The sequence below is a fragment of the Pseudomonas sp. GL-R-26 genome (genome assembly GCF_019947365.1).
Classification (GTDB): domain Bacteria; phylum Pseudomonadota; class Gammaproteobacteria; order Pseudomonadales; family Pseudomonadaceae; genus Aquipseudomonas.
In genome coordinates this window covers 1-51,943 of sequence record NZ_JAGYGI010000034.1, presented here as the reverse complement: position 1 = coordinate 51,943, position 51,943 = coordinate 1, and the positions used below count along the sequence as shown (strand labels likewise).

At 60.1% G+C, this 51,943-nt stretch carries 38 protein-coding genes, 4 tRNA genes and 1 pseudogene; 11 read left to right on the top strand and 32 right to left on the bottom strand.

The window, feature by feature from the left end; all coding sequences use genetic code 11:
- Window positions 1-9,870: peroxidase family protein (locus tag KGA96_RS25675; protein WP_223515346.1), on the bottom strand; the 9,870-nt coding region annotated here is incomplete at its 3' end.
- Between the two features lie 673 nt (window positions 9,871-10,543).
- Here KGA96_RS25675 and KGA96_RS25670 point away from each other — a divergent pair.
- The 5 genes from KGA96_RS25670 to KGA96_RS25650 all read left to right on the top strand — a co-directional run bounded on the left by KGA96_RS25670 (window position 10,544) and on the right by KGA96_RS25650 (window position 17,383).
- Window positions 10,544-12,280 (top strand): type I secretion system permease/ATPase, encoded by a 1,737-nt coding sequence (locus tag KGA96_RS25670; protein ID WP_046043039.1) that lies wholly within the window; start codon window positions 10,544-10,546, stop codon window positions 12,278-12,280.
- Window positions 12,281-12,286: 6 nt separating this feature from the next.
- Window positions 12,287-13,627, top strand: a complete 1,341-nt coding sequence (locus KGA96_RS25665) for an HlyD family type I secretion periplasmic adaptor subunit (protein ID WP_046043040.1) — start codon at window positions 12,287-12,289, stop codon at window positions 13,625-13,627.
- A 1-nt stretch (window position 13,628) separates the two neighbouring features.
- Window positions 13,629-14,957, top strand: a complete 1,329-nt coding sequence (locus KGA96_RS25660) for a TolC family outer membrane protein (RefSeq protein ID WP_223515343.1) — start codon at window positions 13,629-13,631, stop codon at window positions 14,955-14,957.
- Window positions 14,958-15,208: 251 nt separating this feature from the next.
- A complete protein-coding gene (locus KGA96_RS25655; RefSeq protein ID WP_223515340.1) occupies window positions 15,209-16,339 on the top strand; it encodes a carbon-nitrogen hydrolase family protein in 1,131 nt (376 codons plus the stop codon).
- A 3-nt stretch (window positions 16,340-16,342) separates the two neighbouring features.
- The gene (locus KGA96_RS25650; protein ID WP_046043043.1) at window positions 16,343-17,383 is read left to right on the top strand and encodes an AraC family transcriptional regulator; all 1,041 of its coding nucleotides are present in this window, start codon (window positions 16,343-16,345) and stop codon (window positions 17,381-17,383) included.
- A 344-nt stretch (window positions 17,384-17,727) separates the two neighbouring features.
- Here the strand turns inward: KGA96_RS25650 and KGA96_RS25645 are convergent, their stop codons facing one another.
- From KGA96_RS25645 to KGA96_RS25595, 11 genes are all read right to left on the bottom strand, one after another.
- The gene (locus KGA96_RS25645; protein ID WP_223465938.1) at window positions 17,728-18,573 is read right to left on the bottom strand and encodes a DUF2242 domain-containing protein; all 846 of its coding nucleotides are present in this window, start codon (window positions 18,571-18,573) and stop codon (window positions 17,728-17,730) included.
- 203 nt (window positions 18,574-18,776) lie between these two features.
- Window positions 18,777-20,648 carry a SurA N-terminal domain-containing protein gene (locus tag KGA96_RS25640; protein ID WP_223515337.1) on the bottom strand — a complete coding sequence of 624 codons (1,872 nt, stop codon included), beginning with the start codon at window positions 20,646-20,648 and terminating at the stop codon, window positions 18,777-18,779.
- Window positions 20,649-20,881: 233 nt separating this feature from the next.
- The gene (locus KGA96_RS25635) at window positions 20,882-21,154 is read right to left on the bottom strand and encodes an HU family DNA-binding protein (protein WP_002552737.1); all 273 of its coding nucleotides are present in this window, start codon (window positions 21,152-21,154) and stop codon (window positions 20,882-20,884) included.
- A gap of 150 nt (window positions 21,155-21,304) precedes the next feature.
- The gene (gene lon / locus KGA96_RS25630; protein WP_046043048.1) at window positions 21,305-23,701 is read right to left on the bottom strand and encodes an endopeptidase La; all 2,397 of its coding nucleotides are present in this window, start codon (window positions 23,699-23,701) and stop codon (window positions 21,305-21,307) included.
- Between the two features lie 160 nt (window positions 23,702-23,861).
- Window positions 23,862-25,145 carry an ATP-dependent Clp protease ATP-binding subunit ClpX gene (clpX, locus tag KGA96_RS25625; protein ID WP_007982210.1) on the bottom strand — a complete coding sequence of 428 codons (1,284 nt, stop codon included), beginning with the start codon at window positions 25,143-25,145 and terminating at the stop codon, window positions 23,862-23,864.
- A 112-nt stretch (window positions 25,146-25,257) separates the two neighbouring features.
- Complete coding sequence (clpP, locus tag KGA96_RS25620) at window positions 25,258-25,893, bottom strand: ATP-dependent Clp endopeptidase proteolytic subunit ClpP (RefSeq protein ID WP_015094302.1); 636 nt, start codon at window positions 25,891-25,893, stop codon at window positions 25,258-25,260.
- A 93-nt stretch (window positions 25,894-25,986) separates the two neighbouring features.
- Window positions 25,987-27,297, bottom strand: a complete 1,311-nt coding sequence (gene tig / locus KGA96_RS25615) for a trigger factor (RefSeq protein ID WP_046043049.1) — start codon at window positions 27,295-27,297, stop codon at window positions 25,987-25,989.
- A gap of 386 nt (window positions 27,298-27,683) precedes the next feature.
- A tRNA-His gene (locus KGA96_RS25610) sits at window positions 27,684-27,759 on the bottom strand.
- A gap of 78 nt (window positions 27,760-27,837) precedes the next feature.
- A tRNA-Leu gene (locus KGA96_RS25605) sits at window positions 27,838-27,922 on the bottom strand.
- A gap of 56 nt (window positions 27,923-27,978) precedes the next feature.
- A tRNA-His gene (locus KGA96_RS25600) sits at window positions 27,979-28,054 on the bottom strand.
- A gap of 32 nt (window positions 28,055-28,086) precedes the next feature.
- Window positions 28,087-28,163 (bottom strand) — tRNA-Arg (locus KGA96_RS25595).
- Between the two features lie 274 nt (window positions 28,164-28,437).
- On the opposite strand from KGA96_RS25595, the gene folD reads away from it, so the two are divergent.
- Together folD and pbpG are read left to right on the top strand one after the other, a co-directional pair.
- Window positions 28,438-29,292: a bifunctional methylenetetrahydrofolate dehydrogenase/methenyltetrahydrofolate cyclohydrolase FolD gene (folD, locus tag KGA96_RS25590; RefSeq protein WP_046043051.1), complete on the top strand. Its 855-nt coding sequence runs from the start codon at window positions 28,438-28,440 to the stop codon at window positions 29,290-29,292.
- Between the two features lie 238 nt (window positions 29,293-29,530).
- Entirely contained in the window at window positions 29,531-30,469 is a 939-nt protein-coding gene (gene pbpG, locus KGA96_RS25585) for a D-alanyl-D-alanine endopeptidase (protein WP_046043053.1), read from the top strand.
- 56 nt (window positions 30,470-30,525) lie between these two features.
- Here pbpG and KGA96_RS25580 read toward each other — a convergent pair whose 3' ends face one another.
- From KGA96_RS25580 to KGA96_RS25570, 3 genes are all read right to left on the bottom strand, one after another.
- Window positions 30,526-30,741, bottom strand: coding sequence for a hypothetical protein (locus KGA96_RS25580; protein WP_007977127.1), 216 nt, complete (start codon window positions 30,739-30,741; stop codon window positions 30,526-30,528).
- Between the two features lie 17 nt (window positions 30,742-30,758).
- On the bottom strand, window positions 30,759-30,965 hold the full coding sequence (locus tag KGA96_RS25575) for a DUF6021 family protein (RefSeq protein WP_046043055.1): 207 nt from the start codon (window positions 30,963-30,965) through the stop codon (window positions 30,759-30,761).
- A gap of 94 nt (window positions 30,966-31,059) precedes the next feature.
- Window positions 31,060-31,794, bottom strand: a complete 735-nt coding sequence (locus KGA96_RS25570; protein WP_223465935.1) for a peptidase C39 family protein — start codon at window positions 31,792-31,794, stop codon at window positions 31,060-31,062.
- 179 nt (window positions 31,795-31,973) lie between these two features.
- Here KGA96_RS25570 and KGA96_RS25565 point away from each other — a divergent pair, with 179 nt between their 5' ends.
- On the top strand, window positions 31,974-32,141 hold the full coding sequence (locus KGA96_RS25565; RefSeq protein WP_185754846.1) for a hypothetical protein: 168 nt from the start codon (window positions 31,974-31,976) through the stop codon (window positions 32,139-32,141).
- A gap of 78 nt (window positions 32,142-32,219) precedes the next feature.
- Here the strand turns inward: KGA96_RS25565 and KGA96_RS25560 are convergent, their stop codons facing one another.
- Both KGA96_RS25560 and KGA96_RS25555 read right to left on the bottom strand, forming a co-directional pair.
- A complete protein-coding gene (locus KGA96_RS25560) occupies window positions 32,220-32,969 on the bottom strand; it encodes a TerC family protein (RefSeq protein WP_046043059.1) in 750 nt (249 codons plus the stop codon).
- A gap of 29 nt (window positions 32,970-32,998) precedes the next feature.
- Window positions 32,999-33,241 (bottom strand): hypothetical protein, encoded by a 243-nt coding sequence (locus KGA96_RS25555; RefSeq protein WP_008048837.1) that lies wholly within the window; start codon window positions 33,239-33,241, stop codon window positions 32,999-33,001.
- Between the two features lie 135 nt (window positions 33,242-33,376).
- Here KGA96_RS25555 and nhaR point away from each other — a divergent pair, with 135 nt between their 5' ends.
- Window positions 33,377-34,276: a transcriptional activator NhaR gene (nhaR, locus tag KGA96_RS25550; protein WP_223515333.1), complete on the top strand. Its 900-nt coding sequence runs from the start codon at window positions 33,377-33,379 to the stop codon at window positions 34,274-34,276.
- On the opposite strand, the gene KGA96_RS25545 is transcribed toward nhaR, so the two are convergent.
- Complete coding sequence (locus tag KGA96_RS25545) at window positions 34,263-35,423, bottom strand: MFS transporter (protein WP_223515330.1); 1,161 nt, start codon at window positions 35,421-35,423, stop codon at window positions 34,263-34,265. The two genes, nhaR and KGA96_RS25545, sit on opposite strands and share 14 nt — an antisense overlap.
- 345 nt (window positions 35,424-35,768) lie before the next feature.
- Between KGA96_RS25545 and sstT the strand changes: the two genes are divergently transcribed.
- The gene (gene sstT / locus KGA96_RS25540; RefSeq protein WP_046043062.1) at window positions 35,769-37,001 is read left to right on the top strand and encodes a serine/threonine transporter SstT; all 1,233 of its coding nucleotides are present in this window, start codon (window positions 35,769-35,771) and stop codon (window positions 36,999-37,001) included.
- Window positions 37,002-37,187: 186 nt separating this feature from the next.
- On the opposite strand, the gene KGA96_RS25535 is transcribed toward sstT, so the two are convergent.
- The 12 genes from KGA96_RS25535 to KGA96_RS25480 all read right to left on the bottom strand — a co-directional run bounded on the left by KGA96_RS25535 (window position 37,188) and on the right by KGA96_RS25480 (window position 48,264).
- Window positions 37,188-37,697 (bottom strand): DUF1993 family protein, encoded by a 510-nt coding sequence (locus tag KGA96_RS25535; protein WP_046043063.1) that lies wholly within the window; start codon window positions 37,695-37,697, stop codon window positions 37,188-37,190.
- Window positions 37,698-37,773: 76 nt separating this feature from the next.
- Window positions 37,774-38,649, bottom strand: coding sequence for an SDR family oxidoreductase (locus KGA96_RS25530; protein WP_046043064.1), 876 nt, complete (start codon window positions 38,647-38,649; stop codon window positions 37,774-37,776).
- A gap of 150 nt (window positions 38,650-38,799) precedes the next feature.
- Entirely contained in the window at window positions 38,800-39,948 is a 1,149-nt protein-coding gene (locus KGA96_RS25525) for an acetyl-CoA C-acetyltransferase (RefSeq protein ID WP_223465923.1), read from the bottom strand.
- Between the two features lie 106 nt (window positions 39,949-40,054).
- Window positions 40,055-41,110, bottom strand: coding sequence for an acyl-CoA dehydrogenase family protein (locus KGA96_RS25520; protein WP_223515327.1), 1,056 nt, complete (start codon window positions 41,108-41,110; stop codon window positions 40,055-40,057).
- A 10-nt stretch (window positions 41,111-41,120) separates the two neighbouring features.
- The gene (locus KGA96_RS25515) at window positions 41,121-42,287 is read right to left on the bottom strand and encodes an acyl-CoA dehydrogenase family protein (protein ID WP_046043068.1); all 1,167 of its coding nucleotides are present in this window, start codon (window positions 42,285-42,287) and stop codon (window positions 41,121-41,123) included.
- Between the two features lie 10 nt (window positions 42,288-42,297).
- Window positions 42,298-43,053: an enoyl-CoA hydratase family protein gene (locus KGA96_RS25510; RefSeq protein WP_223515324.1), complete on the bottom strand. Its 756-nt coding sequence runs from the start codon at window positions 43,051-43,053 to the stop codon at window positions 42,298-42,300.
- 29 nt (window positions 43,054-43,082) lie between these two features.
- On the bottom strand, window positions 43,083-44,150 hold the full coding sequence (locus KGA96_RS25505) for an NAD(P)H-dependent flavin oxidoreductase (RefSeq protein ID WP_223515321.1): 1,068 nt from the start codon (window positions 44,148-44,150) through the stop codon (window positions 43,083-43,085).
- A 2-nt stretch (window positions 44,151-44,152) separates the two neighbouring features.
- Window positions 44,153-45,025, bottom strand: a complete 873-nt coding sequence (locus KGA96_RS25500; protein ID WP_046043072.1) for an enoyl-CoA hydratase — start codon at window positions 45,023-45,025, stop codon at window positions 44,153-44,155.
- Between the two features lie 23 nt (window positions 45,026-45,048).
- Window positions 45,049-45,837, bottom strand: coding sequence for a CoA-transferase subunit beta (locus KGA96_RS25495; RefSeq protein ID WP_046043074.1), 789 nt, complete (start codon window positions 45,835-45,837; stop codon window positions 45,049-45,051).
- A gap of 11 nt (window positions 45,838-45,848) precedes the next feature.
- Window positions 45,849-46,730: a CoA transferase subunit A gene (locus KGA96_RS25490; RefSeq protein WP_102672752.1), complete on the bottom strand. Its 882-nt coding sequence runs from the start codon at window positions 46,728-46,730 to the stop codon at window positions 45,849-45,851.
- Window positions 46,731-46,741: 11 nt separating this feature from the next.
- Window positions 46,742-47,632 carry a VOC family protein gene (locus KGA96_RS25485; RefSeq protein WP_046043078.1) on the bottom strand — a complete coding sequence of 297 codons (891 nt, stop codon included), beginning with the start codon at window positions 47,630-47,632 and terminating at the stop codon, window positions 46,742-46,744.
- A gap of 272 nt (window positions 47,633-47,904) precedes the next feature.
- The gene (locus KGA96_RS25480; protein ID WP_046043080.1) at window positions 47,905-48,264 is read right to left on the bottom strand and encodes a DUF6124 family protein; all 360 of its coding nucleotides are present in this window, start codon (window positions 48,262-48,264) and stop codon (window positions 47,905-47,907) included.
- A 580-nt stretch (window positions 48,265-48,844) separates the two neighbouring features.
- Here KGA96_RS25480 and KGA96_RS25475 point away from each other — a divergent pair.
- Window positions 48,845-48,955, top strand: a pseudogene (locus tag KGA96_RS25475) (outer membrane lipoprotein carrier protein LolA); the annotation flags it as partial.
- A gap of 8 nt (window positions 48,956-48,963) precedes the next feature.
- Here KGA96_RS25475 and KGA96_RS25470 read toward each other — a convergent pair.
- Complete coding sequence (locus tag KGA96_RS25470; RefSeq protein ID WP_046043082.1) at window positions 48,964-50,085, bottom strand: LLM class flavin-dependent oxidoreductase; 1,122 nt, start codon at window positions 50,083-50,085, stop codon at window positions 48,964-48,966.
- A 124-nt stretch (window positions 50,086-50,209) separates the two neighbouring features.
- Complete coding sequence (locus KGA96_RS25465; RefSeq protein WP_046043084.1) at window positions 50,210-51,394, bottom strand: flavin-dependent monooxygenase; 1,185 nt, start codon at window positions 51,392-51,394, stop codon at window positions 50,210-50,212.
- Between the last annotated feature and the right edge of the window lie 549 nt (window positions 51,395-51,943).

Below are 51,943 nucleotides of genomic sequence, written 5' to 3'. Positions count from 1 at the left end.
GTGGAGCTCGTTGCCGCTGCCCGCAAAGTTGCCGATGCCGCCGAAATACAGGTTTTCGACGTTGGCACCCAGGGTGTAGCTCGCGAGCGAGGTCCAGACCGAGTCGTTGCCGGCATCGGCGAGCTCGCTCACCACGTCCCCAAGGTCGGTGACTTCGTAGATATCGCTGCCGACACCGCCGGCCATCGCGTCGGCACCTGCGCGACCGATGAGGACGTCGTCACCCGCACCACCCACGAGCGTGTTGTCCAGTGCATTGCCAATGGCCGTAAAGTGGCCGCTGCCGCCGAAATACAGATTCTCGACGTTGGCACCCAGGGTGTAGCTCGCGAGCGAGGTCCAGATAGAGTCGTCGCCGGCACCGGCGAGCTCGGTCACCACGTCCCCAAGGTCGGTGACTTCATAGATATCGCTGCCGATACCGCCGGCCATCGTGTCGGCACCACTGCCGCCGATGAGAATGTCATTGCCCGCGTCACCATTGAGGATGTCGTTGCCGCCCAAGGCGTTCAGGAAGTCGTTGCCATCACCTCCGCTGGCCACGTCGTTGCCTGCCGTGCCGACCCATATGTCGCCACCGGTGGTACCGACAAACACTGCACCGACGGCTACCGGGGCCGTGGCGTCGGACGTAACGCTTTCGGCCACACCGAAGTCATCCACATAACCGACCACCACGCGCACCTGATCACCGACCTGAGCCTGGCCAAGCGCAAACGTGCTGGCAGTGGCTCCGGCGATGTCGACAAAGGTGACCCCATTGGTCTCCTGCCACTGGAAGGTGAACTGCGGATTGCTGAGGCCATCGACATCGACGATGGTCGACAGGTCGGCGGTCAGCACCTCGTTCAGAAACGCAAAACCGAGGATGGCCGGCCCTGCGGTCGGTGCGTTGTTCGCCGACGAGTCGACGAACTCCAGCGTACCGTTGCCATCCTGATACACCGCCCGAACGCGGATGTTCAGACCGGCGACATCGTCCGCCACCAGGTAGGTGGCGCCGATCGCCCGCGATACCTCGCCGGCGGCGACAAAGGTGATGTCTTCAAAGACGCCCGAACCAGGGATGTTTTCGACCTGCCAGTAGTAAGCCACCGGACCGGTAACCGCGCCGGTTAGATTGGTCGCACTCACACTGTCCGCATCGCGTATCGACCGATCGCTGACGCGCAGCAGCTGGCCGGCGACGGGTGTATCGGTACGCGCACCGGAGGTAGCATCGAGGATCGCCAGACGCCCCACAGGACCGCTGTTCAAGGCGGTGCCAACGCCGGACGCCCGCGCCTGATCAGCGAACTGCAGACGCTCGATGCCCGTCAGGCGATCGACGCCATCACGCGCTGTCACCAGGTCGGTCACGATGACGGTGTTGCCATCGACAGCGACGCTGTACTCCGAAAAATTACCGGAGAACACCGCAGTGTCGAAGCTGTCAGTGCCGGTCAGAATCTCCCGCACGATGACCAGCTGGCCAGGGTTGTAAGTGCCGTTCAACATCGCTTGGACCATCGGCGCCATGCTGTCGAACGTGGCGATTTCCGCGCCAGTGCCATCAGCGTTCGCCCGTACGCTGATGCGTACGTTCAGCCACTTGTCACCGTCGATGATGTCGTCACCACCTCGACCTTCGATGAGGTCGCTACCGCTGCCACCGAGGATGATGTTGCCGCCGTCGTAGAACGTCGCGCCGACTGGCAACAGACCCGCCAGACCGTTGATCAGGCTGATGTTGGTCAACACACTGCCGGTTGCACCCGCGGTGGGTAGCGATGTCGCATCTTCGTTATCACCGCGCAGGAAGTCACCGTGGGACGAGCCCGACAGACCTTCCATGATGTCGAAGCGCACCAGCGCCGAGGCACCCGAACCCGGCATCGGTGGAACATCGAAGAAGCGGTCGCTGTAATCGATGGTCACGCCCTGGGCGAGATCCTTGAAGGTCGCCCAGTCATAGCCCGAGCCGCCGATATAGCGGTCACCGAAGCCGAGACTGCCGACCATGATGTCGTCGCCGCCTTCGCCGTTGAACTTATCGTTCTCATTGCCACCGATAAATACATCGTGGCCAATGACCGGGTCGTTGCCCAGTGGATCGAAGTTGTCGCCAGGTGCACCGTCCGAGGTGCCCTTCTCGATCCAGTCGTCGCCTTCGTTACCCATGTCCTGTTCGTTGGCTTTGCTGCCCAGGATGAAGTCGTTGCCCTGACCACCAATGGCCTCGGAGGCGTCCTCACCGGTCACGATGAAGTCGCTGCCGAACCCGCCAATGATCAGGTTGACGCCGTTGCCACCGTGCAACACGTCGTTGCCGTCGCCACCCTGGATGTTATCGTCGCCGCCGGTGTCGGTGATGATGTCGTCACCGGCACCACCGCGCAGCTGGTCGTTGCCGTCACCGCCATCGATGCGATCGTTGCCGGCATCACCCCAGACCGTGTCATCGCCTTCACTGGAGATGAGAATGTCTGCGTTGTCTGTGCCCCCCAGCACGATGTGCTCGGCACCGTTGTAGCGGATGTAGTTGGTGTCCGCCCCCACGGTCAGCGGGTTGTCGCGGAACACCACCTGCTCGCCGTTCGGGCCGAGCGGATCGGCGGCGAGCAGGCCTTCGTTGAATTGCTTGCCCGGGTCTACTTCCAGATAGAACCCAGGGTCCGAGAACACCAGGCCTGGCAAGTGCGTGGCCGAGGTGTTGGCCATGATCAGCTTGGCGAACGAGTTGCTTTCAAGTTCCGCATTCATCGACAGGCCAGAGGTACGCTCCAGGTAGTAGAAGCGGTCGCCGTCCTGCAGTTTTTCCAGCTGGTTCTCGAACACGAAGTTGAAGGTCGTGCCGAGCATGCCGCCGAACGGGGTTTTCTGTTCGGCCAGGCCGCCGATCCAGAGGTCGATGGCATCGACGCCCGTGGTCGTCACGTTCCTCAGGTCGTCGGTAGTACCCAGCACCCCATCGCTGCCGGGCAGCGTTACGTTGGCAAAGTCACCGGTGCTGTTGAGGAAGGCCAAACGCTCAGCGTCAGCCGGCGCACCCACGCCACCGAAGACCAGCGCCAGGGCTGCAGCGCGTTTGCCTTCAAGCGTGGTCGCCGCCGTGATCGTGTCATGCGTGCCATAGGCCGCGATGAAGTTGATCAACGACTCCGGATGCTTGAGGTGCTGCAACAGGTCGATCCAGCTGGAGTACGGCTTGAGTTGGGTATCACCGGTTTGGTTGTAGATGTCGCGGCGGATCGCATTGAGTGAGGGAATCCCCACGTCGCGGCCACGGGCGATGTTGAGCGCCGGCAGGTCGAGCGGCAAGCCAAGCAGGTTATTGCGCAGCGCCTCGGTGACGAACTCGTCGATTTCGTTACCGGCTTGCCGAGTCACCCCACGAATGATCGCACTGGTCGCATCCTCTGGCGACACGCCACTGGCGGCGTACGCCAACGGGTTGAGGAACGCTGCGATCAAGCCCATTTGTTGATCGGGATTAGTAACGCTGGCCCCCACCACGTTGAAGTCGATATCGAAGCGATCGACGGTCTCGGTCAGCATCGAGTGGCCAAACCGGTACACGGTGTGGGCGAACTCGGCGACGATCGAGGCATCGAGGTCGACGTCATAGACCTGGGTCGGTGCAAAAAACAGGTCGACTCGGGGCTGGATGGTCCGCGCAAACTCCTCGAACACCAGGTGCTGATACTGCATTTCAGTACCGAACTTGGCAGCCTGGAACAAGCGCTCGCCATTCCACTGCAGCGCATCGAACTCAGTCTGGTTGGTTGGCAATGCGGCCACCGGAGTGAGCAGCCACTCGTTGAGGAAGGCCACGTCACCCGAATCGAGCACGGTATCCTTGGTTTGCTGGACCAGGCGGTTGTGCTCGGAGTGGAAGATCGCATGCACCGCGGTCAGGCCGATGTTCTCGTTGACCCGGCCGTCGCCAGCGATGTAGTGCGCATCCAGCAGCTCGTTGTCGTAGGAGCCCGGCGCAGGTGTACCACCCACGATATCGTCCGCATCGGGCGTGAGCGCTGCACCGGTCTGGCCGTCCACCGGCACTGCATTGTGGTTAACGTCGATGAGGAACTGGTGACCGGTGCGCACAGCATTGGTCAGGTCAATGGGAGCAGCCCGGTTGCCTTCGACCAGTTGAGTGACGTCATCAGCTGTCCCGGCAATGCCATCAACACCGTTACCGATGCGGATCACCACCTGCGGCATGCCATTCGGCCCCTTGATGAAATTGCCGTAGGCGTCGGTCGCCAGCAATGGCACGTTGTCGAAATCGGCATCCGTGAGATTGATGCCGAGCAGATCATGGGCTTGCGCCTTGACTACCTTCCAGGTGGCCATGCCGCCGATCTCGACATCGTCGATAGTGCCGAACTCGCCATCGGCGCCCAGATCACGATTGGTGATCAGCTTGCCGGTGGCCACCGGATCGCCAGCTGCGTTGAGCCCATAGGCACGCAGGAACACCTGGTGCGACGGGTGCGAGCTATAGGTCTGGTTCTGGTCCACGAATGGCGTGGTGGTGTTGGTTTGCTCATGGATGTCGTCACCAGTGCCGAGAACCCCATCCGCCCCTGGCAGGTTGGTCGCGCGGGTCAGCACCATGAAGTTGGCACTGCCGCCTGGCACAAACAACGGATCATCCTCGTTCAGCGGGATGAAGACGGTGCCCGAACCGCCTTTGGTGACCAGGTCCAGGCCATGATCGAAGAACTGTCCGAAGAAGGTCATCCATGCGTTGAACGGCGCGGACAATCCCGCGTCCGCCGCGACGTTCTCGAAAAAGTACACATCGTGATCATCGGGGGTACCGAACTGACCATCCAGGCCGGGGCTGGCGACAATCCGTACGCCATCCTTGAGGACGTCGTCATTACCCACACCCACCACGCCGAAGTTGAGCACACCGTCCAGGCCCGGGTCGAAAGCCGTGGCATAGGCCGCCGGGTTGTTCGACGTCTGATCGACGATCAGGTTACTGATGGTGCGTGGTTGCGAGTCAAACACATTGCCGCTGTTCTGCGCATACGACGATCCAGCGATAGCCGGCGAGCCGGGGCCGAAGAAGCCGGCAGCAACACCTTCCGCCGGATTGAAGACCGGATCGGTCAATCGCGGAAAGACGTTATCGGCGGCACCAAACTCGGTGTGGTTGTTGCCGTTGAGGTTCATCAGGTTGTTGTTCGACCCGTCGACCGCACGCAGGCCCAACGGCGCGCGGATGTTCGGGATCAGCGAGAGGATGTCCTGACCGCCCGCCTCAGCCTCGGCAATCTTGATCTGGTCAAGAATGAAGTTGAGGTCGGAGCGGACCATGTGCAGGCCCGCGCCACCTGCGGTGGCATCGACTACAGGTACCTGCGCCGTTGGTATAACCGGTGCACCGGCGGCGATGGTAGCCGTCGGCGTGGAGAAAAGGATCTCCGTGGTACCGTGACCGTCCTGATAGATCGCCTTGACCCGCAACGACAACCCGGCGAGGTCAGGAGAGACCTTGAACGCGGTGCCGTCGGCGCTTTGGAACGCCAGGTCGCCAGCTGGCAACAGGATAATGTCCTCGAATACGCCGCTGCCTGGCGTTGCCTCGAACTGCCAGATGTAGGACACAGAGGAGTTGGTAATCAAGCCCAGCGGATTACCCGCCGCGATATTGTTGCCATCGCGCACCCCGGCCACGCTGACCGTCAGTGTGTCGCCCACCGTGATCGCGCCGCCGTTTCCATCCGTGACGGTCGGGCTGCCAGTTGGTTGGGCATTGAGTCCGTCCACCAGCACTATCTGGTTATCGGCGAACTGCAGGCGTTCGATATGCAGCAGGGTATCGGTGCCGTCGCGGCCCGCTACGCTATCTATCACTGTATAGACATCGTCCGCCAAATCGTCCGCCGTGCCGCGGTCGTCAACAATAACCGTATACTCGCCCAGAAGCCCGGAGTAGATGGCGGTGTCGAAGGCCGCCCCGCCCGTCGAGGTGCCGGGCATGATTTCCCGCACGGCCTTGAGCTGACCCGGGTTATAGGTGCGATCCAGCATGAACGGGATCATATCGACCATGCTGTCGAAGGAGGCGATTTCGGGGCCGGTATGGTTGACATCACCAGGGGCGTAAACCGCAATCCTGACGTTGATCCATTTGTCGCCATCGATCAGATCATCGCCGCCGCGGCCCTCTATCAGGTCACTGCCATTGCCGCCGAGAATGATGTTGCCAGTGGCAAAGCCGGTGACCGGTAATCCGGCATCGGCCAGGAACTGGTCCAGACCGCGGATCAACGCGACATTGGTCAGTGCACTGCCCGTGGCACCACCGTGGTTGACAATAGTGACCGCATCGACATCATCGCCTTTGAGCACATCACCGAAACTCGAACCGGACAAGCCTTCGACCTCGGCAAAACGGTCAAGGATCGAGGCAGGCGAGGCACCGACCGGATTGAACACCCCGGCATTCTGGTTTGGCGCATTGCCATGTGGCTGCGCCAGCGCGGCCAGGGTCAGGTCAACGGTCACACCGACCTTGTCATTCTTGTAGGTCACCCAGTCGAAACCGGACATGCCGTCCATCTTGTCCTGGGCATCGCTGCCGACGAAGATGTCGTCGCCACCCTCGCCGATCATTTCGTCGAAGCCGCCACCACCGGTAAAGATGTCGTTGCCGATCACATCGTCATTGAGCAACGGCGAGAAGTTATCGCCAGGCGCACCGTCCTGGGCGCCCTTCTCGATCCAGTCATCACCTTCGTTGCCGGTAGGTGGCAGGTTGGTCTTGGCGCCGAGGATGAAGTCGTCACCCTGACCGCCGAAGGTGGTGGTGATGTCTTCCGTGGTGATAATGAAGTCCTGGCCATCGCCGCCAAGGATCAGGTTGCCTGCAACAAGCATGCTGCCGGCCACGATCACATCGTTACCGGCATTACCCTCCAGGCGGTTATCGCCGAACGAGTCGCTGATGATGTCATCACCCGCGCCGCCCAGTACCGCATCGTTCCCGGCACCGCCTTCGAGGCGGTCGTTGCCGGCATCGCCGTAGATGGTGTCATCGCCGTCACCGGAGATGATGATGTCATTGCCGGCAGTGCCGCCCATGACGATATGGTCTTCACCGGTGTACTGCAGATAGTTGGTGTCCACACCGGGGGTGTCGGGGTTGTCACGGATCACCAGCGGCACGACTTCCACGCCGTTGATCATGATGCCGCCCGTCGGATCGGCACGGCTATCCAGGCCCAGGCCAGTGAACTGAGTGGCCTGATTCACTTCGAGGGTGAACGTCGGCGTCAGGAACACGGTGTTTGCCAGGTGGGTGACATCGGTGTTGAGCATGATCAGCTTGGCAAAGGAGTTGTTCTCAAGCTCAGTGCCGAAGTTCAGGCCCGCAGTACGCGACAGGTAGTAGAAGCGGTCGCCGTTCTGCAACGCCTCCATCTGGGTTTCAAACACGAAGTTGAACGTCGAGCCGAGCATGCCGCCGAACGGCATCTTCTGTTCGGCGAGGCCACCGACCCAGAAGTCGATGTCGTCCACACCGGTAGTGGTGACGCCATTGACCATGGCGTAGATGCCCGAACTGTTAAGGAATGCCAAGCGATCCGCTAAATCGGCGGTAAAGGTACGCTCGTTGACAGTGCCGGCATTGATCAACGCGCTGCCGCCAAATACCAGGGCAGCAGCGACCGCACGCATCTCGACCATCGTATCCACATCGGCTGCCGTCAATGCCCCGTGGGTACCGAAGGCCGCGATGAAGTTGACCAACGACTCGGGGTGCTTGAGGCTGTCTGCCAGGTCAGCCCAACTGATGTACGGCTTGAGTTGGCTGTCGCCGGTTGAGGCGTAGAACTCTCGCCGCGCCTCATTCAAGGTGGGGATGCCCGTGTCGCGACCACGCGCCAGGTTCAGGCTCGGCAAATCGAGCGGTAGACCGAGCAGGTTGTTGCGCAACGCTTCGGTGACGAACTCGTCGATCTCGTTGCCGACCTGGCGGGTCACACCGCGAATGATCGCTCCTGCCGCTTCATCCGCAGTCGTCCCGCTGCCGGCAAACGCCAGCGGATTGAGGAAGGCCGCAATCAGACCCAGTTGCGAGTCCGGGTTGGCCGGGTTAGTGAGGAGCGGATTGAACGCGGGGTCGAAGCGATCGACGGTCTCGGTCAACATCGAGTGACCGAAGCGGTACACCACGTGGGCGAACTCGGCGAGGATTGCCGGGTTGATCGAGGTGTCATAGCCACTGGGCGCAAGGAATCCGTCGACCTGCGGCTGAATGGTCCGCGCGAATTCCTCGAACACCAGGTGCTGGTACTGCATTTCGGTGCCGAACTTGGCGGCCTGGAACAGGCGTTCACCGTCCCACACCAACGCTGCGATCCCGGCGGGTGTAGTCGGTATCGCGGTCACATCGTCCACCAGCCACTGATTGAGGAAGGCCAGGTCGCCGGAAGCAAGGATGGTGTCCTTGGATTGCTGGACCAGGCGGTTGTGCTCGGAGTGGAACACATGGTGCACGGTGGTCAGGCCAATGTTCTCGTTCACCCGGCCGTCGCCGGCGATGTAGTGGGCGTCGAGCAGTTCGTTGTCATAGGTCGTGTTGTTGCCGGCTCCGTCAGTTGGCTGCGCATTGCCGATAGCGTCATCAACATCCGCCTGCAGAAGCCCATTGACGACGACTGGCGCGGCATTGTGGGCGATGTCGTCGAGGAAGCCATGCCCGGTGCTCACGGCGTTGGCCAGACTGATCGGAGCAGCCCGGTTGCCTTCGACCAGTTGAGTGACGTCATCAGCTGTCCCGGCAATGCCGTCAGCACCGTTACTGATGCGAATCACCACCTGCGGCATGCCGTTCGGCCCGCGGATGAAGTTGCCGTACGCATCGGTTGCCAGCAACGGCACGTTGTGTACATCGGCGTCAGTCAGGTCAATGCCGAGAATGTCATGGGCCTGGGCCTTGACCACCTTCCAGGTCGCCATGCCGCCATTTTCGCCGCTGCCATCATCGGCAGTGCCGAACCTGCCATCGACGCCGAGATCGCGATTGGTAACCAAACGTCCCGTTGCAACAGGATCGCCTGCTGCGTTGATCACGTACTCGCGCAGGAACACCTGATGCGACGGGTGTGAGCTGTAGGTCTGGCTCTGGTCAACAAACGGCGAGGTGGTGTTGGGCTGGCCATCATCGGCAGTGCCAAGTACTCCGTCCGCGCCAGCGGTATGCACCGCACGTGGCAGCACCATGAAGTTGGTCGGGCTGTTCAGTACGAACAACGGATCGTCCGGCTGCAGCGGAATAAATACGAAGTCGGTAGCGCTCTTGGTGACCAGGTCTAGACCGTGGTCGAAGAACTGGCCGAAGAAGGTCATCCACGAGTTGAAGCTGGCGGTCAGGCCGACGTCCGGCGACACGTTGGGCATGAAGAACACCGGCTTGTCATCGGTCGTGCCGAACACGCCATCCAGCCCGGGGCTGGTGACTACCTGTACGCCAGCCTTGAGTACGTCGTCATTACCCGGCAAGCCGAAGTTGAGTACACCGTCCAGACCCGGGTCGAACGCTGAGGCATAGGCCGCCGGGTTGTTGGCGGTCTGGTCGACGATCAGGTTACTGATAATCCGTGGTTGCGGATCGGTCACATCCCCTGGCACGGCGTATGCCGCCAGAAACGAGGGGTCAAGCAGGCGCGGGAAGGTATTGTCCGCGGCGCCAAACTCGCTCTGGCCGGTGACCAGGTTGTTGAAGCTGCCATCGACGGTACGCAGGCCGAATGGCACCTGAGAGTTGGGAAGCAAATCAATGAGGCTGGCGCCGTCGGCATTCGCTTCTGCGATGAAGATTTGCTTAAGGATGAACTCCAGGTCCGACTTGTTGAAATTGGCCATTTTGGATTGCCCTCGATCTATTTGGGTAAAGGCACGGGACGAGAAAACCCTCCCGCGCCAAGTCAAGTGCTGGCTTGCGCAGTTTGTTGATTAGGTTTTTTAGCGAGAGCTCTGGCGTTACCCGAGACCCGGGATACGCGCCTGGAATTCGCGAAATGAATTGCTCGCCGGGCGATCAGGCAGAGCGGATTCGAGCCCTGGGCGGGCCATGGAATCTGGAAGTGAAGGCAAACGTCCTGGAAAGCCCCTTCCCTCTGCAAAAGAACGAAATGATCGACATGATTCTGCTCCTCTCAGGAGAATCACCGCGCCTTGCACTGCCAAAGCGCTGGCAGGCTTCAGGCGGGCGGGCCCCCCGATAACTAAGACTAAAGTTCCATAGCAAATCTTTGTCAATATTACGTCGCTAAAACAGACGACTGGTGGTAGGCATCACAACTATCTGTTTTTAAAAGATATATAGAAAGTTGTGTGCTGGTATAGAGCAAAATGTTATTTCGAACTGTTTCGCCGCCACCTACGCTGCTGCATAAGGGAGCAACGCAGCTATTTCGGAAGACTCGCCATCCATAGAGCGACCAGCCTGCGTCTCCATAAGCTGTTTACAGGACTACATTTACTGTTAGCTGTTGCGCCCCAAGGGCAATCAGCTTTTCGCAGTGGGAGGACCAACATGCCCAAGCAGTCGAGCATCCGTTCCGAACTGGCAGACGCACTCTTTCGCCTGCGCCGCAGTTTTTATTCGCTGGCGGCGTTCAGCGGTGTCATAAACGTCATGATGTTGACGCCAGCTATTTATATGCTGCAGGTCTATGATCGAGCCCTGGTCAGTCGCAACGTCACGACGCTGGCGATGTTGACGGTCCTGGTGGTGGGTCTGTTCCTGCTGATGTCCACGCTGGAAATGGTCCGCACCCGCGTGCTGATCCGGGTCGGCAACTGCCTCGACATGGACCTCAACCGACGCATTTTCACCGCTGCATTCGAGCGCAACCTGGGCCGCGCCGGAGGTAACCCGGCCCAGGCCCTGCAAGACCTCGCCCAGGTCCGTCAGTTCGTCACCGGCAATTCCCTGTTCGCTTTCTTCGATGCACCGTGGACGCCGATCTACCTGCTGGTCGCCTATCTGATCCATCCACTGCTCGGACTGCTCACGCTGATCGGCTCGCTGATTCTGGTGGCCCTGGCCTGGCTCACCGAAAAGGCGACGCACAAGCCGCTGGCCGAAGCCAATCAGGCCGCCCTCTCCTCCGCCCAATTCGCCAACAACAACCTGCGCAACGCCGAGGTCATCGAGGCCATGGGCATGCTGCCGTCGATCAGCAAGCGCTGGTACCAAAGCCATTTGCGCATTCTGGAAATGCAGACCCTGGCCTCCGATCGTGCAGCCTTGATCAGCAGCATCGGGCGCTTCGTGCGGATCACTTTGCAGTCGCTGATTCTCGGCGCTGGCGCGCTGCTGGCGATCGACGGCAAGATCACCCCGGGGATGATGATTGCCTGCTCGATCCTCACCGGCCGCGCACTGGGTCCGGTGGAACAGGTCATCGCGTCGTGGAAGCAATTACTCGGCTGCCGTTCGGCCTGGGGCCGGCTCAACGAGATGCTGCACGACTATCCGCGCCGGCCTCCGAGCATGTCGCTCCAGCGGCCAATGGGCATGCTGGCGGTGGAGAATGTGTATGCCGGCGCCCCCGGTACCAACAACACGATTCTGCGCGGCGTGAGTTTCAGCCTTGTCCCCGGCGAAAGCCTTGGCATTATCGGTCCATCCGCCTCGGGTAAATCCACCCTCGCCCGCCTGCTGGTTGGCGTCTGGCCGGCCCAGGCCGGCAAGGTGCGCCTGGACGGCGCAGACATATTCAACTGGAACAAGGGCGAACTTGGCCCCTGGCTCGGCTACCTGCCACAGGACGTGGAGCTGTTCGAGGGCAATATCGCCGACAACATTGCGCGCTTTGGCGAAGTGGACAGCGAAGCGGTCATCCGCGCCGCCAAGATCACTGGCGTGCACGAAATGATCCTGCGTTTTCCACAGGGTTATGACACCCGACTGGGCACCGATGGCAGCCCGTTATCCGGTGGCCAGAAGCAGCGCATCGCCTTGGCCCGCGCGCTGTATGGCGAGCCCAACCTGATCGTGCTGGACGAGCCGAACGCCAACCTCGACGACCTCGGCGAAAAGGCCTTGGTCGACGCCCTGGCCGAACTCAAGGGCCGTGGCGCCACCGTCATTCTGATTTCTCACCGTCCCAACGTACTCTGTGCCGTCGATAAGGTGCTGATGCTGCGCGACGGCGGCGTGCAGATGCTTGGCACGCGTGATGAAGTATTCGCAGCGCTGCGCAAGGCCAGTGTGATCCCTGCAGGCGCGTCAACTCCGCTGGCCTCTGTCAAAGCACGGGAGTGACCGATCATGCAAATGAGCCAACATACCGAGATGATTACAGCCGATTCCAGGAGCATGGTAGACCTGGACGTCGGCAAACCCGCGCGGTGGGGCGTGTGGCTGGTGCTTGCCGGCTTCGGCGGCTTCCTCCTGTGGTCCTGGCTGGCTCCGCTGGATGCCGGCGTGGTAGCGACAGGCACGGTCAAGGTCACCAACAATCGCAAAGCCGTGCAGCATCTGAGTGGCGGTACCGTGGAGGCCATTCTCGTTCGCGAAGGCGATCTGGTGACAAAAGGCCAGGAGGTGGTCCGTCTCGACTCGTTGCGTGCCACTGCCGAAGAGGGTGCAGTCAGCGCCCAGTACATCGTCAGCAAGACGGTGGAAAACCGCCTGGAAGCGGAGCGTGACGGCCGCGATGTGGTGAGCTTCGATCCGGAACTGCTCAAACGCTTCAAGGATGACCACCGCCTGGAAGCCGCCATGGACCTGCAACAGCGCCTGCTCGACACCCGGCGCGCCGGTCTCGCTGGCGAAATCAGCATCCTGCAGGAGAACCTGGCGGCGTCGGCCGTGCAGCTCAAGGGCCTGCAGCAGGTCTATAGCGCCCGCGCCTCGCAGATCAGTTTCCTCAACCAGGAACTGCAAGGCACCCGCGTGCTGACGGCCGAAGGCTATGTGCCGCGCAACCGCCTGCTTGAGCTGGAACGCAGCAATGCCGACCTCTCTGCCGGCCAGGCCGAGAACCTCAACAACATCGCCCGCGTGCGTAGCCAGACCACCGAAATCAAGCTGCGCATCCTGCAGCGCCAACACGATTACCTGAAGGAAGTCGAATCGCAGCTGACTGAAACCGCCAAGGAAAACACCACTCTGGCCGACCGCTTGCGCTCGCTCGACTATGAAGTGACCCACACGGTGATTCGTTCGCCGATCGATGGCATGGTCCAGGGCCTGAGCATTGCCACCGTTGGCGGGGTCATTCAGCCTGGCTTCAAGATCATGGAAGTCGTTCCGGTCAACGAACCGCTGCAGGTCGACGCGATGATTCCCGTGCAGGCCATCGACAAGATGGTCCCCGGCCTGACCGTGGATATTTCCTTCCCGGCTTTCAACCATGCCAAGACACCAAATATCCCCGGCCGCGTGAAGACCATTTCCGCCGACCGCTTGATGGACGAGGAAAGCAAGCAACCGTTCTATCTGGCTCAGGTGGAGGTCACGCCCGATGGCATGGGCCTGCTTGGCAGCAACCACATTCGCCCCGGCATGCCCGCCAGCGTCACCATCAAGACTGGCGAACGCAACATGATCAGCTATCTTCTCAAACCAATGCTCGATCGTGTGGACAGCTCATTCAAGGAACAATGAGATGGAACGTCGTTGCCTGTTCTTCTGCCTGCTGGGGCTGTCCCTGCCGGCTGGTGCCATGGACCTCAAACAAGCCTGGGATTTGTTGCAATTCCAGGGCCCTATCTACCAGGCCTCCGTGCATGAAAAACAGGCCGGCGAGGAAAACCGCGCCATTGGCAAGGCTGGCCTGTTACCGCAGATCAATGCCTCGGGCTACCACAACAAGGTCAATGGCTCCCAAAGCCAGAGCGGCATCGACAGAGATCTCCATTACGATTCCAAGGGCGCCAACGTGCGCCTGCGCCAGCCGCTGTTCAACAAACAAAAGATGGCCGAATACCGCCAGGGTCAGCAGCGTGCCGACTACAGCAACGCGGTATTCGATGCCAAGACTCAGGACGCCGCGGTGCGCCTGGCCGAAAGCTATTTCGACGTACTCCTGGCCAGCGAAACCATCGTCCTGGCCAAGTCCAAGCTGACCGCCTTCGAAGAACAACTCGCCTCGGCGAAACGGCGCATGGAACTGGGGGCCGGCACCGTCACCGACATCGACGAATCGACCGCTCGCCGCGACCTCGCCGACGCCGAGCTGATCGAAGCGCAAGACAACCTGATCAACGCGCGCCGCAAGCTTGAGGAATATATCGGTGAAACCCCCGAGTCACTGACCACCTTGCGCCCGAGCTTCGATACACCACCGCTGCTACCGAGTAACCTGCAGGACTGGTTGGTCAAAGCCCAGACCGATAGCCCGTTGATTCATGCGCGCCGTTATAGCAGCGACCTCGCAGCAGAAGAAGTGAAGCGTGCCAGCGCCGGCCACTGGCCAACACTGGATTTCATTGCCGGCTACACCGCGGGTGAGAGCCAGTCACTCTCCGAGTTGAATCAACGCAACCACTACGGCTCAATCGGGCTGGAAGTCAATATCCCACTGTACAGCGGTGGCGGTGTCAGCGCGTTGACACGCCAGGCCAGTGCCAATAGCGATAAGGCCATGGACGAACTCGACGCCGCGCGACAGGAAGTCATTACCGAAACCACCCGTGAGTATCAAGGCATACTGAGTGGCGCCAAACGCATTCGCGCGCTGGAGAAGGCAGTGGAGTCCAACGAACGCTCACTGGCATCGTCACGCAAGGGCTTCAAAGAGGGTGGCACCAGCACCAACTCGGACGTCCTCAATGCCGAAGAGCTGCTCTTCGTTGCGCGCCACGATCTGTTCGATGCCAAGTTGCGCTATTTGATGTCGCGCCTGCGCCTGGCCTCTTCAGTGGGCAGTCTGGGCGATGACGATATCAACCAGATCAACAACTACCTCGGCCCGGAACTGCTGGTCACGAAGTAACGTTCACCTTCCGGCCGGTCGAGCCAAATGATGGCTGACCGGCGTTTCCCTCCCATGCCCCCCCCGCTCCGTCAACTCACCTCTCGTTTAACCCGGTCATGCATTGCTGCATCTCGGCGCAGAAAGGTAGCCGTCTGCGAAAAAAAACAGTCAACGCTGAAATTTGCCCACTAAGCCCTTGATTCCCTTTATGCTCGATCCAAATCCAAATGAAAAGCCACGCCCGGCTCCAGGCTGTAAACTGTTTCCCCATGCGCAAACTTTTGTACCTGACATTTTCCATGGCGTTGCTCGCCGCCCTCACGACCTACGCGATGTGGGCCGCAGACCGGCCGGTGGGTCATTACCTTTCGGACCTGCGGATCAGCCTGGCTATCGACCAGGGCACGCCTGCGGACCGTGGCAACCTGTTGGGCATCCAGCCCGAACTGTTTCCTACCGACTATCAAAGTCCCGAGCGTTTGCACCGCAAGCTCGCGGCCTATCTGCAAGCAGCCCGGGACCAGGGTTTGTTGAACCGCAAGACCGTCGTCGTGTTGCCGGAGCACGTCGGTACCTGGCTGATGGTCAGCGGCGAGAAGGATGAGCTGTATCAGGCCAGCACCCTCAAGGAAGCCATGAACTGGCTGGCGGTGAGCAACCCCCTGAAGTTCGCCAAGGCGCTGATCAGCGCCGAGGGCGGCAACCGTCTCGACGATGCCCACCTGCGCATGAAAGCCAAGGCAATGGCCAGGGACTACCAGGCATTGTTCGGAGGGCTGGCCAGGGAATTCCACGTGACGCTGGTGGCGGGTTCCATCGTGCTGCCCGAACCAAGCATCATCGACGGTACCTTGAGAATCGGCCGCGGCGCGCTGTACAACAGCAGCGTGGTGTTCAACAGCGAAGGCCTGCCGATCGGCCAGCCCCAGCGCCAGATACACCCGTTCTTCGCAGAACAGAACGGGATCAAGGCGAACGGCGAGCACTCGCTCAACGTCGTTGATACCCCCGCAGGAAGGCTGGGCGTATTGATCGGCCACGACAGCTGGTACCCGGACAACTACCTCAAGCTCAACGACCAGAGCGTACAGCTGGTTGCGGTACCGGCCTTTGTTGCCGGCCGTGGCACCTGGGATCAACCTTGGCGCGGCTACAGGGGGTCGTCGGCGCCGACGTCGGTCAACTTGAAGCCTGGAGAAGTCAGTGAAGGCCAGGCCTGGCAGCGCCTGACCCTCACGACCCGGACGCCGGCCAGTCAGGCAGTCGCTGGCATGAGTGTGTTCCTGCGGGGTCAGTTCTGGGACCAGGGCAGCGCCGGGCATAGTTTCCTCAGCAGCAACGGCCAGCACCTTGCCGATGGCAACGCCCAGGGTGCGCGCTTGCTGAACCTCTGGTTGTAAGCCATGAATCCACAACCGATGCGCCTCGGCGATCTGTCGGTGGGTTTTGTTCATAGCCTGGCCGATGCCGTGCGCAGTCATGGCGTCGATCCGCAGCCACTGCTCGATCAATACGGTCTCGATGCCGCGCGCCTGGGCGAAGCGGGTGCCCGACTGTCGATACCGCGCTATATGCGCCTGGGCCACGGCGCCATTCAACTGACCGAGAACCCGGCCCTTGGCCTGCGCATGGGCCAGCTCAGTCGCCTGAGTCAGGTCGGCCTCGCTGGCGTCACTGCGGCCCAGGCGCCGACGGTACGAGAAGCCGCACGCTGCCTGATTCGATTCGAAGCCTTGTACGGCTCCAACTATCGGGGTCAATCAAGCTTTCATGAAGACGCCCAGGGCGCCTGGCTGCGCTTCTATTCGATCAGCCCCTATAACGCCTACAACCGCTTTGTGGTGGATTCGATCATCGCCGGCTGGTTGCAGCAATTATCCAGTATCAGCCCTGCCCCACTGCACGCCGAACGCATCGAAATCGAATTCGAGGAGCCCGATTACCGTGCGGCCTATGACGTGTTGGGTGATTGTCCGATTCAGTTTGGCGGCGAGCGCAATCAACTGCGCTTGAGCCTGGCAAGTCTCGCCCAGCGCAACCCCGAGCATTGCCCGAGCACCTGGCGGCATTTGCTGCAACTGTGTGAGCGGGAACTGGAACAACTGACACGCACCCGCAGCCTGCGTGAACGCATCATCGCGCTGCTGGGACCTTTGCTCAATGGTGGTCGGGAGCCCGACTTGCAGGAGGTGGCGGCACGCCTGAAGCTGCCCACCTGGACCTTGCGTCGCAAGCTCGCCGATGAAGGCACACAATTTCGTGCGATTCTCAACGACACCCGTCGCGACCTGGCCATGACTTACATACGCGACACCGAACTGGCGTTCGGAGAGATCGCCTACCTGCTGGGCTTTGCCTCAGCAGAAGCGTTTCAACGCGCATTCAAACGCTGGAACGGGCAGACACCCGGCGAGTTTCGCCGCAGCCATCGCCAATCCGCCTGATGTCTACAACTCGGTAGCGTCTTCCGCCGGCTCCAGTGGGTCCAGTTCGAAAGCCTGGTACTCGAGCAGCTCTTCTTGATAATCGTCCATTTTTGAATCCCCCAACCCGTATTGAAAAACGCCTGAATAAATGACCAATCCCTTGAGCATAAAGTGCCCGCGTGAAAGAAAAATGACGCGGACACGACACTCTGTCGCTACTGAATAAAACGTAGCAGCTGGTCAGGAATTTATCATTGGTTTTTTCGCGCAAGGCCGCAGAACAGCGGACCTTGTTGATGAGGGTCAATCTTTGCGCCCGCTACGGGATCGTTACTCGCTGGCCGATCCCGTAACGCGATGGATCACTGGCCAGAAACGGGAATCGCCTGAATCGGCTCGCTCGGCGGTGGTATGTCCGTCGGGTTTGTCGGTGGCGTGATGGTTTCTGCCGAAGGTGCCGGTTCTGTGTTCTGAACCGGGGTAATCGGCGCCGCTTCAGGAGGCGGGGCAACCGGCTCGGAGGCCGCTGGAACCGCTTCTACGGGTGCAGGTGCAGGTGCAGCAGGCTGTACAGCGGGAGCCGCAGCCGGGGCAGGTGCCAGCGGTGCCGGTGCTACCTTGGCTTCAGGCATGCCCAGGTCCGTTTTCGGCTTTTCGGGGATGTGCGCAGCCTTTTTCGCTTCCGGTGGCAGGAACAGCTCGACCAGTGCAAAGAAACGCTCGTAGAACTTGGCAGACGATACGGTTTCGCTGGCGACCTTGACCATCGAGTCATCGGAGGAGCCGATCGGCATCGACACCGAGCCCAACACACCCACACCGAGACTGGCGGAGTTGTTGGTCTTCTTCAGCGCATAACGATCCTGCAGGGCATTGGCGAATACGGTCGCGTGGTGCCCTTCGCTGCCGTCATCGGCGCAGACCACACTGAAGCTGATCTCCATGTGATTCTCGCCGGTCTGCTGGAAGCTCTTGTGGCCGCTGACCAGCTTCGGATCGTTGCTGGTGATGATGTAACCCTGGCTGAGCAAGGCGCGACGGGCGGCTTCACAGCTCTGGGTATCGCTGACCGGATAGTTTCGGGAAAAGGTACCGGAGTCGTCGAAATTCTCATGCTCATAGATGGCGGCCTTGTTCGATGAACAACCGGCCGCGGTGGCAAGCACGGCTGCCAGCCCGACAACCCGCATGGGAAGTGATTTAAACATTGAACATCCTGAGGAAAACGGTTCGGGGCGTATTGTGCAACAGATCGATGCTTAGCGGAGCATCGATCGTGTCTTAAAACGGTTACAGGCTGATTGACCCCGGTTTTGCGCAAAAGTCACCGCGGCAAATGACGTACGGCCAAACAAAAAGACCCCGGCCTTTCGGCCGGGGTCTCCTGTGCAGCGTCAAACCTGGTCAGGCATCAGTAACGCTTGATGTCTGCCTGGCTTTCCAACTGCTTGCGATAAGCCGCAAAGTCTTGCTGGCCGATGCGCGAAGCGAGGTAGCGACGATACTGCGCTTTCTCTTCTTCAGTCGGCGCCGCGGCTTCGTTCACACCATTGAGGCGCACGATCATCAGGCTGCCATCAGTCAGCGTCACGCTGGTGAAGGTCGGTTTGTCCTTGGCCGCAGGCTTCGCCATGCGGAACAGCGCTTGCAGCACCGCTGGGTCGACACCTTCCTGAGCGCGAGTAGCCGCCTCGGTGACTTTCCAGGCCTGGCCGTCGACCGTCTGATCCAGCGGGGTCTTGCCATCGCGCAGGCTGGCAATCAGGGCTTCAGCCTTGGTCTTGGCATCGGCGCTGGCGTGTTCCTTGGCCAATTGCACACGGATCGCGGCAGAGACGCTTTCCAGCGGCAATTGCGAAGGCTTCAGGTGCTCCTTGGCACGCAACACGACCACGGTTTCCGGATCGAGCTCGATGGCGGTGCTGTTCGCACCCTCATCCAGCACTTCCGGGCTGAACGCGGCAGTGATCACGGCACGGTTGGCCGCAATACCCTCACCGCCTTCACGGCCGAACGGCTTGGACGTGTGGACGGTCAGTTTCAGGTCCTGCGCTGGCTGAGCCAAGTCAGAGGCTTCGAACGAGGCGTCTTCCAGTTGCTTGCTCGCTTCGACGAAACGCTGCTCGACCTGCTGGGTCTTCAGACCACGGGTCAGCTTGTCTTTCAGGCTGGCGAATGTCGGTACTTCAGGCGCTTCCACGCCCAACAGCTTGATCAGGTGATACCCGAAATCGGTGCGAACCGGCGCGGAAACCTGGTCCTTGGCCAACGAATACAGGGCTTTCTCGAACGCCGGGTCGTAGACGCCAGGACCGGCATAACCCAGGTCACCGCCGTTGTTCGCCGAACCCGGATCCTGGGAGAACTCCTTGGCCAGGGCCTCGAACTTCTCGCCCTTGGCCAGACGGGCCTGAATCTCTTCGATCTTCGCCTTGGCTTGAGCCTCGGTGGTCTTGTCGTTCACTTCAATCAGAATGTGCGCCGCCTGGCGTTGCTCGGACAGGTTCGCGATTTCTTTCTGATAGGCCGCCTGCAGGTCTTCGTCATTGACGCTGACCTGATCGAAGAAGGAAGCCTTCTTCAGCTCGAGGTAATCGATGACCACCTGATCCGGCGTCATGAATTCCTTGGCGTGCTCGTCGTAGTAAGCCTTGACCTCATCGTCGGTCAGTTTCACCGCTGCCGGGTCGGCCTTGATGTTCAGGGAAGCGAAATCGCGGGTCTGTTTTTCCAGACGGGCAAACGCCAGCACCTGTGCATCGGTCACGAAACCGCTACCGGCCAGACCGGCACGCAGCTGACCAATCAGCATTTCCTGAGCCAGCATCTGGCGGAATTGCATGCGGGTATAGCCGAGTTGGCGAATCACTTGGTCGAAACGATCGGAACTGAACTTGCCATCAACCTGAAACTCGGGTGTTTGCAGGATGACCTGATCAAGCGCCGCTTCGGAAAAAGCGAATTTCGAGTTTTCTGCGCCTTGCAGCAGCAGCTTGCGATCGATCAGGCCCTTCAGAGCCGAGTCGCGCAACATTTTTTCATCCAGCAAGGAAGCATCGAAATCCTTGCCCAGCTGTTGCATGAGCTGGCGGCGTTGCATATCGACCGCCTGGCTCAGTTCGTTCTGGCTGATTTCATCGCCGTTGACCTTGGCCGCATCATTACTGTGCGACGTAGCCTTGAAGATGGCATCGAAACCGGTCAAAGCCATCAGAACAACGATGACCCCGATAATAGTCTTGGCAATCCAGCCTTGTGAATTGTCCCTGATATTCTGCAGCATGCGTCCCCCAGAAACGGTTGAACTTCAAAATTAGGCAACCGTGGAGCGTGGGTAGAGTCCGGATAGAAGAAAGGCGCATCCGAGGATGCGCCTTCTCGTAACTGGCGGAGCGGATCGAGGGCTCGAACTGGCGACCCTCGGTGTCTTGAACCGGCGACCTGCTGTCAGGACTGCCGCTCCGCTGCCAAGTCAGGCATGACCCCGACCCGGATGGGTAAAAACCTGAATCGAACTTAGTTGACAGCTTCTTTCAGTGCTTTACCGGCTTTGAAACCTGGTTTTTTGGCTGCTGCGATTTCCAGCGTCTTACCGGTCTGTGGGTTACGACCAATGCGAGCCGGACGATCAGTTACGGAGAAGGTACCGAAACCAACCAGAACAACAGAGTCGCCAGCCTTGAGAGCGCCAGTGACGGATTCGATTACAGCGTCCAGCGCACGGCCAGCAGCAGCTTTCGGGATATCAGCGGATGCAGCGATAGCATCAATCAGTTCCGACTTGTTCACTCTAAGTCCCCTTATATCTATTTGAGTATGATTCTAAGTTTTTTTGGTGAAAGCAAAAACGAGTGCTGAATGGCCTACAGACACTTAAGAGCCGCTTTATAACAAGGGCTCTAAAAAGCTGTCAAGAAAGCCCCCCAGGCAAATACGTACTTAATGCGTGCTAATTCTTTCCTTAGAATCTGCGTCGCGTTTCTCATCCTTCGCGACTATCTCCGGAGCCACATCCGGCAAGGGCTCCGGCGCGTATTGCAGCGCAATTTGCAGGACCTCGTCAATCCATTTAACCGGTTTAATCTGTAGATCCTGCTTGATATTGTCCGGAATCTCTTTGAGATCGCGCACATTCTCTTCAGGAATGATCACGGTCTTGATTCCACCGCGATGGGCCGCCAGCAGTTTTTCTTTCAAGCCGCCAATGGCCAATACCTGGCCACGCAACGTGATTTCGCCGGTCATGGCGACATCCGCGCGCACCGGAATGCCGGTCAATGCCGATACAAGGGCCGTACACATGCCTACACCAGCGCTAGGGCCGTCCTTGGGAGTTGCCCCTTCTGGCATATGGATGTGCGTGTCGCGCTTCTCATGGAAGTCCAGGGGGATCCCCAGGCTCTTCGCCCGGCTGCGGACAACGGTCAAGGCCGCAGTGATCGATTCGACCATCACGTCACCCAGGGAACCGGTCTTGATCAACTGGCCCTTGCCCGGTACGACGGCCGCTTCGATAGTCAGCAGTTCGCCACCTACCTGAGTCCACGCCAGCCCGGTCACCTGACCGATCTGATCCTGCTGCTCGGCCAGGCCGTAGCGGAATTTACGCACGCCCAGGAAGTGTTCCAGCATGTCTGCGGTGACCTTCACCGAGAAGCGTTTTTCCAGCGCATGTTCCTTGACCGCCTTGCGGCAGACCTTGGCAATCTGGCGCTCCAGCCCACGCACACCGGCTTCACGGGTGTAGTAGCGGATGATGTCGCGGATCGCTTCTGCGTCAAACTCCAGCTCGCCTTTCTTCAGGCCGTTGGCCGTAATCTGCTTTGGCGAAAGGTATTTGACAGCGATGTTGATCTTCTCGTCTTCGGTGTAGCCCGGCAGACGGATCACTTCCATCCGGTCCAGCAACGCCGGCGGGATGTTCATCGAGTTCGAGGTGCACAGGAACATCACATCGGACAGGTCGTAATCGACTTCCAGATAGTGATCGTTGAAGTTGTGGTTCTGCTCCGGATCGAGCACTTCCAACAACGCCGATGCCGGATCGCCACGCATGTCGCTGCCCATCTTGTCGATTTCATCGAGCAGGAACAGCGGGTTGCGGACACCCACTTTTGTCATCTTTTGAATCAATCTTCCTGGCATCGAACCGATGTAAGTACGGCGATGGCCACGAATTTCCGCCTCATCACGCACGCCACCGAGGGCCATGCGCACGAATTTGCGGTTGGTGGCGTGAGCAATCGACTCCGCCAGGGATGTTTTACCCACCCCTGGAGGACCGACCAGGCACAACACCGGACCACGAATTTTCTTCACGCGCTTTTGCACGGCGAGGTATTCGAGGATGCGTTCCTTGACCTCTTCGAGGCCATAGTGGTCGGCATCCAGAATGTCTTCTGCACGCGCCAGGTCCAGGCGCACCTTGCTCTGGGCCTTCCACGGCACCTGAACCAGCCAGTCGATGTACGAGCGCACCACGGTCGCTTCCGCGGACATCGGTGACATCTGCTTGAGCTTGTTCAGTTCGGCCGTCGCCTTGGCCAGCGCTTCTTTCGGCAGGCCGGCGGCATCGATACGCTTTTTCAGCTCTTCGACTTCGTTGTGACCTTCGTCGCTGTCGCCGAGCTCTTTCTGAATGGCCTTCATCTGCTCATTCAGGTAGTACTCGCGCTGACTGCGCTCCATTTGTTTTTTGACGCGGCCGCGAATGCGTTTTTCGACTTGCAGCAGATCGATCTCGGCATCCAGCAGCGCCAGAACATGCTCGACCCGGGCCGACAAATCGATGATTTCGAGGATTTCCTGCTTCTGTTCGATCTTCAGGGCCATGTGCGCGGCCATGGTGTCTACCAGGCGGCCTGGCTCATCGATGCTGTTGAGCGACGACAGGACTTCAGCCGGGACTTTCTTGCCCAACTGCACATATTGCTCGAACTGAGACAGCAGGCTGCGAACGAACACTTCCGACTCGCGCTCTGGTGCTTCAACTTCGTCGATCAGGGAGACTTCGGCACGACAGTGGCCATCCACTTCACTGAAGCGCTCAACGGCGCCCCGCTGCTCGCCTTCGACCAGAACCTTGACCGTTCCGTCAGGCAGCTTCAGCAGCTGCAGAACGGTGGCAATCGTACCAACGCGGTACAGGGCCTCTTCACCGGGATCGTCGTCAGCCGGGTTTCTCTGGGCCAGCAGAAGAATCTGCTTGTCACCCGTCATCGCAGCCTCGAGGGCTTCGATGGATTTCTCGCGCCCCACGAACAGCGGGATAACCATGTGCGGATAAACCACGACATCACGCAATGGCAGGAGAGGCAATTCGATGGTTGTCTTCATGATTTCGCCTCTACGGCGGCCGTAAGGCCGGAAACAGATGGAAGTAAGCTTGAAACCAAGATGGGGGCAGCCTTCAAAAAAAACAAGCACAAAGACTGTGTAAAACGCGCAAAAAGCAAAGGGGCCCGAAGGCCCCTTCTTTGTACCGGCTGCGTGACGCTTAAGCGTCTGGCGCGGCCTTGGCGGTCGGCTCACTGTTTTCGTAGATGTACAGTGGCTTGGACTTGCCTTCTATCACGCTTTCATCGATCACTACTTTGCTCACCTCGGATTGCGAGGGGATTTCATACATAGTGTCGAGCAACACACCTTCGAGAATCGAACGCAGGCCACGGGCACCGGTTTTACGTTCCAGGGCACGCTTGGCGACCGACTTCAGAGCGTCGGAACGGAATTCCAGATCAACGCCTTCCATCTCGAACAGCTTGGCATACTGCTTGGTCAGGGCATTTTTCGGCTCGGTGAGGATCTGCATCAGTGCAGCCTCGTCAAGCTCGTCCAGCGTGGCAAGTACCGGCAGACGACCGACGAATTCCGGGATCAGACCGAACTTGACCAGATCGTCAGGCTCGACTTCACGCAGGGACTCACCGACTTTCTTGCCTTCTTCCTTGCTGCGCACTTCTGCGTTGAAACCGATGCCACCTTTGGTGGAACGGTTTTGAATGACCTTCTCAAGACCAGAGAACGCGCCACCGCAGATAAACAGGATGTTACGGGTGTCGACCTGCAGGAATTCCTGCTGCGGATGCTTGCGACCACCTTGTGGTGGAACGGAAGCGACCGTGCCTTCGATCAACTTGAGCAGGGCTTGTTGCACGCCTTCACCAGAAACGTCCCGGGTGATCGACGGGTTGTCAGACTTGCGCGAAATCTTGTCGATTTCATCGATGTAGACAATGCCCATCTGGGCTTTTTCCACGTCGTAATCGCACTTCTGCAACAGCTTCTGAATGATGTTCTCGACATCTTCACCCACGTAACCCGCCTCGGTGAGGGTGGTTGCGTCGGCGATGGTGAACGGAACGTTCAGCAAGCGGGCCAGTGTTTCGGCAAGCAGGGTCTTACCCGAGCCTGTCGGGCCGATCAGCAGGATGTTGCTCTTGCCGAGTTCGACGTCGTCATTCTTTTTGTCACGCTGATTCAGGCGTTTGTAGTGGTTGTACACCGCTACGGCCAGAACCTTTTTCGCACGCTCCTGACCAATCACATACTGATCAAGGATGCCGCTGATTTCTTTAGGCGAAGGCAATTTATGCGCGCTGCTTTCGGCCTGTGCTTCCTGCACCTCCTCGCGGATGATGTCGTTGCACAAGTCGACGCACTCGTCGCAGATAAAGACCGAGGGGCCGGCAATCAATTTGCGCACTTCATGCTGGCTTTTGCCACAGAAGGAGCAATAGAGCAGCTTGCCGTTGTCCTCGCCGTTGCGGGTGTCAGTCATTCGTTCGATCCAAATCCGATAGGCTTGCAACACAAGATGAAGGCTATTGCGGGCTTTTTCAAGCCCGCTGGTGATCGGACCCGCCGACCAACCTTATTTTGAGCTGCTTGGTTTAAGCAGGACGCTGGCTGATCACTTCATCGATCAACCCGTACTCACGCGCGGCATCTGCACTCATGAAGTTGTCGCGGTTGGTATCGCGCTCGATTTCTTCGAGAGTGCGCCCGCTGTGCTTGGCCATCAGCGTGTTGAGACGCTCGCGAATGAAGAGGATTTCCTTGGCATGGATTTCGATATCCGACGCCTGGCCCTGGAAACCACCCAGTGGCTGGTGAATCATCACACGCGAGTTCGGCAGGCAGTAACGCTTGCCTTGTGCACCGGCAGTCAGCAGGAACGCGCCCATGCTGCACGCCTGACCGATACAAGTGGTCGACACGTTGGGTTTGATGAACTGCATGGTGTCGTAGATCGACATGCCAGCCGTCACCGAACCGCCCGGGGAGTTGATATAGAGATGGATGTCCTTGTCCGGGTTTTCCGCTTCAAGGAACAGCAATTGCGCACAGATCAGGTTGGCCATGTAGTCCTCTACCGGACCAACCAGAAAGATCACCCGCTCCTTGAGGAGACGCGAGTAGATGTCGTAGGCGCGCTCGCCACGAGCGGACTGCTCGACAACCATCGGGACCAGGCCGCCTGCGGCCTGGATATCAGAGTTCTGCTGAATATACGAATTACGGAACATGCTCTGCAGTCACTCCCAAATAGTTATGTCTTGAATACGCATAAGCCAGCTCGAAAGCTGGCTTATGGTGTTTGCTTCTTACCGCAAAACTGATCAGTCGGCTTGTGGTGCTTCTACCGGCTTGACCGCTTCTTCGTAAGAGACCGATTTGTCGGTCACGCTAGCTTTCTGCAGAACAGTATCCACAACTTGCTCTTCCAGCACAACCGAGCGAACTTCGTTCAGTTGCTGGTCGTTCTTGTAGTACCAGGACACAACTTGCTCAGGCTCCTGGTAGGCCGAAGCCATTTCCTGAATCATCTCGCGAACGCGGGCTTCGTCAGGCTTCAGGTCGAATTGCTTGACCACTTCAGCCACGATCAGGCCCAGCACTACACGGCGCTTGGCCTGCTCTTCGAACAGCTCGGCCGGCAGTTGGTCAGGCTTGATGTTGCCACCGAACTGCTGAACAGCCTGCACGCGCAGACGGTCAACTTCGTTGGACAGCAGAGCCTTTGGCACTTCGATCGGGTTGGTGGCCAGCAGACCGTCCATCACCTGATTCTTGACCTTGGATTTGATCGCCTGACGCAGCTCACGCTCCATGTTCTTGCGAACTTCGGCGCGGAAGCCTTCCAGACCGGTTTCCTTGATGCCGAATTGAGCGAAGAACTCTTCGGTCAGTTCTGGCAGCTTTGGCTCGGAAACAGTGTTGACGGTCACGGTGAACTCGGCGGCTTTGCCAGCCAGGTCCAGGTTCTGATAGTCCTCTGGGAAAGTCAGGTTCAGAACGCGTTCTTCACCGGCTTTTGCGCCAACCAGGCCATCTTCGAAACCAGGGATCATGCGGCCGGAACCCAGAACCAGCTGAGTACCCTTGGCGGAACCGCCAGCGAACACTTCACCGTCAACCTTGCCGACGAAGTCAATGTTCAGTTGGTCTTCGTTTTGAGCGGCGCGATCGGCCACTTCGAAACGAGTGTTCTGCTTGCGCAGGATGTCCAGCATCTTGTCCAGATCGGCATCAGACACGTCAGCGCTCAGGCGCTCTACGGTGATACCTTCGAAACCGGCAACGGTGAACTCAGGGAACACTTCGAATACGGCTACGTATTCCAGGTCCTTGCCCGCTTCCAGGGATTTTGGCTCGATCGAAGGCTGACCAGCCGGGTTCAGCTTCTGCTCAACCACAGCTTCGTAGAAGGAAGACTGGATCACGTCGCCTACAGCTTCCTGGCGAGCGTCAGCACCGAAACGGCGCTTGATTTCGCTCATTGGCACTTTGCCTGGACGGAAGCCAGCAATCTTGGCCTTTTGGGCGGTCTGCTGCAGACGCTTGTTGACCTGGCTCTCGATGCGCTCAGCCGGCACGGTGACGCTCATGCGGCGCTCAAGAGCAGTAGTATTTTCAACAGAAACTTGCATGGATATTCCTCGTTGCACAGACGTTAGCCGGCCGTTTCCGACCCCAGAATCAAGGGCATGCATTCTAGTGGGTCAAACTCAAGAAGTCACCCTACTGAAAACGGGTAAAAACGCAGCAGGCAATTTATAGGTGCGAATGCACGAATGCACCTCGCCCCGATGGCAAATACAACCAATCACGCCAGGGCTCTGCGCCAACCTTTCTACATATAGACAAGGTCGCCAATCATCTCCCTGACAGCCGATCTCGCAAGCAAGGCCGGCGGGCAGGACTGCATCATCGAGAAACATAAATACGACGAAACGCCCTACCCCTGCGACCCGGAACCTGCGGCCACTGAAACAAAAAAGGCGCCAGACTTTTCAATCTGGCGCCTTTCGAAATATGGGGTGGACGATGGGGATCGAACCCACGACAACGGGAGTCACAATCCCGTGCTCTACCAACTGAGCTACGCCCACCATATTGCCTGTTAAAGAAGCCAAACAAACTTCTTTATCAAGCTCCAGCCAGGTCAAACGCCTGAGTGAAGCTTTAATTGGTGCGGATGAAGAGACTCGAACTCTTACGCCTCGCGGCGCTGGAACCTAAATCCAGTGTGTCTACCAATTCCACCACATCCGCGGGTGAAGCCTTTAAAGCAAAGGCGCCAGACTGTTAATCTGGCGCCTTTCGAAATATGGGGTGGACGATGGGGATCGAACCCACGACAACGGGAGTCACAATCCCGTGCTCTACCAACTGAGCTACGCCCACCATATCGCGCTACTTGTGCCAAAGCTGCCTAATGGCGCACCCGGCAGGACTCGAACCTGCGACCATCCGCTTAGAAGGCGGATGCTCTATCCAGCTGAGCTACGGGCGCCTTGTTAGCTGTAACCTTGGAGGACTACAAACTAAGTGCTTTCCAGTCTCGCAGAATCGTAATCCCGCTCAACCTTCCTAACCAGTGCTAGGCTGTGCCCGACAAGTGCGACGAATAGTATAGAGCCACCCGAAGGTCGTCAAATCCTTTTTAAAAAAAATTCATTTAATTAAAGGAGTTAGGGGAATTTGCAGACCAAGCGCCTTTGCCCTCACCGCACGACATGCGAGAATGCGTTCTCTTTTTTTCCCCTCTCGATGGTTAATCACGCGCAATGACTGCACAACTTATCGACGGCAAATCGATCGCCGCCAGCCTGCGCCAGCAGATCGCCCAACGTGTCACCGAGCGTCGCCAGCAAGGCCTGCGCACGCCCGGCCTTGCGGTGATCCTGGTCGGCAGCGATCCTGCCTCTCAGGTTTATGTCTCGCACAAGCGTAAAGACTGTGAAGAGGTCGGCTTTCTATCCCAAGCCTATGACCTGCCTTCCGAAACCACTCAAGAAGCGCTGACCGAGCTGATCGATCGCCTGAACGACGATCCTGCAATCGACGGCGTTCTGCTTCAGCTTCCGCTTCCCGAACACCTTGACGCCTCCAGGCTGCTGGAACGCATTCGTCCGGATAAAGACGTCGACGGTTTCCATCCTTATAACGTCGGTCGCCTGGCCCAGCGTATCCCGCTGCTGCGCCCCTGCACCCCCAAAGGCATCATGACCCTGCTGGAAAGCACCGGTGTCGACCTTTACGGGATGGATGCCGTGGTTGTCGGCGCGTCCAATATCGTTGGCCGCCCGATGGCCATGGAATTGCTGCTGGCCGGTTGCACCGTGACCGTCACCCACCGCTTTACCAAGGACCTGGCCGGTCATGTCGGCCGTGCGGACCTGGTTGTTGTCGCCGCTGGCAAGCCGGGCCTGGTCAAGGGCGAATGGATAAAGGAAGGCGCAATCGTGATCGATGTCGGCATCAACCGTCAGGACGACGGCAAGCTGGTCGGTGACGTGATCTACGAAACCGCCCTGCCCCGCGCCGGCTGGATCACTCCGGTACCGGGCGGCGTAGGCCCGATGACCCGTGCCTGCCTGCTGGAAAACACCCTTTACGCCGCTGAAACCCTGCACAGCTGAGTTTCAACGCGGACACTGACAGCGTGACGATGAACCCCGCCCCCTGGCGGGGTTTTTTTTGCCTGCAAAACGACCTCGACCACCCGACGGAAAATGACTTTTTTTTCATGTTTCTCAGGACTTTCACCTGTTACTTGATCAACCATCGACAGTTATTCAGCCATACTCCAGAATGTCGCGCTTTTTACGAAATAGCCCGTTACAAAACGGCTTATCAACACCTTATGAGTCTGCCAGCGTGAAAATCCGTCTTTCCATCCTGAGCCTATTTTTTGCAGTTACAGGGACTTTCATCACGCCAATCGCCAACGCTGGCGAAACCACCGCAGCCCCGCGAGATACTTCACATCTCAAGATCGCTTCCGGCAGCGCCCTGCTCGTGGATATGCAGACCAATAAAGTCATCTACGCCAGCAATCCTGACGTGGTCGTCCCCATCGCTTCAGTCAGCAAGCTGATGACGGGCCTGGTGGTGGTTGAAGCCCGCCAGAACATGGACGAATACATCAATATCAACATCAGCGACACGCCGGAAATGAAAGGTGTGTACTCGCGGGTCAAGCTCAACAGCGAAATGCCGCGCCGGGAAATGCTGCTGATCGCCTTGATGTCATCGGAAAACCGCGCCGCCGCGAGCCTGGCGCACCACTATCCAGGTGGCTACGCCGCGTTTATCGCCGCGATGAACGCCAAGGCCAAGGCGCTGGGCATGACCAACACCCACTTCGTCGAGCCCACCGGCCTGTCGCCGCGCAACGTATCCACCGCCCGCGACCTGAGCAAACTGCTGGTCGCTGCACACAGGTACCCATTGTTGACCGAGCTGAGTACCACCAAGGAAAAAACCGTGTCGTTCCGCAAGCCCAACTACAGCCTGGGTTTCCGCAACACCGACCATCTGGTCAACAAAGCGAACTGGAACATCGAGCTGACCAAGACCGGTTTCACCAACGAGGCTGGTCACTGCCTGGTGCTGGTGACACATATGGCGAATCGCCCGGTTACGCTGGTGATCCTCGACGCCTACGGCAAGTACACCCACTTTGCCGATGCCACGCGAATTCGCAACTGGGTCGAAACCGGGCACAGTGCTGACGTGCCCTCTGTGGCCCTGCAGTACAAATCGGACAAGAACCTCAAGCAACGCCAAAGCGGCGTGGTTGAAGCCTCGAAGTAACAAATCGGCAACGCACGAAAAGCCCCGATCATTCGGGGCTTTTTTTCGCCCGACATTCAGTCGTTGGGCAACGGCATCTGGTCGTCATCCGGGATACCGTCGCCGGTGCTTGGATCTCTCCAACCCTTCGGCTTTTCAGTGGGCACCACCGTTGGCCGCGCCAGAGGGTCCCTCAACGGGCTGTCGGGATCCATCACTGGATCGGTGCTTTGCTCGGGGGTTGTGGGGACAGTTTCCGGACGTTTGTCGTCGAAACTGGAATCGGTAGACATACGCACCTCCATTGGACCTAAGGCTTCAGATTACCCAGTGGATCATAGGGCTTGGCCGGAGCCTTGGGGTTGTCACCCGGTTTCACGTCCCTCGGTGCCTTGGCGGGCCCGATCGGGTCGACCTGAGGATCGGCAAGGTCCGGGGAATCGGGATCGAAACCCAGCTCATTGCCAGACGAGTGTTCAGCCGAGTGCGGACCGACGGGCGTTTTGGAATGAGCCATGGGTGCCTCCTGATCTCGGCCCGAAGTAATGTTTCGGGCCCTTAAGATCAGAGGCTGGCGATGGGCGATGGTGCCCGGCGGGTGACCAACGGACTTACTGGCTGGCCAGGGCTTTTTTCGCCCTGGCGGCGGCCTGCTCCTGACCGGCCTGGGCCAGATCGTTGGCGGCCTTGAGCCAACGCTGCTGATCGACCTGGGCCGGGATTTGCGTCGGATTCTGGATCAGCACGGCCCACCCTCCGGCGTCCTTGAACGCCGACTCGAAGGAGCTGAAGCTCATCAGCTCGCGGTGATTCATCCCGGCCCGCAGCAGGACCGTCTGCTTCTGGCGGTTGTAGCCGGCCAGAATGGCGTAACGCGGTTCGGCCCACATGGCCGAGCCTTCGGTAAAGCGCACCATCACCGGATAACCGGCGGCGACTTGGGTCAACAAGGCCGCAAGGTTGCTGTCCAGGGGATAAACGACCATCCCGTACTCGCGGGCCAGGTTCTGCATGTTCTGTTGTAACTGGGCTTCGCCCCCCGGCAAATGCAAGGGTTTGTCGAGCAGCCCCGGGGTAATCACGATGCCCTGCTGGGACAGCATGCTGGCCAGCACTTGCGGCCCGCTTTGGTATGCATCGCCCCGGTAGAACCGGCCGCTGAGTTCGACTCGCTCCGGCAAGCGCTTGATCTCGGGCGCAACGCTCCCGGCACAGCCCGCCAGGCTTGCCACGCAACCGGCGATCAGCATGGCCGACAAAATTCGAGAAAATACCCGCACCATCATCTCTCTCTTGTTCAGGTTCAGACGCCAGGCAATCCCATTCCCGGCTTGGTCGTCGATCATAGGTCGCCGCGCCGCTACGGTATAGCTCTAAACGGTAGTGGAGTGAATTCGATAGAGCGAACTGGTTGGTGACAGACGACTTTCGGTCAATAGCCTGAAATGCAGCAACGGCTAGACTGTTCCCTGAAGAGATGACAGCGAAGCGTGAGTGCCCAAAGAAGGGCAAAGAGGAGGCACAGATGAGCCTGACCATGATCATAGTAATGTTGGTTTGCGGCTGGCTGGCGGTAGCCGCCGCCATGCTGTGGGGCGTGCTGCGCATTACTCGCCGCCACCATCACCCTGTCCAGCCAGCCCCTGCGCCAGAAGCGGACGAGACGTCGAACCAACACGCCAACGCTCACTGACACCACCTTTATCCGATACCAACAAAAACGGCCGCCTGCACTCTTTGGAGTCCAGGCGGCCGTTTCTATTAGCGTGGGTTAAGCCTCAGTGGCCACCTGCTTCTGCCTGGCCCGGCGGGACATCATGTTCAACACCTCGATCGAAGCCGAGAATGCCATGGCCGCATAGACGTAGCCTTTCGGTACATGGGCGCCGAAGCCTTCGGCGATCAGCGTCATGCCGATCATGATCAGGAAGCCCAGGGCCAGCATCACCACCGTCGGATTGTCGTTGATGAACTTGGCCAGCGGATCAGCCGCCAGCAACATCACCAGTACCGACACCACCACCGCGATGACCATGATCGGCAAATGCTCGGTCATGCCGACAGCGGTAATGATGCTGTCGATGGAGAACACCATGTCCAGCATCAGGATCTGACCGATCGCGGCAGCGAAGCCCAGGGTCACGGTCGAGGTCGCCGACTTCGGATCTTCCGGTGCAGGGTCCATGCTGTGATGGATCTCGGTGGTTGCCTTCCACAACAGGAACAGGCCACCGGCAATCAGGATCATGTCTTTCCAGGAAAACGCGTGGCCGAGAATCTCGATCACCGGTGCGGTCAACTGGACGATGAACGCGATGGTGCTCAGCAAGCCCAGGCGCAGGATCAACGCCATGCCAATACCAATGCGCCGAGCCCGCTGTCGATTGTGCAAGGGCAGCTTGTTGGTCAGGATCGAAATGAAGATCAGGTTATCGATGCCGAGCACGATCTCCATCACAATCAGGGTGGCAAGGGCGACCCAGGCGGTGGGGCTGGCGGCAAGTTGTAAAAGGTAGTCCATGGGTCAGTCCTGACTCGTTGTAATACGGTTTAGATTTCCTGGGAGGAAGATTCGGTTTTTTCCGATTCTTTTTCCGATGATTCTTTTTTGCTGATCAACCCGCTGGTGGCGTCACTGAGTGCTTGCTCGGCGGCCTTGTGGGTATCGTCAATCGCCTGTTTGGCGCTTTCGGCAGCCTTGCCCATCAATTGTTGCGCGCTTTTCTCGGCCTGGTCGCAACCGGCCAGTACCAGTAAAGACGTGATCAACAGTGCCGTGGCTTTAAGCTTCATGATGCTTTCCTCGATAGAACGAACGGGACCTAAACGATGGCCCGTTGATAGCGATGCATTCTAGGGAAACGAATACTTCAGGAAAATTCGTATTTTCAGCGGTTATACTTCGTTTTTTACGAAGTGTTAGACGCCATGCTCAACTATCGGCAATTGCATTACTTCTGGGTGGTGGCCAAGACCGGCAGCATCGTGCGTGCCTGCGAGCAGCTCAATCTCACGCCACAAACCATCAGCGGGCAGATTTCATTACTGGAACAGACCTTTGGCATTGAATTGTTCCGGCGCGTCGGACGGCAACTCGAACTGACCGAGGCCGGCCGCCAGGCCCTGCCCTACGCTGAACAAATGTTCCAGCTCGGTGGCGAACTGGAACTGATGCTGCGGGCACAACCCAATGAACAGCAGATCCTGTTTCGCGTCGGCGTGGCCGACGTGGTGCCCAAGTCCATCGTCTATCGCCTGATTGCACCGACCATGGAACTGAGCGAACCGCTACGCATCACGTGCCGCGAAGACAAGCTTGAACGTTTGTTGGCCGACCTGGCGATCCAGCGCCTGGACCTGGTGATCTCCGACAGCCCGATGCCGTCGCACCTGGACATCAAGGGCTACAGCCAGAAACTCGGTGAGTGCGGGATCAGCTTCTTCGCCACCCCGGAACTGGCGGCACGTTATGGCCACGACTTTCCGCGCAACCTGCACGGTGCGCCGCTGTTGATTCCCGGGCAGGAAACCGTGGTGCGCAGCCGCTTGCAACGCTGGTTCGCCGAGCAGCAGATCCAGCCAAAAATTGTCGGTGAGTTCGACGACAGCGCCCTGATGCAGGCCTTCGGCCAATCCGGCAGCGGAATCTTCATTGGCCCGAGCGTGATTGCCGATGAAGTGCAACGCCAGTATGGCGTGGAGGTGATTGGCCAGACCGACGCGGTGAGCGAGTCGTTCTATGCCATCTCAGTGGAACGCAAGGTCAAGCACCCCGGCATTGTCGCCATTACCGAAGGTGCCCGACGCGAGCTGTTTACAGCGCTGTAACCTCTTCGCGCGGCTTGAACGTCATCAGGGCGATGGCCAGCAGGATCGAAGCCAGAATGAAAGCGGCAGCTGCAAAGCCAAGGCCTTGCAGGCCAACACTGTCGATCACCCGACCACCGATTATCGCGCCCAGACCGATACCGAGGTTGCCCCCGGCGATGTTCAACGACGCGGCAAACGCCGGGGCTTCGGGCGCAGCTTTCATCAGGCGCACATGGCTGACCAGGAACAACGCCGCCTGGGTCACGCCCCAGATGCCCATCGCCGCCGCCAGACCGAGCGGCGAATGGATGTTCGGCACCAGCGCCACCAGGCCGGCAATCATGAATGCACAGAACATCATCGACGCCATCAGCGGATGACGATCCACCGCCCGGCCACCCAGGGAGTTACCGATCAGCCCGACCGCGCCGAAGCCCAACAGGCACCAGCCAACCACGGTGCCGTTGAACCCGGCCAGTCGTTCAAGGATGTCCGCCAGATAGGTGTACGCGGTGAACATGCCGCTGAACACAATCACTGACAGCAGCACGTGACCGAGCATCAGCGGGCTGCGCAGGATCTTGAACTGCGAGCGAAAGCTCACCTGATGCTGGTGCAGGTCGGTCTTGGGCAGATAGATAAACAGCAGCAACGCCTTGGCAAAGGCGATGACCGCCAGAATCGCGAAGGCACTGCGCCAGCCAAACGCATCGGAAATCAGCGTGCCCACGGGAATGCCGAATACCGTAGCGCAAACGATGCCGAAGCCGATCTTGGCGATGGCGCGACCGGCGTAATCCGGCCCGACGATGTCCACCGCCGTTTCGCTGGCCAAGGCCCAGAACACCGGCAGCCCCAGCGCCGGGATCAAGCGGGCAAACGCCATCACCCAGATATTCGGCGCCAGCGCCGCGAGCGTGTTGGCCAGGCCGAACATGATCAGCACCGAGATGAACAGCTTGCGGCGCTCGAAGCGAGCGAAATACGCCGTCAGGAACGGCCCGAACGCGGCCACGGTGAAAGCAAACAGGGTCACCAGCAAACCGGCCTGCGGGATGCTGACCTCCAGGTCCCGGGCGATAGCTGGCAACAGGCCAACGATGATGAATTCCGTGGTCAGCACCGTGAAGCCGGCGGCGGACAACAGAAGAATGGGCAACAGCATGCAAAACTCCAGAAAACGAAAACACCAGCGATAGCCCGAAGGCCCACTGGCAGACATGAAAATGAGGATGGCGAATCTTAACAGAGTGTTTTCGGATGCGGTTGCTCGAACCTGCCTATCTCGTTGAATGCCAGGGTGGCAGTTCGTCACAGGTCTGAAAGATAGCTCCTACGCTGTGATAAAGTCCGCGCCCTTTGTGGCGAGGGAGCTTGCTCCCTCGCCACAGGAATCAGCGCTGGCATTAGCCCCGTGTTCCCCTCTCGGTTTCCCGCCTGCGGCCTGCCCTGCTTGTTGCTGCAACTGCGGCGAAACCATGCACTTATAAAAAACCAGAGATGCCGTTTTATGACTGCTTCATCCCCTTCTCTATTGCAACGCCTTAAACGCTTGAGCCTGGTCACACAGATCGTGATTGGCCTGATCGCCGGTATTGCCCTGGCGCTGATTGCCCCCGACCTGGCGAAGTCCACGGCGTTCATCGGCAAAGTGTTTGTCTCGGCGCTGAAAGCCGTCGCGCCGATTCTGGTGTTCGTGCTGGTCATGGCGTCGATTGCCAACCACAAACACGGTCAAGAAACCCACATCCGGCCGATTCTGTTCTTGTATCTGCTGGGCACTTTCGCCGCGGCCGTGGTCGCGGTGGTTGCCAGCATGACGTTCCCGTCGAGCCTGGTGCTGTCGACCCAGGACGTCGCGGTGACTGCGCCAGGCGGGATTGGCGAAGTGTTGCAAAGCCTGTTGCTGAGCGTGGTCGATAATCCGGTCAGTGCCCTGATGAACGCCAATTTCATCGGCATCCTGGCGTGGGCCATCGGTATGGGCATTGCCATCCGCCACGCCGGCGACACCACCCGTGAAGTGCTGGGCGACCTGTCCAACGGCGTGACGGTGATCGTGCGTCTGGTGATCAGCTTCGCCCCGCTGGGCATCTTCGGCCTGGTGGCATCGACCCTGGCCACTTCCGGTTTCGGCGCCTTGATCGGCTATGCGCACCTGCTGGCTGTGCTGCTGGGCTGCATGCTGTTCGTGGCGCTGGTGATGAACCCGCTCATCGTGTTCTGGAAACTGCGTCGCAACCCGTACCCGCTGGTGCTGACCTGCCTGCGCGAAAGCGGCATCACGGCGTTCTTCACCCGTAGTTCGGCGGCGAACATTCCGGTCAACCTGGAGTTGAGCAAGCGACTGGGCCTGCACGAAGACACCTACTCGGTATCGATCCCGCTGGGCGCGACCATCAACATGGCCGGCGCGGCAATCACCATCACCGTGCTGACCCTGGCGGCCGTGCACACGCTGGGCATCGCCGTGGACATTCCCACCGCGATCCTGCTGAGCGTCGTCGCGGCAATCTGCGCCTGCGGTGCTTCGGGTGTGGCCGGTGGTTCGCTGTTGCTGATTCCACTGGCCTGCAGCCTGTTCGGCATCCCGAGCGAAATCGCCATGCAGGTGGTCGCGGTCGGCTTCATCATTGGCGTGTTGCAGGACTCGGCGGAAACCGCGCTGAACTCCTCCACCGATGTGCTGTTCACCGCGGCGGCTTGCCTGGGTGAAGAGGCAAAAGCAGAACGCCTGGCCTGACACAAATCCTTGTAGGAGTGAGCCTGCTCGCGATAGCGTTTAATCATTCAACATAGATGTCGCCTGATACTCCGCCATCGCGAGCAGGCTCACTCCTACAGGAACCGTGGTGTAGCTGATAAATGCGTACACATGAAAAAGCCCCCGCAACCTGAGGTTGCGGGGGCTTTTTTGTACCTGGACGGTTTAGAACGCGCCCATGTAGTCGCGCTTGCCCACTTCCACGCCGTTGTGGCGCAGCAGTGCGTAAGTGGTGGTGACGTGGAAGAAGAACTGCGGCAGGCCGTAGGTCAGCAGGTAGGACTGGCCGCTGAAGCGCTTCTCTTTAGGCGTGCCCGGACGGGTGACGATCTCGATGCCTTCCTTGCCGTTGATCTGCGCAGGCGTAATGCTGCCGATGAAAGCCAGGGCCTTGGCGATCAGCGCTTGCAAATCCGCGAAGGTGGTTTCTGTGTCGTCGTACTTCGGCAATTCGACTTCGGCCAGGCGACCGGTAACGCCCTTGCTGAAATCAACGGCGATCTGCACCTGACGCACCAGCGGGAACATGTCCGGGAACAGGCGCGCTTGCAGGAAGGCGTTAGGGTCGATGTTTTTTTCGGTGGCGTGAGCTTCGGCTTTTTTCAGTACATCGCTCAGAGCGTTGAGCATTTGCTGGAAAACAGGCACGGAAGCGTCGTACAGGGAAATGGTCATGGCAGGTCTCGTGTGGTGACAGAGGGAAACGTCGGCCGATTATAGCCGCGCGCCGCCCTCCCGAGACCGGACTTTTTCAGCTGCCGTACACTTTGGCCGCCGGAACGGCCTGAGCCACCAACTGTGCAACGGCGTCGCCCATCTCGCCGACCGCCCAACGGCCCTGGCGATCCAGTTGCGGACCACGGCGCCAGCCGTCGGCGATGGACAACTTGCCGCCCTCGACCTCGAACATCTGCCCGGTCACCTCGGCGGAAGCCTCGGAGCCGAGCCACACCACCAACGGCGCGACGTTTTCCGGGGCGAAGTAATCGAAGCCTTCTTCCGGTTTTTTCATGGTGTCGGCGAACACTTGCTCGGTCATCCCGGTGCGAGCGGCCGGGGCCAAGGCGTTGGCGGTGATCCCGTAGCGGCGCAGTTCAGCCGCCTGCACCAGCGTCAGCGAGGCAATACCGCCCTTGGCCGCCGCGTAGTTGGACTGGCCAATGGAGCCCTGCAAACCGGCGCCGGAACTGGTGTTGATGATCCGCGCATCGACCTTGGCGCCACCCTTGGCCTGCTCGCGCCAGTACTTCACGGCGTGACTGGAAATGCAGAAGTGGCCTTTGAGGTGCACGGCTACCACGGCGTCCCAGTCGGCTTCGCTGAGGCTGGCGAACATGCGGTCGCGGCAGATGCCGGCGTTGTTGACCACCACGTTCAGGTCGCCGAAGGTTTCGATGGCCTGGCGCACGATCAGCCCCGCCGAGTCATAGCGGGTGATGTCGTCGCTGTTGGCCACGGCACTGCCGCCCAGGCCGAGGATTTCACCGACCACGGCCAGCGCCGCTTCGCGGTTGATGTCGTTGACCACCACTTTCGCGCCTTCGGCAGCGAAGGCCAGCGCGTAGGAGCGGCCCAGGCCACCGCCGGCACCGGTGATGATCACCACACGGTTTTCACAGATCTTCATGTTCTACATCCTTCAAATTCATCACGGGTCAACACAATCCCTGTAGGAGCGAACCTGCTCGCGATAGTGGTGGGTCAGCCAACATTGATGTAGCTGACACTACGTCTTCGCGAGCAGGCTCGCTCCTACAGGATCGGTGTGCATCCTGGTTTACAAGCGTTCGATGATCGTTACGTTGGCCTGGCCGCCGCCTTCGCACATGGTCTGCATGCCGAAGCGACCGCCGCTGCGTTCCAGTTCATGCAGCAAGGTGCACATCAAGCGGGTGCCGGTGGCGCCCAATGGATGACCGAGGGCAATCGCGCCGCCGTTGACGTTGGTCTGTTCATGGGGATAACCGGTCTCTTTCAACCAGGCCATGGCCACCGACGCGAAGGCTTCGTTGATCTCCACCCGGTCGATATCTTCCAGCTTCATCCCGGCACGCTTGAGTGCGTAGGCGGTGGCCGGGATCGGCGCGGTGAGCATCCAGATAGGGTCTTCGGCGCGCACGCTCAGGTGATGGATGCGTGCCCGTGGCGTCAGGCCGTAACGCTTGAGCGCCGCCTCCGAGACAATCAGCATCGCGCTGGCCGCGTCACAGGTCTGGCTCGACACCGCGGCGGTCACCCGGTCGCAGCCGAACAGGACTTCCAGCTCGGCCATTTTTTCCAGGCTGGTCTGGCGTGGCGTTTCGTCATGCAGCACGCCGGCCAGTGGCACGATTTCGCGATTGAAGCGGCCTTGCTCGATGGCCTGCAAGGCACGTCGATGGGACTCAAGCGAATAGGCTTCAAGCTGGGCCCGGGACAGGTCCCACTTTTCCGCGATCATCTGCGCCGAACGGAACTGCGTTGGCGGTTGCGCGCCATAGCGCCGCACCCAGCCTTCGGAACCGCTGAACGGATCGGTGAAGCCCAAGGGCTCGGCGGCGATCATCGCCGAGGAAATCGGGATCTGGGTCATGGTCTGCACGCCACCGGCGACGACCACGTCCTGAGTGCCGCTCATCACTGCTTGCGCCGCGAAGTGCACCGCTTGCTGAGACGAACCGCACTGGCGATCGATGGTGGTACCCGGCACCGATTGCGACAGGCCGGCCGCCAGCCAACTGGTGCGGGCGATGTCACCGGCCAGCGGGCCGATGGTGTCGACACAGCCGAAAATCACGTCGTCGTAATCCTCGTCGGGAATGGCGTTGCGCTCGACCAGCGCACGCAACACATGGGCGCCCAGGTCGGCGGCGTGGATCTGGCTCAGACCACCCTTGCGCCGCCCGGTAGGCGTACGCAGGGCGTCGACGATATAAGCTTCAGGCATGGTCTACCTCGGTGAAAAAATTGAAATCTGGTATTGAGAGCGCCGAAAAACCTGTGGGAGCGAGCTTGCTCGCTCCCACAAGGGGGGCGTCACCCTTACTGACTGGTTAGAACGTATTGCCCGCACCCAGCTCTGGGTTACCGTCAAACAGGGCCGCGCGTATCCGCCCCTTGTGATGACCACGGTCGCCCCAGACCTTGTCCAGCGCCCAGGCGCGTTTCATGAACAGATGCAGGTCGACTTCCCAGGTGTAACCCATGGCGCCATGGGCCTGGATGGTGTTCTTCGCCGCAAGCATCGCCGCTTCCGCCGTTGCCAGCTTGGCGTGGGACACCAGCACGTCGTGCCCCGGTTGCTGCTCGGCCAGCGCATAAGCGGCACGGTAGAGCGGGCCTTTTGCGAACTCGATCTGCACCGCGACGTTGGCCATCAAGTGCTTGACCGCCTGGAACGAGCCCACCGGTTTACCGAACTGCTTGCGCTCGAAGGTGTAGTCCACTGCCAGGTCGACCATGCGCTTGGCCAGCCCCAGCAATTGCGCAGCACTGGCGAGGGCGCCACGGTTGAACGCGGCCGCCCACAGGCGTCGGCCCTGCTCACCGCTGGCGACGCACGTGGCAGGTGTTGGCGTCCACTCGACCTGGAACAACTGCCGGCTCGGATCAACCGACTCGTTGCGGGTCAAGCGCACGGCATCACGCTCCAGGGCATGCACTTCGTCACCATTGGCCAGCAACAGTAGATCGGCAACGTGGGCATCGCTGACCAGCGGGTTACCTGGCTCGGAAACCGCGAGACGCGCACGGCCCTCGGCCACTCGCGACAGCCATTTTTGTTTGAGTGGCGCATGTTGCTCATCCAGGGCGGCGAGCAACGGCACGCCGATCAACATGGTGTCCACCAGCGGTTCGGGCAGCCCGGCGTAACCGCATTCCTGGGCAATCAGCACGAAGTCCAGCTCATTCATGCCCATGCCGTCCTGCGCCTCGGGCACGGTCAGGGCGGTCAGGCCCAGCTCCACCAGTTGTGCCCAGAGCTGATCACTGCGCCCGCTGTCGCTCTGCCACAGTTCGCGAATGCGTTCCGGAGTGACTTCGTTGATCAAGAAGCTGCGGACGTTGTCCTGAAACAGCAGTTGGTCGCGGCTGAAACTAAAGTCCATGGTCTATTCCTCAGGCACGCGGCATGCCGAGCATGCGTTCGGCAATGATGTTGCGCTGGATCTCGTTGGTGCCGGCGTAGATCGGCCCGGCCTGGGCAAACAGGAAACCTTCCAGCCAATGGCCGACGTCACCGGCGGCCGGGGCATCGGGCAGCAGTTCGCCACGCAAGCCGAGAATGCTCATGGCGGTGTCGTGCATGCGCTGGTCAAGTTCGGACCAGAAGATCTTGTTGGTCGACGACTCCGGCCCGATCTTGCCGCCCTGCACCAGTTGCGAAGCAGTCATGTAGGTGCTCAGGGTGTAGGCCTCGGCATCGAGCCAGGCGCGCATCACGGCCTCACCAATGGCCGGATCGCGGTCGGCGTGCTCACGATTGGCCAGGTACAGCTGCACCAGGCGCTTGGCGGTTTCCTGGAAGCGCGCCGGTGAACGCAGCAACAAGCCGCGCTCGAAACCGGCGGTGGACATCGCCACATGCCAGCCCATGCCTTCGCCACCGAGGGCGTTCTCCACCGGCACCTTGACGTCGTCGAAGAAGATCTCGGCGAAACCCGGCAAACCGTTGAGCTGCGGAATCGGCCGCACGGTGATGCCAGGCGTGTCCAGCGGCAGCAGGATGAAGGTCAGGCCGTGATGTCGCTGGGACTGCGAGTCGGTACGGAAAATACCGAACGCCCAATCCGCCCACACCGCACGGGTCGACCAGGTTTTCTGGCCGTTGATCACGTAGTGGTCACCCACCCGTTCAGCCTTGGAACGGATCGCCGCCATGTCGGAACCGGCACCCGGCTCGGACCAGGCCTGGGCCCAGATGTCTTCGCCTGTGGCCATGCGCGGCAGGAATCGCGCCTTCTGCTCTGCGCTGCCGTACTCCATCAGGGTCGGGCCGAGCAGGAAGATGCCGTTCTGGTTGACCCGTGCTGGTGCCCCGGAACGGTAGTATTCCTCTTCGAAAATCAGCCACTCGATCAGGTCACAGCCGCGCCCGCCGAGTTCGGTCGGCCAGGTGACCATGCCCCAACGGCCTTCATTGAGTTTGGCTTCCCAGGCCCGGTGCTGGGCAAAGCCAGACTCGGTGTCGAACGATTGCAGCGGTTCACTCGGTACATTGGCCGCCAGCCAGGTCCGCGCCTCGGCGCGAAAGGCCTGCTGGGCCGGGGTATAAGTCAGGTCCATGGATATGCCTTCAGCCGTTGAATCGGGCATCGCGTTTCTCGACGAACGAGTCGCGTGCTTCCTGAGAGTCCAGTGAGCGATAGGCTTCGAGGGTGAAGCCTTGCTCCCAGCGGTATTTGTCTTCCAGATTGCCGTCTTCGATGCCGCTCAGCGCTTCCTTGGCCAGGCTGATCATGCCGGGGCTCTTGGCGGCGATGGTGCGGGCGATCTGCAACGCGGCTTCGCGCAAGTCTTCGCGCTTGACCACCCGCTCCACCGCGCCCAGGCGGTAGGCTTCTGCGGCGTCGATGGCCTCGCCGGTGAAGTACATGTGGCGGACTTTCTGCACCGGGAACAGGCGCTGCAAATGCGCACCGCCGCCCATGGCCCCGCGATCCACTTCCGGCACGCCGAAGGTGGCGCACTCGGACGCGACGATGATGTCGGCGGCGCCGCAGATGCCGATGCCACCGCCCAGCACGAAGCCGTGCACGGCCACGATCACCGGTTTCGGGTTGCGGTGGATGGCCTTGAAGCTGTCGTAGTTGCCCTTGTTCACCGCAACGATCAGATTGCCGTCGGCGGCCAGTTCCTTGATATCGACCCCGGCGCAGAAGCCGCGACCTTCGGCACGGATCACGATCACCCGCACGTCGTTGTTGCGGCCCAGGCCCTCGATCTCGCTGGCGATATCGGCCCAGCCCTGGCAATTGAAGGCGTTGACCGGTGGTCGGTTGAAGACCAGTTCGGCAATGCCGTTATCGATGCTGACGCTAAATGGTTTCATGGTTTCCTTCCTTCACAATGCATGGCCCCTTACGACACACGGCGGCACAGCTCGCCCAGGCGCGCTTCGGCGTCGCGGACGATCTGTTCAATCAATTGGGCGCAGCTGGGCAAGCTGTCGATGGATGCGGCGATCTGCCCGGCGGGCAACACGCCCGCGGCCGGTTGCCCGTCGACCATGGCTTTCTGGATCACCATCGGCGCGTTGGCGGCCATGATGCTTTGCGCGGCGGTCAACTCTCCGCTGCCGCGCATCTTCAGCGCGCTGGTGAACAACTGGGTCAGGCTCATGCCGGTGTGGCGGCGGTAGGCCAGGCCACTCTGCAAGGCCAGCAACAGGCGCTTGAGGCCGCCGCTGCTTTCCAGCTGATTGAGCAATTCGTTGCGGATCATCCGTTGCGGCATGCCGTCGATGGCGCGGCTGATGATGATCGCCGCCGGGTCCTTGACCGCCAGGTAACGGGCCAGTGTTTCCTGCGGCACCGGGCTGTCGGCGCACATCAGGAACCGCGTGCCCATGGCGATGCCTTCAGCACCGTAGGCCAAGGCCGAAACCAGGCCCTTGCCGTCCTTGAAACCACCGGCCGCCACCACGGGCACCGACACGGCATTGACCACTTGATCAAGCAGCATCGAGGTCGGTACGGAACCGGTATGTCCCCCGCCCTCGCCGCCCTGTACGGTCACCGCATCGGCGCCCATTTCCACGGCTTTCTGCGCATGCTTGAGCGCGCCCACTGTGGGAATGCACACCACGCCGGCATCCTTCAGGCGGCTGATCATTTGCTTGCCCGGCGAACGGCTGTAGCTGACCGCCCGGACTTTATGGCGCAACACCAGCTCGACGATCTCGCTGGCATTGGCTTGGTACATATGGAAATTCACCCCAAACGGCTGATCGGTCAGGCGCCGGGTTTCGATAATCGCCGCTTCCATCTGCTGCGGTTCGATGGTCGCCCCGGCGAGAAAACCGAAACCACCGGCATTGCCCGTGGCGGCCACCAGTTTCGGGTCGGCGACCCAGCCCATCGCGGTCTGGATGATCGGGTAGCGGCAACCGAGCAGTTCAGTCAAACGGGTATTCAACGAGATCGCCATGTTCACGCCTCGCCCGTTTTGCGCTGGGAACTGGCCATGGCCTTGGCGTCGTAACCGCCGAGGCGGTCGCCGGACACCAGTTCATTGTGGGCATGGGCGAAGTGATGCAGGCCGAACACCATGTCCATGGTCGCGCGCTTGCCCATCAAATCTTCGGCGTTGTTCACCGCTTGCTTGCTCAGCTGCAGGCCCAGGCGCGGCATCTGCGCGATGCGCCCGGCGATGTCGAGGGTTTGTTGCTCCAGCTCGTCGCGAGCAACCACCCGATTGAGCATGCCCATCTGATAGGCACGCGGTGCCGGCATTCGCTCGCCGAGGAACAGGAACTCCTTGGCGATGCGTGGGTTCAGTTCATGCACGTGGGCGAAATACTCCACCCCCGGAATGCCCATGCGCACCACCGGATCGGCAAAGTAAGCATCCTCGCTGGCGACGATCAGGTCGCAGACCCAGGCCAGCATCAAGCCACCGGCAATGCACGCGCCCTGGACCATCGCGATGGTCGGCTTGGGCATCTCGCGCCAGCGGCGACACATGCCCAGATAGACTTCCTGCTCCCGGGCATAGAGAAACTCGCCACCCGGTTTGTTCACATGGTCGTACCACAGGCTGGCGCGGTCGAAGGTCTTGTCGACGTCGCGACCCGGGGTACCGATGTCATGCCCGGCGGAGAAATGCTTGCCGGCGCCACGCAGCACAATGACCTTCACTTCATCGTCATCGCAGGCCCGGCGAAACGCCGCGTCCAGCGCATAGGTCATCTGCGAGTTCTGCGCGTTGTGGAACTCAGGGCGGTTCATGGTGACCAGGGCCACCGCGCCACGCACCTCGTACAGCACCACCTCGGCCTGATTGTTATCGTTATGTTCAGCCATCACTTTTCTCCGCAACGCGTTGCTCAGCGTTGGCCTGGCGGGTTGTCTTTGAGTTGCAGGGCGCGCAGGTTGTGCGGGTCCAGACGCTGAATCAGCTGCAACTGCTCGGCCGTCGGTGCTGCCGTGGTCGGGCAATCGTCCGGCACGTGCAGCTCGAAGCCGGTGTTGTCCTGGACTTGCGCCGCCGTCACGCCGGGGTGCAGCGAACGGATGCGCATCTGCCGCTGCGGGCCCTGGAAGTCCAGGATGCAGAGGTCGGTGATGATCAGGCGGATGTCAATGTCGTCCAGCGACCAGCCCCGCGCCAGGCGAGCCGGGTTGTAGCCGACCGAGGCGACCATATCGACCTCGCCTTCGACGAACACTCGGCGGTTATGGCTCGGCACGCAAAACGAGTTGGCGTGGCTGATCGAGTTGCCGGGGAAACCGCGTACGCCAAGCATCTGCGCCTTGGGTTTGGCGTAGTCGCCGATGCAGGAAATGTTCGCCTGGCCAAAGCGGTCGATCTGGGTCGGGCCGACCAGGGCATGGCGCTTGCCACCCCAGACGTTGTCGAAAATCCGCGAGAAGCCCATCCAGCTGTCGCGCTTGGGCTCGTAGCCCTTGCGCGCGCCCAACGGCACCGGTTCGGCAACCATGTAGGCTTCGGAGTCGGTCATCAGCAGTTGCGGGTTGCTGGTCAGCATGGCCAGCGAAGCGGCCAGGCGCGGGATCACGCCGATGCCGGAGGCCAGAACCTCGCCGTCTTCGCGCCAGGCTTCGGAGGCCGCGCAGATCATCAACTCAGCGAGGCTGTAATCAGTAGTGCTCATCGAAAGGCTCCTTAGAAAATCGGCAACGGCAGTTCACGGATCGCAGCCAGGCCGCCGACCTTTTCCAGATACTGTTCGTGGGTGCAGTCGACATAGTCGCGGACATAGCCCTGCCAGCCGTCGGCCACCTGGACCGTAGCGTTGTAGGCCTTGAAGTGCGCGACGTCGAAACCGTACAGCGGTGCGCAGGACGACGGATGCGCCCCGCCCGGCACGTGGGCCACGGCGGTGGTCAGGTTGCGCTCCCAGAACACTTGATGGGCGTGGGCGCTGTCCTGATGGAAATACTCGCTGTCGACCAACTCATCGCAGGTCACGTAGCTGTGGGTCGCGGCCCGCACGAACAGGTCGTCCATGTAGTGATCCGGACCGCTGATCTGGCACACACCGCGTTTGTCGGCGCGGTCGACGTGGACCAGCGCCGCGTCGAGCTTGAGCGCCGGCATGGCCACCCAGTCCTTGCCATCGGCATAGGGCGAGGCAATCAACTTGATCTGGCGGTTGTGGCGTAGCACATCGGTGCCCAGACCCACGGCGGTCGGAATGAACGGCACATTCATCGCCGCCGCCCGCAGACCGAGCAGCAGCATACCTTCGTCGATTTCCATCACTTCCAGCGCCGCTTCCTGGCGCGCCTTGCGGAAATACGGCTCCAGCGGAATGAAGTCCAGGGAAACGAAGGCGAACACCAGTTTCTTGATCTTGCCGGCCGCGCAGAGCATGCCGACATCAGCGCCACCGTAGGCGACCACGGTCAGGTCCTTGAGGTCCGAACGCAGAATCTCGCGCACCAGCGCCATCGGCTTGCGGCGCGGGCCCCAGCCACCGATACCGATGGTCATGCCGTCACGCAGTTGGCCGACAATCTCGGCAGTGGTCATTTGCTTGTCCATCGTCTTGTTCCTCATTGGCGACCGACACTGAAGTCGTGGCCCCAGTGGCTGACCACGGTGCTTTCGAACGGCGTGTGGCGGTCCCAGTCGACCACCAGGCCATCGCAGCCGTACTCCAGGTCAAACCCGGACGGGGTCTTGATATAGAAAGAAATCATCTGGTCGTTGGTGTGCTGGCCGAGGGTGGCCGACAGCTTCACGCCGTTGGCGTGAACGCGGTCGAGCGCACGGCCGACTTCGTCCAGCGCGTTGACCTCGACCATCATGTGCACGCAACCGTGGGGCATCGGGCACTCGAAAATCGCCAGCGAGTGGTGCCGGCCGTTGTTGCAGTGCAGGAAGTGAATGCGCTTTTGCGGTTCGGCCGGGTCCGGGGTGAAGCGGACTTTCATCAGGTCCGACAGGCCAAAGCCCATCACCTGTTCGTAGAAGTCGCGGCAGCGTTCGAAGGCCGGCGCCGGCAGCACGACGTGGCCCATGCCGAGGTCGTTGGTGACAAAACCTTTGACGCCCACCGGCGAGACGAAACGGGCGAAGTCCTGCAACGGGCCCCAGAACAGTTCGTGGCGATTGCCATCCGGGTCGCTGAAGTGCACCAGTTCCTGGACCTTGCGCAGCTCCGCTTCAGCGGCGGTGCCACGGGTCACTTGCACGTCAGCCTGTTGCAGTTCGCTGACAGCCTGTTCCAGCGCCGCCTTGCCGGCGACTTCCCAGCCGCAGGCACCGAATCCGTTCTCGGCGTGCTTCTGTACCAGGATGCGGTAATGACGCTCGTCCATTTTCAGGTACAGCAGCTCATCGTCGCCGCTGACCATCATGCCCAACACCTGGCTTGCGTAGTGGCGCCATTGCGCCAGGTCGCTGGATAACAGGGTGACGTAACCCAGACCACGGATATCCATGGATGCACTCCTCGTTTTACTCAGGCCGTGCCGCCCTTCGGCTGGTGCCGGGGGAGACTTTATGTAGGGGCTATATGTAGGAGCTATTCAAACGGGTTCGGGGAGGGGCAACATCGTCCAATGGGACTAGCGGAAATGACGGGGTACACGCATTAAAAACTGTAGGAGTGAGCCTGCTCGCGATGAGGGCCTTACAGTCAACATTGATATTGAATGTAAGACCGCTATCGCGAGCAGGCTCACTCCTACAGGGGGGATGTGGTGTTGCGGGTTTATGCAGGCGGGTCGATTTGATCGAGCACGCGGTTCGCGGTGATTTCGGCCAGCATGACGCTATTGGAAATACCCAGCAGGGCATTGCGATCACCGCCCTCCAGATGATCCACCAGTTGATGCACCATCACATCCACCGAGGCCAGGGTCTCGACCAGATAGACCACCAGGGTTTCGGTCGTGGCCTCAGGGTCGACGGTAAACAGTGTGCTGATTGTTCGAGGGGTGGCTTTGATGTCGGCTGTCGAGGGGAAGTGGTAAGCGAGGGCACGCTCGGCGGCCTCGTTGAGTTTTTTTGAATCGGGTTCGTACGGGGATGCTGGATCGGTGTCCGGCGGGTTTGGTGTGACCTTGAACATATCTCAGGTTCCTAATGATGTGCCAACCTCCTGCTGCTAAACGAAGAGGGTGGCAGCTGCACGCAGGTTAGCAGACCGGGGAACCTAAGAAGCCGGCGCGCCCAAGGGCGCCCTGCGTACAGCCACCATCAAAATACAGGCACAAAACCTGACTGATAGAAGCGTCGTACGACTTAGGTTATACCCGAGCTGCTAAACCCGATCACTGATGAGCAGTGATGCGAATCAAGTTACCGAGGGGCCCCAAGGCGCACAAGCCGGCGAATTCTGGCGTACCTGTAGGCAACGACGCAAGGCGTTGTAGCTTTCATCGAGTAACACTGACAGCCGTTAAACAGGCTCTATTCAAAGGCCAAATCGGTGGCGCGAACTAGCGCAATAACCTGTAGGAGCGAGCCTGCTCGCGATGGTCGTCAACGATAACGCAGAAAACCTGACACCCCGCGGCGTTCTCCGGTTTATCGCGAGCAGGCTCGCTCCTACAAGGGGTAGGCGGTGTTCAATCTTATCTGGCAGGCATAAAAAAACGGGCCTTGGGGACCCGTTGGAAAGGTGGCCTGACGTCCATGCCAGGCCTGAAATGCGATCACCTGTAGGAGCGAGCCTGCTCGCGATGGTCGTCAACGATAACGCTGCAAGCCTGACGCCACGCGGCGCTCTTCGGTTTATCGCGAGCAAGCTCGCTCCTACAGCGGGGCATCACGCCTTGCGAAAATGCGGAATCACCTTCTCGCCAATGTTCTTCAAGGTCTCCAGCTGCGCCCACTGCGGCACGGTGCCCATCTGGCAGATGAACAGGATTTCGTCGGCGCCGGCATCGATCAGGCGCTGCACGTAGCCGATGCAATCCTCGACGGTGCCGTAGGCGTGGTTCGGGTTCATCATCGCCATGGTCGGGTCGGAGAAGTCGACGCTGACTTCTTCGGAGGCGAAGCGCGACTTGATCACGCTTTGGCCGTTGCCGTCGACGAAGGTGTCGTCTTTCCACTTCTCCGGGTCCGGACGCTCACCACCGCCGTACCAGTAGCCCAGGGATTCCATGAAGTAACGCTGACCACGGATACCGATGCGGCGCGCTTCTTCGTTGTCATCCAGCACGATGGCCGGGCACAGCGCGGCAATGTGGCGGTTAGGACGGAAGCCCACTTGCTTCTTCTCATCGCGGTTGTCGTAGGCCGTGTGATACACCTCGACCTTCTTGGCGATTTCTTCCGGGCCACCGAAGCCCAGCACCAGAGCGCCCATGCCACGACCGCCGGCATTCTTCAGCGACTCGGTGTTGGTGCACGCCAGGTACATCGGCGGGTGCGGATCCTGGTAAGGCTTTGGATGGATCGGGCGCTTGGGGATCTGCACGAAGTCGCCGTTGTGCTCGATCTCGTCCTGCACGAACATTTTCGGGATCAGGTACATCATCTCGTCGATCTGCGGCTGCAAGGTCGCCAAGTCGTAGCCGAAGGTGCCGGCTTCCTGCTGGGTGCCGCCTTTGCCCACGCCAAAGTGCACACGGCCCTTGGACAACAGGTCGAGGGTGGCGATGCGCTCGGCGACCTTCACCGGGTGGTTCATCGCCGGCGGCAGGCAGACCACACCGTGGCCGATGCCGATGCGTTCGGTTTTACCGGCAACGAACGCCAGCATGGTTTCCGGCGCGGACATGTGCGAGTAGTTACTCAGCGCGGTGTGTTCCACGCACCAGAAGGTGTCGAAGCCCAGCTTGTCGGCCAGCACAGCTTGTTCGACGGTGTCTTCAAAAATCTTGCGGTCGCCTTCACGGCTGGAATCCACCGTCTGTGCTTCGTAAATCAGGGAAAATTTCATGGTTGATCCTTGTGCTTATTTGGATGCGCAGTCGGCGCCGTAGACCTTCGCCTTACCGTCAATGCTCGTGCATCGACGGGGCGCTCGAATCACGCAAACGGACTAGCCGATTTGTACGCCAGCGTTAGAGGAAAAAGTCGCTGCTGTCCTGACCCATGCTCACGCCACCCAGGTTCCAGGCGTACTTGGCCGGGCTGTTGGCGACGTGGGCGCGACCGGTGTGAATGTCGCGGAACGCACGGTTGATCGGATGGCTGCGGAAGATCGTCGAAGCACCGCTGTTGAACATCAGGTCGCCAACGGCCTTGGCGCACTTGTCGGCCACTAGCGCCGAGTCGTAACGCATCTTCACCCGCTCCGGCATGCTCAACGGCTCGCCTTTTTGCGCACGCTCCAGCATCAGGGCGAAGTTGCGATGCAGCGCGGTCTTGCACTCGTCGACGCAGACCATGGCATTGGCCAGAGCCGCTTGCGCGGCCGGGTCCTGGACCATTTTGCGACCGTCATTGACCCCGACCCGGGCGCGGTTGTGCTCGACAAACTGATCCACCGCGCCTTGCAGGGCACCGATAGCGGACGACGAAACCGCACGCACGAAAATCTGCCCGAATGGCAGGCGGAACAACGGTGCAGTGTTCACCGCGTTACCCGGACTGTTCTGCATGAAACCGTCCAGGGAGCGATGAGTGCGGTACTCTGGAACGAAAGCGTTCTCGACCAGAATGTCGTGGGAACCGGTGGCTTCCAGGCCCATGACGTTCCAGTTGTCGATAATCTGGTAGTCGCTGCGCGGCACCAGGAACGTCCGGTAATCCGGCGCCCCGCCCGCCTCTGCCGGCGGCACCAGCGCACCGAGGAACGCCCAGTCGCAATGCTTGCTGCCGGAAGAAAAGCCCCAGCGGCCGCTCAACTTGAAGCCACCGTCGACCCGCTCGACCTTGCCTACCGGCATATAGGAAGACGAGATCAGCACGCTGGAGTCGCTGCCCCAGACATCCTGGGCCGCGCGGTCATCGAACAGCGCCAGTTGCCAGTTGTGGATCGCCACCACCCCTAGCACCCAGGCCGAGGACATGCAGCCTTCGGCGAGGGTCATCTGTACGTCGAAGAAATCCTTGGGCTCCAGTTCATAGCCTTCCCAACGGGATGGCTGAAGGATGCGGAAGAACCCGGCGTCCTGGAAATCCTTCAGGGTTTCTTCAGGCAACTGGCCTGCTTGCGCGGCATTCAGGGCGCGTTCACGCAGGATCGGCACCAACTCGCGGGCACGTTGGCTCAGACGCTGGCGAATCAGGTCTTGGTTGAGCATTTTTATTGTTCTCCTTTGTTCACCCCATCCGCCGGGGCGCGCGTGCAACGGGGCGGGTGTAGCGCCCCTACACTCGCATTCAAGCAATGCACAACGCAGGGGACATCCCTCAAACGGACCATGTGGGATTGGGGGAACAGGTATCTGGGGGGTGTATCAGAAAGTGATGTGTTGGCTGGCAGGCCGTCTTCGCAGGCAGGCCCACATTGGTCCCCCGGTTTTACTCGGGACTTATGGCCACTGAAGATCCCTGTGGGAGCGAGCTTGCTCGCGATGGCTTTGTGTCAGGCGGCATGGATTTTTGATGGTGTACATATCCGTTTCTGCGGTAACGGCCACCTATGGTTCCGCTCTTACAGCGGGTCACTTGGAAAAGCCCCAAGTAACCAAGGGCTCTTGCCCCTGACATTCGGTGCCTCGCCGTGGCTCGGCATGCCCTCGCTCCGGTCCTGCTCCGTGGGCCCGCCGCCATCGGCCATCCATGGCCGGGGGCGGCTAACCCGGCATCCATGCCGGGTTGCCCACTGCGCAGAACCTCCACTCGGCCTC

What these genes read in the sequence shown, in the direction of transcription:
- KGA96_RS25670 (WP_046043039.1), top strand. Translation starts at nt 10,544, where the DNA reads ATGCCCAAGCAGTCGAGCATCCGTTCCGAACTGGCAGACGCACTCTTT.
- KGA96_RS25665 (WP_046043040.1), top strand. Translation starts at nt 12,287, where the DNA reads ATGCAAATGAGCCAACATACCGAGATGATTACAGCCGATTCCAGGAGC.
- KGA96_RS25660 (WP_223515343.1), top strand. Translation starts at nt 13,629, where the DNA reads ATGGAACGTCGTTGCCTGTTCTTCTGCCTGCTGGGGCTGTCCCTGCCG.
- KGA96_RS25655 (WP_223515340.1), top strand. Translation starts at nt 15,209, where the DNA reads ATGCGCAAACTTTTGTACCTGACATTTTCCATGGCGTTGCTCGCCGCC.
- KGA96_RS25650 (WP_046043043.1), top strand. Translation starts at nt 16,343, where the DNA reads ATGAATCCACAACCGATGCGCCTCGGCGATCTGTCGGTGGGTTTTGTT.
- KGA96_RS25645 (WP_223465938.1), bottom strand. Translation starts at nt 18,573, where the DNA reads ATGTTTAAATCACTTCCCATGCGGGTTGTCGGGCTGGCAGCCGTGCTT.
- KGA96_RS25640 (WP_223515337.1), bottom strand. Translation starts at nt 20,648, where the DNA reads ATGCTGCAGAATATCAGGGACAATTCACAAGGCTGGATTGCCAAGACT.
- lon (WP_046043048.1), bottom strand. Translation starts at nt 23,701, where the DNA reads ATGAAGACAACCATCGAATTGCCTCTCCTGCCATTGCGTGATGTCGTG.
- clpX (WP_007982210.1), bottom strand. Translation starts at nt 25,145, where the DNA reads ATGACTGACACCCGCAACGGCGAGGACAACGGCAAGCTGCTCTATTGC.
- clpP (WP_015094302.1), bottom strand. Translation starts at nt 25,893, where the DNA reads ATGTTCCGTAATTCGTATATTCAGCAGAACTCTGATATCCAGGCCGCA.
- tig (WP_046043049.1), bottom strand. Translation starts at nt 27,297, where the DNA reads ATGCAAGTTTCTGTTGAAAATACTACTGCTCTTGAGCGCCGCATGAGC.
- folD (WP_046043051.1), top strand. Translation starts at nt 28,438, where the DNA reads ATGACTGCACAACTTATCGACGGCAAATCGATCGCCGCCAGCCTGCGC.
- KGA96_RS25580 (WP_007977127.1), bottom strand. Translation starts at nt 30,741, where the DNA reads ATGTCTACCGATTCCAGTTTCGACGACAAACGTCCGGAAACTGTCCCC.
- KGA96_RS25575 (WP_046043055.1), bottom strand. Translation starts at nt 30,965, where the DNA reads ATGGCTCATTCCAAAACGCCCGTCGGTCCGCACTCGGCTGAACACTCG.
- KGA96_RS25570 (WP_223465935.1), bottom strand. Translation starts at nt 31,794, where the DNA reads ATGATCGACGACCAAGCCGGGAATGGGATTGCCTGGCGTCTGAACCTG.
- KGA96_RS25565 (WP_185754846.1), top strand. Translation starts at nt 31,974, where the DNA reads ATGAGCCTGACCATGATCATAGTAATGTTGGTTTGCGGCTGGCTGGCG.
- KGA96_RS25560 (WP_046043059.1), bottom strand. Translation starts at nt 32,969, where the DNA reads ATGGACTACCTTTTACAACTTGCCGCCAGCCCCACCGCCTGGGTCGCC.
- KGA96_RS25555 (WP_008048837.1), bottom strand. Translation starts at nt 33,241, where the DNA reads ATGAAGCTTAAAGCCACGGCACTGTTGATCACGTCTTTACTGGTACTG.
- nhaR (WP_223515333.1), top strand. Translation starts at nt 33,377, where the DNA reads ATGCTCAACTATCGGCAATTGCATTACTTCTGGGTGGTGGCCAAGACC.
- KGA96_RS25545 (WP_223515330.1), bottom strand. Translation starts at nt 35,423, where the DNA reads ATGCTGTTGCCCATTCTTCTGTTGTCCGCCGCCGGCTTCACGGTGCTG.
- sstT (WP_046043062.1), top strand. Translation starts at nt 35,769, where the DNA reads ATGACTGCTTCATCCCCTTCTCTATTGCAACGCCTTAAACGCTTGAGC.
- KGA96_RS25535 (WP_046043063.1), bottom strand. Translation starts at nt 37,697, where the DNA reads ATGACCATTTCCCTGTACGACGCTTCCGTGCCTGTTTTCCAGCAAATG.
- KGA96_RS25530 (WP_046043064.1), bottom strand. Translation starts at nt 38,649, where the DNA reads ATGAAGATCTGTGAAAACCGTGTGGTGATCATCACCGGTGCCGGCGGT.
- KGA96_RS25525 (WP_223465923.1), bottom strand. Translation starts at nt 39,948, where the DNA reads ATGCCTGAAGCTTATATCGTCGACGCCCTGCGTACGCCTACCGGGCGG.
- KGA96_RS25520 (WP_223515327.1), bottom strand. Translation starts at nt 41,110, where the DNA reads ATGGACTTTAGTTTCAGCCGCGACCAACTGCTGTTTCAGGACAACGTC.
- KGA96_RS25515 (WP_046043068.1), bottom strand. Translation starts at nt 42,287, where the DNA reads ATGGACCTGACTTATACCCCGGCCCAGCAGGCCTTTCGCGCCGAGGCG.
- KGA96_RS25510 (WP_223515324.1), bottom strand. Translation starts at nt 43,053, where the DNA reads ATGAAACCATTTAGCGTCAGCATCGATAACGGCATTGCCGAACTGGTC.
- KGA96_RS25505 (WP_223515321.1), bottom strand. Translation starts at nt 44,150, where the DNA reads ATGGCGATCTCGTTGAATACCCGTTTGACTGAACTGCTCGGTTGCCGC.
- KGA96_RS25500 (WP_046043072.1), bottom strand. Translation starts at nt 45,025, where the DNA reads ATGGCTGAACATAACGATAACAATCAGGCCGAGGTGGTGCTGTACGAG.
- KGA96_RS25495 (WP_046043074.1), bottom strand. Translation starts at nt 45,837, where the DNA reads ATGAGCACTACTGATTACAGCCTCGCTGAGTTGATGATCTGCGCGGCC.
- KGA96_RS25490 (WP_102672752.1), bottom strand. Translation starts at nt 46,730, where the DNA reads ATGGACAAGCAAATGACCACTGCCGAGATTGTCGGCCAACTGCGTGAC.
- KGA96_RS25485 (WP_046043078.1), bottom strand. Translation starts at nt 47,632, where the DNA reads ATGGATATCCGTGGTCTGGGTTACGTCACCCTGTTATCCAGCGACCTG.
- KGA96_RS25480 (WP_046043080.1), bottom strand. Translation starts at nt 48,264, where the DNA reads ATGTTCAAGGTCACACCAAACCCGCCGGACACCGATCCAGCATCCCCG.
- KGA96_RS25470 (WP_046043082.1), bottom strand. Translation starts at nt 50,085, where the DNA reads ATGAAATTTTCCCTGATTTACGAAGCACAGACGGTGGATTCCAGCCGT.
- KGA96_RS25465 (WP_046043084.1), bottom strand. Translation starts at nt 51,394, where the DNA reads ATGCTCAACCAAGACCTGATTCGCCAGCGTCTGAGCCAACGTGCCCGC.